53 protein-coding genes, 6 tRNA genes and 1 riboswitch (1 of these 60 running past the window's edge) are annotated in these 57,671 nt (G+C 39.4%); of the genes, 16 read left to right on the forward strand and 43 right to left on the reverse strand.

The window, feature by feature from the left end:
• Window positions 1-329: 329 nt before the first annotated feature.
• The 12 genes from I6F48_RS15350 to xerD all read right to left on the reverse strand — a co-directional run bounded on the left by I6F48_RS15350 (window position 330) and on the right by xerD (window position 8,103).
• Window positions 330-406, reverse strand: a tRNA-Arg gene (locus tag I6F48_RS15350).
• Between the two features lie 116 nt (window positions 407-522).
• Window positions 523-599 (reverse strand) — tRNA-Arg (locus tag I6F48_RS15355).
• Between the two features lie 51 nt (window positions 600-650).
• Window positions 651-727, reverse strand: a tRNA-Arg gene (locus tag I6F48_RS15360).
• Window positions 728-778: 51 nt separating this feature from the next.
• A tRNA-Arg gene (locus I6F48_RS15365) sits at window positions 779-855 on the reverse strand.
• Window positions 856-929: 74 nt separating this feature from the next.
• A tRNA-Arg gene (locus I6F48_RS15370) sits at window positions 930-1,006 on the reverse strand.
• A gap of 38 nt (window positions 1,007-1,044) precedes the next feature.
• A tRNA-Ser gene (locus tag I6F48_RS15375) sits at window positions 1,045-1,137 on the reverse strand.
• 128 nt (window positions 1,138-1,265) lie between these two features.
• Window positions 1,266-1,448, reverse strand: coding sequence for a hypothetical protein (locus I6F48_RS15380; RefSeq protein ID WP_165727226.1), 183 nt, complete (start codon window positions 1,446-1,448; stop codon window positions 1,266-1,268).
• Window positions 1,449-1,778: 330 nt separating this feature from the next.
• Complete coding sequence (lysS, locus tag I6F48_RS15385; RefSeq protein ID WP_165727225.1) at window positions 1,779-3,314, reverse strand: lysine--tRNA ligase; 1,536 nt, start codon at window positions 3,312-3,314, stop codon at window positions 1,779-1,781.
• Window positions 3,315-3,340: 26 nt separating this feature from the next.
• A protein-coding gene (prfB, locus tag I6F48_RS15390) for a peptide chain release factor 2 (RefSeq protein WP_096058065.1) occupies window positions 3,341-4,439 on the reverse strand; the annotation gives its coding sequence in 2 pieces (ribosomal slippage) (window positions 3,341-4,363 and window positions 4,365-4,439; 1,098 coding nt in all).
• Window positions 4,440-4,582: 143 nt separating this feature from the next.
• Window positions 4,583-6,304, reverse strand: a complete 1,722-nt coding sequence (gene recJ / locus I6F48_RS15395) for a single-stranded-DNA-specific exonuclease RecJ (protein ID WP_197119781.1) — start codon at window positions 6,302-6,304, stop codon at window positions 4,583-4,585.
• An 80-nt stretch (window positions 6,305-6,384) separates the two neighbouring features.
• The gene (gene dsbC / locus I6F48_RS15400) at window positions 6,385-7,113 is read right to left on the reverse strand and encodes a bifunctional protein-disulfide isomerase/oxidoreductase DsbC (protein WP_024596174.1); all 729 of its coding nucleotides are present in this window, start codon (window positions 7,111-7,113) and stop codon (window positions 6,385-6,387) included.
• Between the two features lie 63 nt (window positions 7,114-7,176).
• The gene (gene xerD, locus I6F48_RS15405) at window positions 7,177-8,103 is read right to left on the reverse strand and encodes a site-specific tyrosine recombinase XerD (protein WP_165727222.1); all 927 of its coding nucleotides are present in this window, start codon (window positions 8,101-8,103) and stop codon (window positions 7,177-7,179) included.
• Between the two features lie 94 nt (window positions 8,104-8,197).
• Between xerD and fldB the strand changes: the two genes are divergently transcribed.
• A complete protein-coding gene (fldB, locus tag I6F48_RS15410) occupies window positions 8,198-8,719 on the forward strand; it encodes a flavodoxin FldB (RefSeq protein WP_007583764.1) in 522 nt (173 codons plus the stop codon).
• Window positions 8,720-9,069: 350 nt separating this feature from the next.
• Here the strand turns inward: fldB and I6F48_RS15415 are convergent, their stop codons facing one another.
• From I6F48_RS15415 to I6F48_RS15430, 4 genes are all read right to left on the reverse strand, one after another.
• Complete coding sequence (locus I6F48_RS15415) at window positions 9,070-9,537, reverse strand: YHS domain-containing (seleno)protein (RefSeq protein ID WP_165727221.1); 468 nt, start codon at window positions 9,535-9,537, stop codon at window positions 9,070-9,072.
• A gap of 139 nt (window positions 9,538-9,676) precedes the next feature.
• Window positions 9,677-10,123 (reverse strand): DUF2147 domain-containing protein, encoded by a 447-nt coding sequence (locus tag I6F48_RS15420; protein ID WP_165727220.1) that lies wholly within the window; start codon window positions 10,121-10,123, stop codon window positions 9,677-9,679.
• A 154-nt stretch (window positions 10,124-10,277) separates the two neighbouring features.
• The gene (locus tag I6F48_RS15425) at window positions 10,278-11,987 is read right to left on the reverse strand and encodes a DUF4153 domain-containing protein (protein ID WP_165727219.1); all 1,710 of its coding nucleotides are present in this window, start codon (window positions 11,985-11,987) and stop codon (window positions 10,278-10,280) included.
• Between the two features lie 61 nt (window positions 11,988-12,048).
• Complete coding sequence (locus tag I6F48_RS15430; protein WP_197119782.1) at window positions 12,049-12,747, reverse strand: tRNA1(Val) (adenine(37)-N6)-methyltransferase; 699 nt, start codon at window positions 12,745-12,747, stop codon at window positions 12,049-12,051.
• Window positions 12,748-12,822: 75 nt separating this feature from the next.
• Between I6F48_RS15430 and srmB the strand changes: the two genes are divergently transcribed.
• Together srmB and I6F48_RS15440 are read left to right on the forward strand one after the other, a co-directional pair.
• Entirely contained in the window at window positions 12,823-14,049 is a 1,227-nt protein-coding gene (gene srmB / locus I6F48_RS15435) for an ATP-dependent RNA helicase SrmB (RefSeq protein ID WP_166376491.1), read from the forward strand.
• A gap of 272 nt (window positions 14,050-14,321) precedes the next feature.
• The gene (locus I6F48_RS15440; RefSeq protein ID WP_010553266.1) at window positions 14,322-14,642 is read left to right on the forward strand and encodes a BON domain-containing protein; all 321 of its coding nucleotides are present in this window, start codon (window positions 14,322-14,324) and stop codon (window positions 14,640-14,642) included.
• Between the two features lie 93 nt (window positions 14,643-14,735).
• Here I6F48_RS15440 and I6F48_RS15445 read toward each other — a convergent pair whose 3' ends face one another.
• The 3 genes from I6F48_RS15445 to yaaA all read right to left on the reverse strand — a co-directional run bounded on the left by I6F48_RS15445 (window position 14,736) and on the right by yaaA (window position 17,517).
• Window positions 14,736-15,419, reverse strand: coding sequence for a hypothetical protein (locus tag I6F48_RS15445; RefSeq protein WP_197119783.1), 684 nt, complete (start codon window positions 15,417-15,419; stop codon window positions 14,736-14,738).
• Window positions 15,420-15,659: 240 nt separating this feature from the next.
• Entirely contained in the window at window positions 15,660-16,616 is a 957-nt protein-coding gene (locus I6F48_RS15450; protein ID WP_165725197.1) for a mechanosensitive ion channel family protein, read from the reverse strand.
• 121 nt (window positions 16,617-16,737) lie between these two features.
• Window positions 16,738-17,517, reverse strand: a complete 780-nt coding sequence (yaaA, locus tag I6F48_RS15455; RefSeq protein WP_002961399.1) for a peroxide stress protein YaaA — start codon at window positions 17,515-17,517, stop codon at window positions 16,738-16,740.
• A gap of 225 nt (window positions 17,518-17,742) precedes the next feature.
• Between yaaA and tal the strand changes: the two genes are divergently transcribed.
• Window positions 17,743-18,693 carry a transaldolase gene (gene tal, locus I6F48_RS15460; protein ID WP_007376481.1) on the forward strand — a complete coding sequence of 317 codons (951 nt, stop codon included), beginning with the start codon at window positions 17,743-17,745 and terminating at the stop codon, window positions 18,691-18,693.
• Window positions 18,694-18,916: 223 nt separating this feature from the next.
• Window positions 18,917-19,105 carry a DUF3545 family protein gene (locus I6F48_RS15465; RefSeq protein ID WP_197119784.1) on the forward strand — a complete coding sequence of 63 codons (189 nt, stop codon included), beginning with the start codon at window positions 18,917-18,919 and terminating at the stop codon, window positions 19,103-19,105.
• Between the two features lie 107 nt (window positions 19,106-19,212).
• On the opposite strand, the gene ung is transcribed toward I6F48_RS15465, so the two are convergent.
• From ung to I6F48_RS15505, 8 genes are all read right to left on the reverse strand, one after another.
• Complete coding sequence (gene ung, locus I6F48_RS15470) at window positions 19,213-19,875, reverse strand: uracil-DNA glycosylase (protein WP_197119785.1); 663 nt, start codon at window positions 19,873-19,875, stop codon at window positions 19,213-19,215.
• Window positions 19,872-20,732, reverse strand: coding sequence for a cobalamin-binding protein (locus I6F48_RS15475; RefSeq protein WP_165741362.1), 861 nt, complete (start codon window positions 20,730-20,732; stop codon window positions 19,872-19,874). The genes ung and I6F48_RS15475 overlap by 4 nt, the downstream gene beginning before the upstream one ends.
• Entirely contained in the window at window positions 20,732-21,331 is a 600-nt protein-coding gene (cobO, locus tag I6F48_RS15480) for a cob(I)yrinic acid a,c-diamide adenosyltransferase (protein WP_165741361.1), read from the reverse strand. Before cobO ends, I6F48_RS15475 begins: the two co-directional genes overlap by 1 nt.
• The gene (locus tag I6F48_RS15485; protein ID WP_197119786.1) at window positions 21,324-22,808 is read right to left on the reverse strand and encodes a cobyric acid synthase; all 1,485 of its coding nucleotides are present in this window, start codon (window positions 22,806-22,808) and stop codon (window positions 21,324-21,326) included. Before I6F48_RS15485 ends, cobO begins: the two co-directional genes overlap by 8 nt.
• Window positions 22,809-22,812: 4 nt before the next feature.
• Window positions 22,813-23,817 (reverse strand): FecCD family ABC transporter permease, encoded by a 1,005-nt coding sequence (locus tag I6F48_RS15490; RefSeq protein ID WP_197119787.1) that lies wholly within the window; start codon window positions 23,815-23,817, stop codon window positions 22,813-22,815.
• A gap of 1 nt (window position 23,818) precedes the next feature.
• Window positions 23,819-24,631, reverse strand: coding sequence for an ABC transporter ATP-binding protein (locus tag I6F48_RS15495; protein ID WP_197119788.1), 813 nt, complete (start codon window positions 24,629-24,631; stop codon window positions 23,819-23,821).
• A 185-nt stretch (window positions 24,632-24,816) separates the two neighbouring features.
• Window positions 24,817-24,882: riboswitch (cobalamin riboswitch) on the reverse strand.
• A 103-nt stretch (window positions 24,883-24,985) separates the two neighbouring features.
• Window positions 24,986-25,918, reverse strand: a complete 933-nt coding sequence (locus I6F48_RS15500; protein ID WP_197119789.1) for a porin — start codon at window positions 25,916-25,918, stop codon at window positions 24,986-24,988.
• Window positions 25,919-26,084: 166 nt separating this feature from the next.
• Window positions 26,085-26,957: a LysR family transcriptional regulator gene (locus I6F48_RS15505; protein WP_007583736.1), complete on the reverse strand. Its 873-nt coding sequence runs from the start codon at window positions 26,955-26,957 to the stop codon at window positions 26,085-26,087.
• 91 nt (window positions 26,958-27,048) lie between these two features.
• On the opposite strand from I6F48_RS15505, the gene I6F48_RS15510 reads away from it, so the two are divergent.
• Complete coding sequence (locus I6F48_RS15510; RefSeq protein ID WP_007583734.1) at window positions 27,049-27,423, forward strand: DUF413 domain-containing protein; 375 nt, start codon at window positions 27,049-27,051, stop codon at window positions 27,421-27,423.
• Between the two features lie 86 nt (window positions 27,424-27,509).
• Complete coding sequence (locus tag I6F48_RS15515; protein WP_024592846.1) at window positions 27,510-28,745, forward strand: response regulator; 1,236 nt, start codon at window positions 27,510-27,512, stop codon at window positions 28,743-28,745.
• Window positions 28,746-28,762: 17 nt separating this feature from the next.
• Here I6F48_RS15515 and rarD read toward each other — a convergent pair whose 3' ends face one another.
• Both rarD and I6F48_RS15525 read right to left on the reverse strand, forming a co-directional pair.
• The gene (rarD, locus tag I6F48_RS15520) at window positions 28,763-29,680 is read right to left on the reverse strand and encodes an EamA family transporter RarD (protein WP_165740539.1); all 918 of its coding nucleotides are present in this window, start codon (window positions 29,678-29,680) and stop codon (window positions 28,763-28,765) included.
• Between the two features lie 51 nt (window positions 29,681-29,731).
• Complete coding sequence (locus tag I6F48_RS15525) at window positions 29,732-30,187, reverse strand: thioesterase family protein (protein ID WP_197119790.1); 456 nt, start codon at window positions 30,185-30,187, stop codon at window positions 29,732-29,734.
• 385 nt (window positions 30,188-30,572) lie between these two features.
• Here I6F48_RS15525 and recQ point away from each other — a divergent pair, with 385 nt between their 5' ends.
• The 4 genes from recQ (at window position 30,573) to I6F48_RS15545 (ending at window position 35,214) form a co-directional block, all read left to right on the forward strand.
• Window positions 30,573-32,396, forward strand: coding sequence for a DNA helicase RecQ (gene recQ / locus I6F48_RS15530; protein ID WP_010553279.1), 1,824 nt, complete (start codon window positions 30,573-30,575; stop codon window positions 32,394-32,396).
• A gap of 7 nt (window positions 32,397-32,403) precedes the next feature.
• A complete protein-coding gene (locus I6F48_RS15535) occupies window positions 32,404-32,688 on the forward strand; it encodes a DUF3630 family protein (protein WP_007583724.1) in 285 nt (94 codons plus the stop codon).
• A gap of 171 nt (window positions 32,689-32,859) precedes the next feature.
• Complete coding sequence (locus I6F48_RS15540; RefSeq protein ID WP_197119791.1) at window positions 32,860-34,569, forward strand: BamA/TamA family outer membrane protein; 1,710 nt, start codon at window positions 32,860-32,862, stop codon at window positions 34,567-34,569.
• Window positions 34,570-34,638: 69 nt separating this feature from the next.
• Window positions 34,639-35,214 (forward strand): mechanosensitive ion channel domain-containing protein, encoded by a 576-nt coding sequence (locus tag I6F48_RS15545; RefSeq protein WP_010553281.1) that lies wholly within the window; start codon window positions 34,639-34,641, stop codon window positions 35,212-35,214.
• A gap of 353 nt (window positions 35,215-35,567) precedes the next feature.
• Here I6F48_RS15545 and I6F48_RS15550 read toward each other — a convergent pair whose 3' ends face one another.
• From I6F48_RS15550 to I6F48_RS15560, 3 genes are read right to left on the reverse strand one after another with little or no spacing between them, the layout of a single operon-like run.
• Window positions 35,568-36,626, reverse strand: a complete 1,059-nt coding sequence (locus tag I6F48_RS15550) for a succinylglutamate desuccinylase/aspartoacylase family protein (protein WP_007585786.1) — start codon at window positions 36,624-36,626, stop codon at window positions 35,568-35,570.
• Entirely contained in the window at window positions 36,613-37,518 is a 906-nt protein-coding gene (rimK, locus tag I6F48_RS15555) for a 30S ribosomal protein S6--L-glutamate ligase (RefSeq protein WP_002961977.1), read from the reverse strand. The genes I6F48_RS15550 and rimK overlap by 14 nt, the downstream gene beginning before the upstream one ends.
• Before the next feature lie 2 nt (window positions 37,519-37,520).
• Window positions 37,521-37,955, reverse strand: a complete 435-nt coding sequence (locus tag I6F48_RS15560; RefSeq protein WP_007585784.1) for an ATP-dependent zinc protease family protein — start codon at window positions 37,953-37,955, stop codon at window positions 37,521-37,523.
• A 285-nt stretch (window positions 37,956-38,240) separates the two neighbouring features.
• Between I6F48_RS15560 and I6F48_RS15565 the strand changes: the two genes are divergently transcribed.
• On the forward strand, window positions 38,241-39,212 hold the full coding sequence (locus tag I6F48_RS15565) for a zinc transporter ZntB (RefSeq protein ID WP_165740541.1): 972 nt from the start codon (window positions 38,241-38,243) through the stop codon (window positions 39,210-39,212).
• Between the two features lie 88 nt (window positions 39,213-39,300).
• Here I6F48_RS15565 and I6F48_RS15570 read toward each other — a convergent pair whose 3' ends face one another.
• The 10 genes from I6F48_RS15570 to I6F48_RS15615 all read right to left on the reverse strand — a co-directional run bounded on the left by I6F48_RS15570 (window position 39,301) and on the right by I6F48_RS15615 (window position 50,690).
• Window positions 39,301-40,488, reverse strand: a complete 1,188-nt coding sequence (locus I6F48_RS15570; protein WP_165742187.1) for a polysaccharide lyase family 7 protein — start codon at window positions 40,486-40,488, stop codon at window positions 39,301-39,303.
• 1,115 nt (window positions 40,489-41,603) lie between these two features.
• Complete coding sequence (gene rraB, locus I6F48_RS15575; RefSeq protein WP_007585369.1) at window positions 41,604-41,939, reverse strand: ribonuclease E inhibitor RraB; 336 nt, start codon at window positions 41,937-41,939, stop codon at window positions 41,604-41,606.
• Window positions 41,939-42,652 (reverse strand): 1-acylglycerol-3-phosphate O-acyltransferase, encoded by a 714-nt coding sequence (locus I6F48_RS15580; protein WP_024590693.1) that lies wholly within the window; start codon window positions 42,650-42,652, stop codon window positions 41,939-41,941. Before I6F48_RS15580 ends, rraB begins: the two co-directional genes overlap by 1 nt.
• A 182-nt stretch (window positions 42,653-42,834) precedes the next feature.
• Window positions 42,835-45,129, reverse strand: a complete 2,295-nt coding sequence (gene parC / locus I6F48_RS15585) for a DNA topoisomerase IV subunit A (RefSeq protein ID WP_197119792.1) — start codon at window positions 45,127-45,129, stop codon at window positions 42,835-42,837.
• Window positions 45,130-45,139: 10 nt separating this feature from the next.
• The gene (locus I6F48_RS15590) at window positions 45,140-46,234 is read right to left on the reverse strand and encodes a PQQ-dependent sugar dehydrogenase (protein WP_165727199.1); all 1,095 of its coding nucleotides are present in this window, start codon (window positions 46,232-46,234) and stop codon (window positions 45,140-45,142) included.
• 29 nt (window positions 46,235-46,263) lie between these two features.
• Window positions 46,264-48,153, reverse strand: coding sequence for a DNA topoisomerase IV subunit B (parE, locus tag I6F48_RS15595; protein WP_024590690.1), 1,890 nt, complete (start codon window positions 48,151-48,153; stop codon window positions 46,264-46,266).
• 108 nt (window positions 48,154-48,261) lie between these two features.
• Entirely contained in the window at window positions 48,262-48,822 is a 561-nt protein-coding gene (locus I6F48_RS15600; RefSeq protein ID WP_007585377.1) for a YqiA/YcfP family alpha/beta fold hydrolase, read from the reverse strand.
• The gene (locus I6F48_RS15605) at window positions 48,807-49,592 is read right to left on the reverse strand and encodes a metallophosphoesterase (protein ID WP_165727198.1); all 786 of its coding nucleotides are present in this window, start codon (window positions 49,590-49,592) and stop codon (window positions 48,807-48,809) included. Before I6F48_RS15605 ends, I6F48_RS15600 begins: the two co-directional genes overlap by 16 nt.
• The gene (locus I6F48_RS15610; protein WP_007585381.1) at window positions 49,579-50,037 is read right to left on the reverse strand and encodes a DUF1249 domain-containing protein; all 459 of its coding nucleotides are present in this window, start codon (window positions 50,035-50,037) and stop codon (window positions 49,579-49,581) included. The genes I6F48_RS15605 and I6F48_RS15610 overlap by 14 nt, the downstream gene beginning before the upstream one ends.
• 26 nt (window positions 50,038-50,063) lie before the next feature.
• The gene (locus tag I6F48_RS15615) at window positions 50,064-50,690 is read right to left on the reverse strand and encodes an NUDIX domain-containing protein (protein WP_165739983.1); all 627 of its coding nucleotides are present in this window, start codon (window positions 50,688-50,690) and stop codon (window positions 50,064-50,066) included.
• A 151-nt stretch (window positions 50,691-50,841) separates the two neighbouring features.
• On the opposite strand from I6F48_RS15615, the gene tolC reads away from it, so the two are divergent.
• The 3 genes from tolC (at window position 50,842) to I6F48_RS15630 (ending at window position 53,851) form a co-directional block, all read left to right on the forward strand.
• Window positions 50,842-52,197: an outer membrane channel protein TolC gene (gene tolC / locus I6F48_RS15620; protein WP_165739981.1), complete on the forward strand. Its 1,356-nt coding sequence runs from the start codon at window positions 50,842-50,844 to the stop codon at window positions 52,195-52,197.
• A 110-nt stretch (window positions 52,198-52,307) separates the two neighbouring features.
• The gene (gene lpxL, locus I6F48_RS15625) at window positions 52,308-53,237 is read left to right on the forward strand and encodes an LpxL/LpxP family Kdo(2)-lipid IV(A) lauroyl/palmitoleoyl acyltransferase (protein WP_165727196.1); all 930 of its coding nucleotides are present in this window, start codon (window positions 52,308-52,310) and stop codon (window positions 53,235-53,237) included.
• A gap of 41 nt (window positions 53,238-53,278) precedes the next feature.
• Window positions 53,279-53,851, forward strand: coding sequence for a toxin co-regulated pilus biosynthesis Q family protein (locus tag I6F48_RS15630; RefSeq protein WP_101163672.1), 573 nt, complete (start codon window positions 53,279-53,281; stop codon window positions 53,849-53,851).
• A 67-nt stretch (window positions 53,852-53,918) separates the two neighbouring features.
• Here the strand turns inward: I6F48_RS15630 and glnE are convergent, their stop codons facing one another.
• Entirely contained in the window at window positions 53,919-56,714 is a 2,796-nt protein-coding gene (gene glnE / locus I6F48_RS15635; protein WP_165739980.1) for a bifunctional [glutamate--ammonia ligase]-adenylyl-L-tyrosine phosphorylase/[glutamate--ammonia-ligase] adenylyltransferase, read from the reverse strand.
• A 77-nt stretch (window positions 56,715-56,791) separates the two neighbouring features.
• Here glnE and I6F48_RS15640 point away from each other — a divergent pair, with 77 nt between their 5' ends.
• Window positions 56,792-57,671: the 5' portion of a DUF350 domain-containing protein gene (locus I6F48_RS15640; protein ID WP_007585393.1), read on the forward strand. Its footprint extends 14 nt past the window's final position; the window shows 880 of its 894 coding nt (coding positions 1-880); the start codon lies at window positions 56,792-56,794; its stop codon lies beyond the right edge, outside the window.

The raw sequence follows: 57,671 nt of genomic DNA on the forward strand, positions 1-57,671 counted from the left end.
TCATCACATTGAGATAATGCTTTTTCAACAGCTTGAACTTTAAATTCTTGTGTAAATCGACGTCTCATTTTATCTGCCTCTATTAAAAGTTAGAGGCGACAACTATCCTGACACAGGGGGTGGTTCTCAATCCTCCTAAACTCTACACTTCACTTTATTTCAGGCACAAAAAAACCGACTTAATGTCGGCTTAGTATGAAAGTGGTGGGCGCAGGACGTATCTTGTAAGAGTGAACCTCCGACTTCTTGGTTCTCAATCCTCCTAAACTCTACATTTCACTTTATTTCAGGCACAAAAAAACCGACTTAATGTCGGCTTAGTATGAAAGTGGTGGGCGCAGGAGGATTCGAACCTCCGACCGCTCGGTTCGTAGCCGAGTACTCTATCCAGCTGAGCTATGCACCCACTTTCATAGATTGCTTATTTAAACTCTAAGCAGAGCGTATAAATTCAGGCATAAAAAAACCGATTTCCATCGGCTTATTTTTCTTACACTTTAAAAGTGTATGAAAACATGAAATTGGTGGGCGCAGGAGGATTCGAACCTCCGACCGCTCGGTTCGTAGCCGAGTACTCTATCCAGCTGAGCTATGCACCCACTTTCATTTTTACTATTACTTGTTTTTACTCTAAGTGAGAGTCTATAAAGTGGTGGGCGCAGGAGGATTCGAACCTCCGACCGCTCGGTTCGTAGCCGAGTACTCTATCCAGCTGAGCTATGCACCCACTTTCATTTTTACTATTACTTGTTTTTACTCTAAGTGAGAGTCTATAAAGTGGTGGGCGCAGGAGGATTCGAACCTCCGACCGCTCGGTTCGTAGCCGAGTACTCTATCCAGCTGAGCTATGCACCCACTTTATAGTTTACTTATTTTAACTCTAAGTAGAGCTTTTTCTTATTTAGACTCTAAGCAGAGTTATTAAAGTATGGTGGGCGCAGGAGGATTCGAACCTCCGACCGCTCGGTTCGTAGCCGAGTACTCTATCCAGCTGAGCTATGCACCCATACTTTAAAACTTTACAAAACACGCCATTAAAAGAAATGGTGGAGAGGGAGGGATTCGAACCCTCGATAGAGCTACAAACTCTATACTCCCTTAGCAGGGGAGCTCCTTCGGCCACTCGGACACCTCTCCGTCTTGTGGGGCGTATAATAAAGATTTCAGAAAATATGTCAAACACTTTTCTACCAAAAACGACTATATGGTTACAGATTGCACATATGCTTGGTTTAAAAGTGTAATTAGTTTGAAATTTAAGCGGGTTACGTATTTTTATTTGAAGGATTAACACCTAGCACAGGAACTAAGTCATCCGTTAACTGAGCCAAATACTGTTCTTGGTAACCTAATTGTTGAAATTCGGCAATACAAGCACGGTAGTAAGCATCTCGTTCTTGCTCTGTTGTGCATTCTTCTGATAAATCATCTACTCGTTTATCTTTCATACTATTATTCTAAGTCCTTTAAGAATCTATATTAACTGCTAAATACTAAGCAGTTTAAATTTCGTGCGTATTTTAGCTAAAACCTTTACATTAATACAACATATGTTTAAAAAACAATCATACTAAAAAGTTATAGCACTGTTAGTTTTAATATTAAAACTGCCAATAACAATAAATTGGCGAAGCTGAATTGCACATTAACCAGCACTAATAACTACATTTAATTTTTAGTGTAGTACTTATTAACTAAAATAACAAAAGCCGATTTAAAAAACAAAAAAACGCCGCTATTAAGCGGCGTTTATTAACTTACTTTGTTCTACCAAAAGCTTAGTCAGCTTGCGGACGCATATGCGGGAACAAAATAACGTCTTTAATTGTTGATGAGTCAGTAAACAACATTACTAAACGGTCAATACCAATACCTTCACCTGCAGTTGGCGGTAAGCCGTACTCAAGTGCGCGTATGTAGTCTTCATCGTAATGCATTGCTTCATCATCGCCTGCGTCTTTCTCTTCAACTTGGCGAGTAAAGCGCTCAGCTTGATCTTGTGCATCGTTAAGCTCAGAGAAACCATTTGCAAGCTCACGACCGCCAACAAAAAATTCAAAACGGTCTGTAACAAATGCATTGTCGTCGTTACGGCGTGCAAGTGGCGATACTTCCCACGGGTAGCCAGTAATAAACGTAGGTTGAATAAGCATGTGCTCTGCTGTTTCTTCAAATATTTCACACAAGAACTTACCAGGCCCCCAAACGCAGTTTTCAGGAATTTTAACGTGCACTTGTTTAGCGTACGCTTTTAATTCGTCAAAGTGGTTTTCTGGGTCATTAAATACCGCAGCATCAAACTCAGGGTTATATTTTAAGATAGCGTCCGCCATGCTTAAACGTGTAAACGGTTGGCCAAAGTCGTACTCTACTGAGTCAATCACTTCGCCGTTTTCGTCTTTAGTTGTATTAACTACAACTGCACTACCAAGTACGTTTTCTGCAACTGTACGTAGCATGTCTTCGGTGATGTTCATCAGGTCGATGTAATCAGCGTATGCTTGGTAAAACTCAATCATTGTGAATTCTGGATTGTGACGCGTAGATAACCCTTCGTTACGGAAGTTACGGTTAATTTCGAATACACGATCAAAACCACCTACCACTAAGCGCTTTAAGTAAAGCTCAGGCGCTATACGTAAGTACATGTCGATATCAAGCGCGTTATGGTGAGTTACAAACGGACGCGCAGATGCACCGCCAGGTATAACCTGTAGCATAGGTGTTTCTACTTCCATAAAGTCACGGTCTGCTAAAAAGCGACGAATGCCTTCAACTACTTGCGAGCGAATACGGAATGTTTCGCGCGTTGCTTCGTTGGTAATTAAATCAACGTAACGTTGGCGGTACTTTGTTTCTTGATCTGATAAGCCATGGAATTTTTCAGGCAACGGACGAAGTGACTTAGTTAATAATTGATACTCAGTCATTTCTACGTATAAATCGCCTTTACCCGATTTATTTAGCGCACCTTTAACACCAATAATATCGCCAGTGTCTAGTTGACCATATTTTTCTTTAAGATCTTTTTGAACATCTTTAGATGCATACGCTTGTACGCGACCTTTCATGTCTTGAATTACAAAAAACGGTCCACGCTTTGCTAAAATACGGCCAGCGATAGACACAACTTCTTGCATCTCTACTAATTCTTCTTTGCTCTTATCACCAAACTGGGCTTGCAAATCAGCCGTGTAATGCTCACGACGGAATTGGTTTGGATGACCGTTGGCTGGGCAATTTTCGCGTATAGCGTCTAACTTGCCGCGACGCTCAGCGATTAACTTGTTTTCGTCTTGGATTTTATCAGTCATTTTTTAGCTCTTTATTAGCTTGGTGGTTATAGGCCAGATTTAAGGCTGGCTTCAATAAATTTATCTAAGTTACCGTCAAGTACCGATTGGGTATTGCGGTTTTCAACGCCTGTACGTAAATCTTTAATGCGTGCGTCATCAAGTACGTATGAACGAATTTGACTACCCCAACCAATATCAGACTTAGCATCTTCTTGCGTTTGTTTTTCAGCATTTTGCTGTTGTAGCTCAAGCTCAAATAATTTAGCTTTTAACTGCTTCATCGCTTGGGCTTTATTTTTATGCTGCGAACGCTCGTTTTGACACTGCACTACGGTATTTGTTGGTACGTGAGTGATACGAACCGCCGATTCGGTGGTGTTAACGTGCTGACCACCCGCGCCCGATGCACGGTAAACGTCTATACGCAGGTCTGACGGATTCATATCAATTTCAATATTATCGTCAACTTCTGGGTATACAAACGCAGAAGCAAATGAAGTATGACGACGACCACTTGAGTCAAACGGGCTTTTACGCACTAAGCGATGTACGCCAGTTTCTGTGCGTAACCAACCGTAAGCGTATTCGCCAACAAAGCGGACAGTTGCGCCTTTAATACCAGCAACATCACCGTCGGTCGCTTCAACTAGCTCAACTTTAAAGCCTTTAGCCTCGCCCCAACGTAAATACATACGAAGTAGAATATTACACCAGTCTTGTGCTTCAGTACCGCCAGAACCTGATTGTAAATCAAGGTACGCATCGTTTGAGTCATGAGGACCGCTAAACATACGACGAAACTCTAAACCTTCTAACTGTTCGTTTAGATCAGTTAATTCGCTTTGCGCTTCATCAAAGGTATCTTGATCTTCAGCTTCTACAGCAAGCTCAAGTAAGCCTTCAACATCATCAGTACCGGCTACAAGGTTGTCGATTGTTTCAACAACAGCTTCTAATGCTGATTTTTCACGGCCAAGCGCTTGTGCGCGTTCAGGCTCATTCCACACGGCTGAATCTTCAAGCTCGGCGTTAACTTCTTCTAAGCGTTCTTGTTTAAGAGCGTAGTCAAAGGTACCCCCGAAGCAATTCAGTACGTTCGCGAATTTCCTTGATTTGATTAATCACAGGATTCACTTCAAACATGTACATCACTCCAAAATGGCTAGGTAATTGCGCCCCTTAAAATGGGATTTTCGCAATAAATTATCGTCAAATGATAAAAACGCCCGATTTTAACAAAAAACCGCGCGCTTTATTAGCATTTTATGCATGATATTACATATTTTTTAGTGTACTTTTTCAAGCTCTCTAACTATTAATTGCAGCGTAAATTTACCTCTAAACTCATTTATATCGAGCTGGTACGCTACTTTTACAAACTTAGCCTCGGTGTCGGGCCATTCTTTTACATCAATACCAAAGGCAATGGCGTCAACTAATCGCCCTGATTGATGCTTTAACACCAGCTTTAAATGTTTTTCGCCAACTATGCGCTGCTGTATTATTTCAAAGGTATGCTCAAACACCGGCTCAGGGAATTGCTGACCCCATGGGCCCGATTGCTTTAATAGCTGGGCAAATTCCATCGTAAAGCAGTCGTTTGGCAGCTCACCATCGGTAAACACAATGCAGCGTTTACTTTCTTCGCTGAGTTGCGCGCTCACTGCGGCATCAAACGCTATTTTAAAGTCGTTAAAGTGCTGCTCGTTAATACTTAAACCAGCAGCCATTGCATGGCCACCAAATTTATTAATTAAGTGCGGATCGGCAGTATTAAGCCCTTCAAGTAAGTCGCGCATGTGCAGCCCTTCAATAGAGCGGCACGAGCCTTTAATTTCACCATTTTCTCCACCAGCAAATATAACGGTTGGGCGGTGGTATTTTTCTTTTAAGCGACCGGCCAAAATACCAATAACGCCTTGGTGCCAATCATCTTGAAATAAACAAATTGCATCAGGAATGTTATCGTCGCTAAATGCGAGTCTATCGAGTACAGCTTGCGCTTCTGCTTGCATGCCCTGCTCTATTTCGCGCCTTGCAAAGTTTAAGCTATCGAGTTCGCCCGCTATGCTGCGAGCTTGATTTATATCGGTACTGAGTAAGCACGCTATACCCAAACTCATATCGTCTAATCGCCCAGCTGCATTTAAACGCGGCGCAAGCGAAAAACCAAAGTCGCTAGCACTTAAGCGGGCAGCATTGCGATTAGCCACTTCAATTAGCGCGGTAATACCAGGGCGTGTTTTGCCACTGCGAATACGTGCTAAACCTTGGTGTACCAAAGTGCGGTTATTTGCATCAAGCGCCACTACATCAGCAACCGTACCAAGCGCTACAATGTCGAGCAAGTTAGCTAAATTAGGTGGCGGTTGCTGCTCAAAATAACCCAAATCTCGCATTACGCTTCTCAGTGCTATTAGTAAGTAAAAAGCAACGCCAACGCCTGCAATCGATTTAGACGGGAAATTACATTCGTGCCTATTTGGATTTACTATTGCGTCGGCATTTGGCAACTGTTCACCTTGTAAGTGGTGATCTGTAACCAGCACTTTTATGCCAACCGCTTTTAAAATATCAATACCGGCAATACACGATATGCCGTTATCTACGGTGATCACTAAATCAGGTTTTATTTGTACTATTTGCTCTGCAAGCGCGGGGCTTAAGCCATAACCTAAGCTAAACCTGTCAGGAATTAAGTAATCTAAATGCTTAAAGCCAAACATCTCAAGGCCTTGCATTAATGTTGCAGTGCTTGTTGCGCCATCGGCATCAAAGTCGCCAACTATTAAAATATGGCTTTGTGCTTTTAATGCTTCAATTAATAAGTCACTGGCTTTGTCGATGTCTTTAAACAGTTTAAAGTCGTGAAGCGTCGCTACGCTGTTATTTAGCTCTTCGGCATTGAATACATTACGGTTAGCATAAATTTGTTTAATTACAGGGTGTAAATTACTCGGGAGATGCGAGTCGTCAACGTTTTCACGCGCAATGATTAGTTTTTTCATGCAGAGTTTTAACTTATTGAGTCGTATTAAAAAGACAAAAAAAGGCCATTAAGGCCTTTTTAATAATGCTACGCGTTTAATTACGACGCTTTGTTCGCTTCTAATGCTGCTTTTAGTGCTGCTGCTGGCTGGTAACCAGGGATCATCGTACCATCTTCTAAAATAATAGCGGGTGTGCCGCTAATACCAAAGCTTTGACCTAATTGGTAATGCTCTGCAACCGGTGCGCTACAGCCTGCAACTACTTTAGTGCTTGTGCCCGATTTAGCTTCTGTTAGTGCTTCTTGCTGATCGCGTGCACACCATACGTTCATTAAATCTGCGTAACCTGAACCTTGTAAGCCACCACGTGGAAACGCTAAGTACTTAACGGTAATACCCGCATCAAGTAAATCGTCTAACTCGCGGTGTAATTTACGACAGTAACCACAGCTAATGTCGGTAAATACAGTAATGCTGTGTTTTTCGTTTGGCGCTTTGTACACAATCATCGATTCTTCGTATTCTTTAAGACCTTCAACACGCACGCCATTTAATGCTTGCTCTGTTAGGTTATTACGATTATTTAAATCAATTAACGTACCTTGCATTAAATATTGACCATCTGGACTTGCGTAAAGCACGCCCTTATTAGTGATCAATTCTTTTAAACCCGCTACGGGGCTTGGATTAATTTGCTTTACAGTTACACCAAGCTCGGCAAATTTAGTAATAATAGGATCATTAGCATCTGGTGTTACAGCAACGCCATTTGCAAATGCACTAATACTTGTGCACAACATGGCACCTGCTAACATTAATTTTTTCATAACTTCTCTCTATCCTAAAAATACTTAATATATTGACCGGCTTAATGATATTTAATTTCAAACTTACGCACGTGGATGATGCTGCGCATGTACCGACTTTAACCGTTCATTGGCAACATGGGTATAAATTTGCGTCGTTGATAAATCGCTATGGCCCAACATCATTTGTACCACACGTAAATCTGCCCCATGATTTAATAAGTGCGTAGCAAAAGCATGACGCATAGTATGGGGCGATAAGGGAGACTCAACTGCTGCCAAAATAGCATAGTGTTTAATTCTATGCCAAAAGGTTTGTCGCGTCATGCCTACTCCGCGTTTAGACGGGAACACAAAATCGGTGGCGTGTTTTATCATTTGTGCGCGCCCACCCTTTAAAAATTGCTCAAGCCAATACATGGCTTCTTCACCCAGTGGAACTAAGCGCTCTTTATTACCTTTACCTTTTACAAACACCACTGCTTGGCGCAAATTAATTTGCTCCATGCGCAGGCCAACAAGCTCACTTACACGCAAACCCGTTGCATAAAGTAGCTCTAGCATGGCCTTATCGCGCAGTCCCATTGCTTCTTCGGTATTAGGCGCATTTAATAATGCCTCAACTTCGGCCTCTGAGAGTGTTTTAGGTAACGATTGCCCTGCTTTTGGCTGAGAAATATTTAGCATGGGAGTATCACTAATTAGTTTTTCACGCACAAAGTACTGATAAAAACGCTTAAGCGCACTAATGCTGCGCGCAGTACTACGTGGTTTTAAACCTAAGTCAACTCGGTGAGCTAAGTACCCCTCTACATCAAGCCCGGTTACCGTCATTAAATTTTGCCCTTTTAAAAATAGGCAAAACTTATCTAAATCACTGCGATAAGCACTTAATGTGTTTTCGCTTACGCCTTGTTCTAAGTACAGGCTATCTAAAAAGGTTTCTAGGTAGTCGCTATTACTGCTCATACTGCTGTTATTTTCAAAAGAATCGTCAGATAGCGTTGTCACATTATGCTCTCATGCTTTGCTAAGGTATCAATTAAAAATACCTTACGGTAAACTTGAGCCTATCATATCAGGCAATTACACAGTGATAAATACGATGCAAATTGGTTTATTTTTTGGTTCTACTACGTGCTACACCGAAATGGCAGCAGAAAAGATTCGCGACATTATTGGTGCCGATATAGTTACCCTGCACAATATTAAAGACGAGCCACTAAAAAATGCAGAGCAGTATGACTTTATCATCTTTGGTATTTCAACATGGGATTTTGGTGAAATACAAGAAGACTGGGAGTCAAAGTGGGACGACATAGCCGACGTAAACCTAAATGGTAAAACCATTGCTTTATTTGGCATGGGCGATCAACAAGGTTACGGGCAGTGGTTTCAAGATGCGCTAGGCATGCTACACGACGAAATAAATACGCAAACATTTACTCAACTTGGTTTTTGGCCAAACGACAGTAGTTACGAGTTTGAAGCTTCAAAAGCATTAACGCCTGATGGCAAACAGTTTGTAGGACTCGCACTCGACGAAGACAGTCAATACGAGCTAAGCGACGACCGTATTGCAACGTGGGTTGAACAGGTAATGACTGAATACGGCGAAACGCTTTAATTTACTTATCAATACTGACAAATAAAAAGCAAAAAGCCCGCAACTAGTTTAGCTGCGGGCTTTTTAATTAAGGCGTGTTGATCTTTGGTGGGTGAATTTGCAGCAGTATGTTTGGTTTTTAGGCAAGGCAGAGCCTATGTAGTGTGGTTATTCCCCATAAATAGGCGATAACGCAGCATAAATGCCAAACATGCACTGCCCTCTGGGTTCTTTTTAGGGGCGATCAACTCTTTGTTGCTCGGTTTTTACTTAGCCCACTAGGTTACAAACCTCGCGCCGCGATTTAATCGCCCCTAGATTGAACAAATTTCAATCCACAAAGATCAACACGCCCTAGCAATATGAGTAATTTATTGAAACGTCATAACATTGGTTGTTTGTGGGTAGTACCCATCGGCCATAACAATGTACGGCAGTAAATTACTTAGCCATTTTTGCTGTACGCTTTGGCTGTAATTTAAGTAAAGCTTACCTTCGTGAATATAAAATGCTTCTGGGTCTATACCTACAGCATTGCCCTCATCGGCCATCGCATAAGCGCACCATCCACCGTATTGCGGTGCATAACGCTTAGGGTCTTCTGCAAATGTGGTTTTGTTTTCTTCACTCGAAAAATGCCAGTCGGCACCTAAATAATTAAATGTGTATTTACTGCTGCCTTTAACTGCTTTATTTTGGGTAAAGTAAGCAACGCTATCGTACCCTTTAATAGCTGTGTTATTAAACCACCCCGTATTTACAGCATCATCCTTTGCATTTGCTACACCGCTTATTAACAGTGTGCTTAGCATCATTAAAGCAACTACGTACTTAATCATCTTCTTTCCTTTATTATTTACTCAAAATTTAATGCCAATTAAATATGGCTGGCTTAATGAGTAAGAAAGGCAAAGCGCAAAAATGATTTCAGTTAACGGTTAATTATTTAACGCCCAGTAATTAAATAAGCAGTAAAACTTACTCTACTCTTACCCAATATTGGTTGCGGTAAAAAAAGCCAATGTAGCCGCGTACTTCAAGCTTTTTACCTTCCTCTTGCGGGGTTAGTTGTAAGGTATAAGTTTTGCCATTTGTTGGGTCGAGTATTTCACCGTCTCCCCAGATGCCATCATCCTGTGCTTTTACATCTTTAATAATAGTCATGCCAAGAATAGGTTGGTCTTTTAACTCATCATCGCATTTACTGCATATATCGTTTTGTTTTGCAGGATCAATGATTTTGTCAACGGTACCGCTTAATACACCGTTGGTTTGAGTAATACGTACATACGACTTAGCTTGGTTTGTATCTTCATCAATGGTTTTCCAAAGGCCTACTGGCGTAATAGCAGCAAACACACCTTGGCTTGCAAAAATGGTGGCTGTTAACGTGCTAAGTAATACTAATTTATTTAACTTTTTCATTATGTTGCCTTTTAAATTAAGTGGCTAATGGCTAAATCATATCAGGTGATTTATAAACACACTATTAAAGCATCTTACCTAAAAGCAAAAAACCTAAACTAATAATCATTAGTTTAGGTTTAAGGGGCTGTAGCATAAAAAACAAAGTAACGTATTACCTCACTTTAAAAACAACATCCCCTATTTTTAGATTTGAATATTCAGGCTCAACTAAAGATAATTCATTATTATCAATCATGCTTTTAAGGTATCTAATCTCTTCAGGATTTTCGACATTCATATACTTTGAGCGCCACTTACCCATGTCGAATAACCAGAAATATGCGGCTATATTTTCATTACTTTCGTCAATCACTATAAAATCTAGCTCATCATCTTTGTTTAAATCCATGCCAATGAAATAGTAAGTATGTTCTTTTAAAGAGTTACGATCGTAAAAATGTTGTTCAGAAAATACTGCCTCTATTAAGCCTTGGGGTATTAGCGCTTGTGATGGCCAAAATACACTGCGCTCAATAAAATCATCGATTGTGTGTTCAAGCGTTAAAGCAAACTCATTATTTACATACATCCTATCGATAATAGCGTATTGCTCTGGGTGACTCGTTTCAATTTTCTGTTTTAATAACTGCATAGCTAAATAACCTTGACGACCTAAGCTGTACTCAAAATAGTAATAATCAAACTTTTCTACTGTTACTTTACCTGCATCTAAACGCGCTATTTGGCTGTTTGTAGATAAGCTTTGAAAGTTTAATAAAGGAGAGTTAACAACAAGCATACTTACAAGTACAACCCAGCCCATCACAATATTTATTTTGCTAAGCGGCTCTAGCCAATTATCTCTCTTTGTAATTATTCCAACAAGATAACTAAACGAAAAACACGCCAATAAAAACCAAATTAAAATACCCCAACAACGATCTACCGTTAGCCCATGCTGATCTACCCGTAAGTAAATTCCATAGGCAGAAATAACACTATAAACGGGAAGTAACGCAACGCTTATAAAAACGAGTCGATGCAAGAGCAAGTAATAAGGGCGAACTGATGAGTCATCTTTATAAACTGTATTAACAAAAAATAAGGTGAGCACCTGCAGCCACATTACTAACAAACTACCACTTCCGGTTTCCCATAATTTATTGAGCCCGGTAAAAGGAAGTGTTGCTAAAAAACCGAGAGAAATAACTGATAAAACAGGAAGTAAAAACTTAATTAAAGTTTGTAGTAAAAAAGCGATATTATCTTCAATGTTCAAAAGCTTTCTAAATATGATACTCGCAAAGGCAAATGCGAGCGTTAAGATTGGGATCCAAAACCATTCATTTCTTAGTAGCTCAGAGAAAAATTCTATATCTAAAATATCAAATAAAGCCGCACCTAAATTTAGAATTCCCCAAAAAATAAGCACGAACAGCCAGCATTCCCCAAAAATTATAAAATTGCGCCAAGAAAGCTTAAACAAACGACTGTAGCTAACATTTTCCGAACTACCAAATTGTTGAATGTACATAAGGCCTTTAAAGCCAGCTATTAAACTAGTAAAAATAAAAGCTGACATTAAAGTGTTATTACTTACGTACTCTTGAGGCTCTTGCTGAAAGCCTGCATACGCACCCAGTAAAGATAACAACAAGGAAAAAGGAAGGATTAAAAGTAACGACGTTTTTATATTATTTTTATTAACAGTCATTAGCATTAATAAAGGAAAGCTCATAGAAAATGTAATAAGTGAGACTAGCCATGTAGGGCTTGTTGCTGGCCACACATTGTTTTCTATACTGCTATATAAAAGAGTAAGAGCAATAGCCTGTAATACAGCAAGTGTAATTATAAAGGGTTTAGGTATCTGACTATCCATATCTGTTCTCAGCGATAAGTTTTAGTTAGTTTGCGTTATTCGTTCCTATTTTACAATTGCTTCACATTTTCAAATAAAATGCTTTGCACAGGGCTATATAATCAGCCGTGTAGGTATTATCTAAGTTTCTAATACACAGTGTTGATGATTCTATATCGCTTTTTACGTAGCTAAATGTCATTAAACTGCGGCTAATATCTTTATTTGGCGTGGCTTTCACTTGGCAATGAGTATTTAAATAAAGCCCATTTTGAGTAGCAAGCTCAATAAATAGCACGCCTTCAACTCTCGGGAGTATTAAGCTAAAGCGAGAGCTTCTATAGCTTAAACGTTTAAACGCATTAATTAACTCTTCAAAACTTAGGCCGTCGGTATGGCGTGCGGTATTACGCGCAACATTATCGCCTTTTAAACTGTGATTAAAATACGGTGGATTAGAGATAACCACGTCAAATTTAACTTCACTACTAAAGCTTTGAATAGTTTGGTGCGTAATACTTATAGTTGGCCACGGGCTATTAGCTACATTTTGTAATGCTTGGGTATAGGCGCTTTCGTCAATTTCTACCGCAGTTATATCAAGCTCATTACTGCGCTGCTTACACATTAGTGCTAGTAAGCCGGTGCCGGTGCCTATATCAAGTAATGACTTTGCACCGCTTAAATTAGCCCATGCGCCAAGCAAAATGCCATCGGTAGAAACTTTCATTGCACAGTGGTCGTGTTCAACTTTAAATTGTTTAAATACAAAACCAGACATTTTTTCACCTTTTCATTCACCAAGCGCAGCATAGCGCGTATAATCAGGGTAATTGTCCCTTATTTTAGACACTCTATGCAATTTTCTGAATTTGATCTTGATAACAAGCTACTCGATGCCATTAATAAAATGGGCTACGAGACGCCAACCAGCATTCAACAACAAGCTATTCCTGAAGCACTACAGGGGCGCGATATTTTAGCATCTGCGCCTACTGGTACAGGTAAAACAGCGGCATTTTTAATTCCGGCTATTCAGTACTTACTGGATTTCCCACGTCGTGACCCTGGTTTTGCGCGCGTACTCGTTATGACCCCGACTCGTGAGCTGGCTTATCAAATTCATGAACAATGTGAACTGCTAGCTAAACGCACACACCTAAAAATTGGTGTAGTAACAGGCGGTATTAACTACGGCACGCATAAAGAAATTTTTGAAAAAAATAATGATATTTTAATCGCCACACCAGGTCGATTAATGGAATACCTAGAAACCGAAAACTTTCATGCTGAACACGTAGAAATGCTTATTATTGATGAAGCAGATCGCATGTTAGATATGGGTTTCAAAAAAGAAATGAGCCGTATTTGTGACGAAGCTAAAAATCGTCGCCAATGTTTTTTATTCTCAGCAACACTTGAAGGTGACAGCGTAGAAAGGTTTGCTGAAAAAACATTAAGCGACCCAGCTCTATTAGAAGCCGAATCGTCACGTAAAGAAAAAGCTAAAATTCACCAATGGGTACATTTAGCCGACGATTATCATCACAAACTTGAATTATTAGTTAATACGCTAAAAAACCCTGACGTAACTAAAGCGATTGTGTTTGTTAAAACTCGCGAACGCTTAGAAACATTGATTGGCGAACTTACAACTAATGATGTAAAAGCGGCGTGGTTACGCGGCGAAATGCCACAAGACAAACGTATGAAAGCCATGGAAAACTTCCACAGTGGCAAAACAAGCATATTAGTTGCTACCGACGTAGCTGCACGTGGTATTGATGTATCTGACATCAGCCACGTTATTAACTTTGATATGCCGCGTACTGCCGACGTATATGTACACCGTATTGGTCGTACTGGCCGTGCTGGTAAAAAAGGGATAGCAATATCGCTAGTTGAAGCACACGATATTGGTATTTTATATAAAGTAGAGCGCTACGTTGAACAAAAATTAAAACGCCGTGTAATTAGAGGTGTCGAGCCACAGCATAAAGAAGCTAAGCCACCGGCTAAAAAACGTAAAGATCCAGTAAAAATGAAAGCCAAGAAAAAGGCTAAGGTTAAAAAGAAAAAGTAACCTAAAACATTTTTATACTAAGCCGACTTTTGTCGGCTTTTTAATGCAAGCCTTGCAGGCTCTGCTGTTTGTACCTGTTACATATGTAACCCAAGCATGTAACTCATACTCATTTAAATGTAATTTTTGCCCACCTGAATTCCCACTTAATAAAATTCCCTTATATTTCATAGCGTTAATATTGGCACCGAAATTGTAACTACAAAGATAACCTAGCCGATGGAATTTCCATATTGTGGCTGCACTATTCACCGTAATGTAAGGATTAAGTTATGAACCGCTTCAAGTTAACTATCGCTTTAGTATCATTTTGTTGTTTATTTTTATTAGCTTGCGCTACAAAAGTAAGTGCAGCAACCAACATGGCCGTAGTAAGCAGTGTAGCCACTCAACCTAACTTACAACAAGCTATCACCAACACCCTACGAACTAATCCTAACCTAGCGTTAAGTGATATTCGCGTGCAGGTAAAAAATGGTGAAGTAGATTTATACGGTGAAGCACAAACTGGTTTTCAGCGCGCACTGGCTCAAAAGTTTTTAGAAAATATGGATGGGGTTAAAATCATTCGTAACAAAATTAGCGTTATTTAATACGCACCACATAAACTTATTTGTATAACTAATTCATAAGCGCGGCTTGTTACTCCAACACAAGCTGCGCTTTTTTATGTTTATTTTTTGTAGTTATTTCAATTTATCTAGTTGTTGAATAACATCACTTAATTTAAAACTACTTTTTTGTGAATTAAAACTTTCAACAAAAACTTCTTTAAAACTGCTTACCGTAGAATCTTCATTTAGCTCAAAAGGAAAACCCTTAAGTTCCTTTGTTTTTGGGTTAAACTTATAAACAAAATTGTCACCACTTAAACCCGCTGAAAAAACGTAATGATGATTATCAACCCATCCTGCCGCGCCATGAAATAGAGCAATATTTATTTTATCGTTTTGAGTATGTACGCCGACTTTAACTACATTATTTTTATTGAATGCGGCTTTTGTTATCTCTTTACTGGGGATAAACCAAAACCCTTTTGTATTACCCACAAACACAGCTAAATATTCATTATCAGGTGACCAAGTGATAACGTTACTTTCATAACTTTTTCTAGGGCATAAAACATCATCTGAGCTACAAAACTCTCGTAACTTCTCTTTTTCAATATATGCCGCTTTATTTAGTAAGATTAATGTAGAGGTAAGGTTTTTGTTTTTATCGAGAAAAAGTATTTCAGCGGTATTGTTATCTATATTTAATTTATAACTCACATCATATTTAGCATTATATTCGTTACCTACTGAAATAAAGCTAATAACTAGGCTTGAAAATAAAATTATTTTTGTAAACCATTTAATCCTTAACTTCATTTGTTTGTAACCCTAATATCTAAAAAAAATACACCTTGTATAACCAATAATTGCATAATAAATAGATAAAAGGGAAACTTACCTTATAAAAAATACGTTACAAAATCTGCTGGAGAAAATAATTAATGAATAAAGAAAAGTGACTTGAACTAATTAAAAAGCGCATTTTTTACTCTGTAAAAATGCGCTGTTGGTAAGTAACTATTTCCCAATGCTTTTGCCTAATGAGCTTTAACTAAATTACTCACTTTGGTTAGAGTCAGTACCGTCGCTACTGTCTTTATTTGATGACTGCTGGCTTATTTTGTCGCTTATCATGGCATCGAGTTTTTCGCCCCCTTTAATACCAAAATCTAAAGTACGAATTGGGAATGGAATACTAATGTCAGCCTCATCGAGTGCCTGCTTAACGGCAACAACACCTTTGTGGCGTACCGTCATAAAGTCAGGCTCACCTGGGTATTTAATCCAAAACCACACCAGTAAGTTAATGCTGCTGTCGCCAAAACCTTCGGCGTATACAGCGGTTTCGTCTTTACGTATTACGAAGTCAAATTCATTTATTTTTTCGACTATAACGTCCTTTGCTTTTTCTATGTCGTCGCCGTACGAAATACCTACAGGTACTTCTATGCGCCTAACACCTAGCGTGGTGTAATTTTTTAGTACATTTCTAAATAATACTTTGTTTGGTACCAGTATTAACTGCCCATAAAAGCTCTCTATTAGCGTGTTACGTAGGTTTATAGAATGTATTGAACCAAACACGTCATCGGTTTCTATTACGTCGCCTGTTTTGAATGGTTTGCGTACACCCATAGCAATACCGGCTATTAAGTTTTCGGTCATATCTTGAAACGCAAAACCAATTGCTAAACCAACAATACCCGCACCAGCAAGCAGTGAGGTAACAGTGCCTTTTAAGCCAACAAAATCGAGCGCTATAAATAAGCCTATACACAACACAATAACTTTAAAAATTGACGCCATTAAGTCGGCAATTTGTTTTGAGTCGAGTGAGCGGCGTAATACGTTTTTCATCAGCTTGCCAGCAAAGCGTGCCAATATTGAAAACACAATTGCGATCAGTATCGCAACTATAAAATTAGGGATATGACTTATTACAACATCAAACCACCCTCCGAGCTTTTCTTCTATTAGTTTTTCGGCTTCGTCAATTGACGGAATGCTGATCATTTTATTTGCACCTATTTAATTAGTGTTCTCATTAATATTAGATGAGATTGCAAATATAACGCCAACATCAAAAAAGCCATGCAATGCATGGCTTTTAAGTTTTTTATTTAAGCTTATAAACCTAATTTTGTTCGTCGCGCATAAATACCGGCTCAAGCTCTTTAACTGTTGCCTCTGGGCTAAAGTAATAACCTGCTACCGTAAACTCTTTAAGTTGGCTTAACTGCGTTACTTTATTTTCGATAATGTAGCGCGCCATCATGCCGCGTGCTTTTTTAGCGTAAAAGCTAATTACTTTGTATTGACCGTTTTTACAGTCTTTAAAGTGTGGGGTAATAATTTGTGCATTAAGCGCTTTTTTATCTACCGCTTTAAAGTATTCGTTTGAAGCAAGGTTAACTAGGTATTGTGCGTCTTGTGCTTTTAATACGTCATTTAGTTTATTTGCTATTACGCTGCCCCAAAACTCGTATAAGTTTTTGCCACGCGAGTTTTCAAGCTTGGTGCCCATTTCTAGGCGGTAAGCTTGCATTAAATCAAGTGGTTTTAATAAGCCATATAAGCCAGAAAGGATACGTAAGTGGTTTTGTGCATAATCAAGCTCGCTAGCTTTAAGCGTGCTTGCATCTAAACCGCCGTATACATCGCCATTAAAGGCAAGCACTGCTTGTTTAGCATTACTTTGTGTAAACGGCTGCGCCCACTCGCTAAAGCGTGCTGCGTTAAGCCCAGATAGCTTGTCGCTAATTTTCATTAAACTGCCAATTTGCGCTGGTGTTAGTTCACGGCATACTTTCATGAGCTCTTCGCTGTGCTCTAGTAATTCAGGCTGAGTGAACTTGTCTGTTGCGGGTGGCGTTTCGTAATCAAGATTTTTTGCAGGTGAAATAACAGTGATCATAGTTAGCTATTGACTTGTAATTTATTTAGTGTCAATTTCAACATTAAATGAAACGAAAAGCACGTTTTGTTTAAATAAATCCTCTCTTAATAACCCATGCATTGCCGTTTTTTTATTGATCAGGACATAAGACCTATCAAGCATTGTCACACTGTTGCAGTATGGATTAGATATATTAAGAGTGATTAGATTTTTCTTTTAACTTGCTTGGAATGAGGAAAGCAAATGACTTCAGCTCTACAAAGGCTAAAACAACATTCATCTATCGTAGCCGACACTGGTGATATTGAAGCTATTAAAAAGCATCAACCAGAAGATGCAACTACAAACCCATCGCTTTTATTAAAAGCGAGCGAGATTGAAGCATATAAGCCTTACCTAGATAAAGCTTGGAGCTACGCAAAAGAAACCGAGCAAGAGCCAGCTAAACAACTTGAACTAGCATGTGATTACTTTGCCGTATTACTAGGTAAAGAAATTAGCGCTATTGTACCTGGTTATATTTCTACTGAAGTAGATGCACGCCTTTCGTTTAATACGCAAGCTACGATTGATAAAGCACATACCCTACTTAGCCTTTACGAAAAAGAAGGTGTAAGCAAAGACAAAATTTTAATTAAAGTAGCGTCTACATGGGAAGGTATTAAAGCCGCTGAGCAACTAGAAAAAGAAGGGACTAAATGTAACCTTACTTTATTATTTAGCGATGCCCAAGCTCGTGCGTGTGCCGATGCAAACGTATTTCTAATTTCGCCATTTGTTGGCCGTATTTTAGATTGGCACGTTGCTAACGGCATGGAAAAACCAACCGATCCGCTACAAGATCCAGGTGTTCAGTCTGTACGCAGCATTTTTGAATTTTACAAACGCCATGACTACAAAACAGTTGTGATGGGTGCAAGTTTCCGTAATACAGGCGAAATTATTGCACTTACAGGTTGTGACAAGCTAACTATTAGCCCTAATCTTTTAGAAGATTTAGGTAACCTTGAAGGCGCACAAGAATATTTGCTTGAAAGCGATGTTCCACAAGAGCCAAAACCAGAGCCTTTAACAGAAGCACAGTTCCGTTGGTTACATAACCAAGATGCTATGGCTACTGAAAAACTAGCTGAAGGTATTCGCTCTTTTGCTGATGCACAAGAACAACTAGAGGCGCGCTTTAAAGCAATGTAATTTGCTATAATCGTGTTTTAAAAACGTCGCAATAGCGGCGTTTTTTTATGCCTAAAATACGCTACCCCTCTATATAATCTTCATATCGACTTCATATAATCCTCGTATAAACCTTCATCAATTAATCACACTTATGTAACATAACTGTCACTTTTTTATTCTATTTTAACTAGGCCTGTGGTATAGGTATTCTTGAGGTCAATAAAATCAATAGGAGAAGTTCATGGATAGCCTAAACGATATATTAGAGATATTAGAAGGACCAGATACAACAAGGAAAACCTCTCAGAAAAATAAAAAAAGAAAATGGCGTGAAATAGAAGCAATAAAAGACAAACACCGCCTACGTAAAGAACTACAAGAACTAGACTACTTTACAGACAGTATTGCAATTGAAGAGCTCGACTTTTAATTCAATACGCCCCAACTAAACAAAAAGGCTTCCGATATATGGAAGCCTTTTTTAATGCGCTGAAAATAGCTGCATGAGATAAATTTATTATTCAGAGCTCAGGTTATTTACACCTGCCAGTTAATCGGTTTTTCACCTTGGGCTTGTAATAGCTCATTCGTTTTTGAAAAATGCTGACAGCCAAAAAAGCCTCTATGCGCCGAAAGCGGTGATGGGTGCGGCCCTTTTAAAACATGATGGCGAGCGCTATCTATGCCTTTACCTTTTTTTTGTGCATGTGCACCCCATAAAATAAATACCACACCTTCGCAGTGTTTATTAATATGCGCTATTACATTATCGGTAAATTGCTCCCACCCTAAATGCTTATGAGAATGCGCTTGCCCTTGCTCAACGGTCAATACTGTATTGAGTAAAAACACGCTCTGATCTGCCCAGCTTTGCAGGTAACCATGCTCAGGAATAATAAACCCGCTGATATCGACAGCTAACTCTTTATATATATTTTTAAGCGACGGTGGCAGTTTTTTAACTTCAGGCAATACCGAAAAACATAAACCATGCGCTTGCCCTTCACCGTGGTAAGGGTCTTGCCCTAAAATTACAACGCGAATGTTATTAAGTGCTGTAGCATCAAAAGCGCTAAACACTTGAGGTTCAGGCGGATAAACAGCAACGCCTTCATTGCGGCGATTAGCCACATACTCTAACGTTTGTTGCATATAAGGTTGCTGTAATTCACTTTCTAAAAATGTAGCCCAATCGCTCATTGTGTACTCTTAATCTGTTTACGTGATGCGTCTATTTTATCACACATATCCGCCAGTCCATCTAGCATACGCGGGGTAAACCGATGTAATAAATCGGCATTTACGCTAATAAATTGATCATTTTTAACTGCTGGCACTTCTGGCCACTTTTGCCAATTAACAACCGGCTGTGGTGTTTTTGATTTTTCATCAGGGATAATAATAACTTGTGGCTTAGTAACAATGACATTTTCGATACTAATTTGCGGATAATCTGTAACGCTATCGGCAAATACATTACTTACATGGCATGTTTCAATCAGTTGGCTTATCCACGTATTTTTACTTACTGTCATCATAGGCTCAGCCCATAACTGATAAAATCCGGTAATATTTTTTTTATCTTGCTGGCTTTTAACAATCGCGTTTAGTTTTTGTGTAAATGCATTTGCCGCTTGCTGGCTTTGCTCAATATTCCCTGTAAATTCACCAAAAGTAAGTAACTCGTCGGCTACACCAGCGATTGTGGTCGGGTTACTTAAATATACTTTTATGCCCAGGCGCTCTATTTGGGCTAAATCTTCGCTTTGATTTCCGCTTTTCCACGCAATTACTAAGTCGGGTTTAAGCGCCAATACTTTTTCAAGCGAGATGCCGTAATAACCCCCTATGCGCTCAATACTTTGGGCCTCAGCAGGATAGTCGGCATAATCAACCGTGCCCACAATATTATCGCCCGCCCCTATGGCAAATAGGTTTTCAACTATATGTGGTGCAAGCGCGATTATTCGCAGTTTTTTAGAATCATTAGTCTGCTCTGCAAGTGCACTGCCCGATAAACTAAAAAGCAGCAGCCCAATAAAAAACGCTTTAAACATTAGTAATCAAACCCTTCAAGCGCTTTTATGCCTGAATCGAATGCATGTTTTACATTACGCACTTCGCTTACTGTGTCGGCAAGTTCGGTTAAAGTGCGGTGCGCTGCACGCCCTGTAATAATAACCGACTGCATTGGCGGGCGGTTATTAAGCGCTGTTACTACTTCATCTAAATCAACGTAACCGTAAGTCACCATGTAAGTAAGTTCATCGAGTAATACTAAATCAATACTGCTATCAGCAAGCATGCGTTTTGACTCTTGCCATGTTGCTTGGGCGGCTGCGGTATCAGCTTCTTTATTTTGCGTATCCCAGGTAAAACCGGTGTTCATTACAACAAACTCAACACCTGCACCTTGTAATAAATTACGCTCGCCACATTCCCAAGTACCTTTGATATACTGGCAAACGGCTGCTTTTTTACCATGACCTACGCAGCGTGCTACAACGCCAAAACCCGAGGTTGATTTACCTTTACCATTACCCGTAATCACCTGAAAAATACCTTTAACATCTTGTGCGGCAGCAACACGTGCATCCACTTGCTCTTTTACTTTTTGTTGGCGTTGTTGGTGCTTATCGTTATTTTGTTCAGTCATTATTGTGCCCTTCATAAATCGAGATAATTTGCTGTATATTTAAATGCGTTTCGCACATGGTTGCTAAGCGCTCTAACTGCTGCTCGCGGTGATCGGTAATACTAATAGGATTAATGGTAGCGCTTGGTTTTACCCACTTTAAAATTTGCGATGTAGCATCGGCTTCATCAAATAAACCATGTAAATAGGTGCCTGCAATAGCATTATCATCACTAATAAAGCCATCAGTTTTAAAGCCATTTGGGTGGTTTTCGTCAAAGGTTAAAAACGGCTTATTAAGCGCTGCACCTTGGCTAATACCTGCATGTATTTCGTAACCACTACAGGGTGTTGATTGGTTATTTAAAAGTAGTGTAGCGGTTATTTTGGTTAATACTTTTTGTGTTGTCAGCGTGGTTTCAAAATCGCACAGAGCAAGCCCATTTACTTGCTTTAATGACGATTCAATACCATCGGGATCGTTGAGCGTATTGCCCAGCATTTGCATGCCGCCACAAATTCCAAGTACTTTGCCACCATAGCGTAAGTGGCGCTTAATTTGTAAATCCCAGCCTTCATTTTTCAAAAAGGTTAAATCCCCCAGCACGTTTTTACTGCCTGGGAGAATGATCAGATCAACTTCTGGGATCGTTTGCGTATGGCGCACGTAATTTATATTAATGTTTGGGTGCAAACGCAGTGCATCAAAATCGGTGTGGTTACTAATGTGGGGAACAAGTAGCACTGCAATATTAATTGTGGCGTTGGTTACATTATTATCAATTGCGACGGCGTCTTCGGCATCAAGCGCAAGATCGTGCAAATAAGGTAATACGCCAAGTACGGGTTTGTTTGTGTATTCTTCAAGCCAATCAAGCCCGCCTTGCAGCAAACCTATATCGCCTCTAAATCGGTTTATAACAAAGCCTTTTACGCGCGCCTGTTCTGACTCGCTTAACAACGCAAGCGTACCTACCAAATGTGCAAACACACCACCTTTATCAATATCGGCAATAATAATGACAGGGCAATCTACCTCTTCGGCGTAACCCATATTGGCAATATCGTTTTCACGCAGGTTTATTTCAGCAGGGCTCCCCGCTCCTTCAACAAGGAGTAATTCAAAGCGTTTAGCTAAGTGGTTATGTGAGGTAATTACTGCATCCATCGCGACTTTTTTATAGTCGTGATATTTGCCAGCTTCCATATTACTAATGGCTTTTCCGTGAATAATCACTTGTGCGCCCGTGTCGCTATTAGGCTTAAGTAATATAGGGTTAAAATCTATTTCGGGCTCTACTTTAGCTGCTATTGCTTGCAAAGCTTGCGCACGACCAATTTCGCCGCCATCTTTTGTTACTGCGCTATTAAGTGCCATATTTTGTGGTTTAAAAGGCGCAACCTTTACCCCTCGCTTAGCAAATACCCTGCAAAGGGCTGCAACTAAAGTGCTTTTACCTGCGTCGGAAGTAGTGCCTTGCACCATTAAGGTTTTCATGGAATTACACCCTTCGCTTTCTAAAAAACAATAAACTTAAAAAGAACACACTACCAATAGCAGCAGTAATAACGCCTACGGGCAATTCTTGGTTTTTTAGCAAGGAGCGCGAAAGTACATCAACCCACACCATAAATGTACCGCCCACTAAGCTGGTTACCAGTAAGCCAGCGATGGTGCCTTGGGATATAAAAAAGCGCACAATGTGCGGTACCATTAATCCTACAAACCCAATACCACCACACATAGCCACCAGCACAGCGGTAATTAATGAGCTCAAAACCAGCATAAGTATTCTAAAGCGCTGGACCCTAACACCTAATGTAATTGCGCTTTCATCGCCAAGTAACATGGCATTGAGCTGCCTTCTATAGCTCAGCATTACAAACGTACACAATGTAATTACCAATAAAGGTAACCAAAGCGTAGCCCACTGCGCACGAGCAAAGCTGCCCAGTGTCCAAAATAAAATAGCGGCTACCGCCTGAGGGTCGCTCCAATAAAGCAACAAGCTGGTAAACGCACTAAATAAAAACGACAGCGCAACGCCTGCTAATAACATTGATTCTACCTGTGCACTTTGCTGCCTGCCTGCAATGAGTATTAATAAGCTCATAGCGAGTAAGCTACCCAGCAGTGCCGCTGCCGATAACATAAAGCCTGCGCTAATACCGGCAAATGCCATAAGTAACACCACGCCAAATGAGGCACCCGACGATATACCAAACAAGTAAGGATCGGCTAACGGATTACGCGTTACGGTTTGTAAAATAAGCCCCGCAATGGCTAAGCCAGAGCCTGCTAAAAAGGCAAGTAATGTGCGAGGCATTCTTAGCTCGTAAATAATACGCGTATTAAAAGAGGCATCATTTGAGAGTAAAAAACTATTTAATACGTCTTGAAGTGAGGTCTCTGCTGCGCCAAAACTAAGTGCTGCAAATAAGCTAAATAAAGCAGCTACAACACTTATAAATAGCGCAAATGATTGGCGAGTATTAACTGCGCTCATATTATTTGTAGCCATAAAAGTAAGTGATATGAGGAATACTATTTCCCGATTTAGATGTCTGCGGGTGGCTATTTACTTGGGCGCAAACACCAAAAACGTCGCCTAGCATGTTTTCGGTTAATACCTCACTTGGCGTGCCTGTATGTGTAATTTCACCGTTTTTAATAACCACTAGTTCATCGCACATTGCAGAGGCTAAGTTTAAATCGTGAAACGATGCAAATACCGTTACACCCAACGATTTAGCAAGCTCCATAACCTGTATTTGGTATTTAACATCTAAATGGCTGGTTGGTTCGTCCATAATTAATAGTTGAGGTTGCTGCACAATAGCACGAGCAATAAGCGCTCTTTGTTTTTCACCGCCTGAGAGCGATTCAAAACTTTGATCAATATGATCCACTAACCCTACGGTGTTGATAGCTTGGATGATTTTTTGTTTATCAATATTGGTTATTGAGCTAAATAGCGATTTATGAGGCGTTAGCCCAAGTGCAATAACATCAAATACGCTTAAGTTAAATTGCGAAGGGGTTTCTTGTAAAACAACCGCGACTTTTTTTGCGTACTCATCACTTTTTAGCTGCCAAATGTCGGTGTTGTTAAACTCTACAACGCCATCACTTGGTTTATTAAAACGATATAAACAACGCAATAAGCTCGATTTACCTGCGCCATTAGGTCCAATTAAACCAACAAATTTACCTGTGGTTATTTTAAGGTTTATTTTTTTGAGAATCGTTTTATTGCCAATACCCCATGATACGTTTTTAACGTTTAGTAAAGGCGTGTTTAGCGCTGATTTAGTGTGCAACAGTGAGTCCTTGGTAGGCGTGTACTCACTAACAATACAGCTAACAATAACTAGTGCATTAATAAAAATGAGTAAACCCGCTCGTTAAAAAATTATACCAATCTATTTAGATATAGAACCTATTAAGCGATAAATTTAATTCGTTAAATTGTTCAAATATTTATGCTGATTGGTATTGCTCATTTGTATCTGACTTAAAGCGTTGTACTAATTACAGTTACGGGAATAGTTGAGGATTTGCACCTCATTCCAAATGAGGGTCTATTATGGGCGGGTAAATAATTTAAAGCAAAAAAAACCGCGCTCAAAGGAGCGCGGTTAAAAAGGGAGTGTTCTAACTAATTAGACTAGTCGTTAAAACTTGTATTCCATACCTAAGCCTACGTAATCTTGGTCAACATTGTTGTCCATGTCAAAGCTTGAGTAAAAACCAAATACTTTAATGTTTTTATTTAATTTGTGATCAAGACCAACTGAAATTGCTGACTTATCGTCGCTGTCGTCAAAGTCCATATCTTGGTATTGCACTTTAAATGTGTTGCTACCCATGCTGTAAGCAGCATTTAGCAAGTAACCATCCGCTTCTGCGCTGCCATCTACTGCTTCTTGTGTTTGGTACATTGCACCCAATTTAAAGTTTTCGATTTTACCTTGGATTGAAGCACGTATTACGTCGTAGCCATTTACTTCACTATCGGCTGCAATAGAGGCGTATACCGCGCTCTTTTTAAGTGCCACGTCACCGTAAGTAACCGCCATTGAGTAACCGTTGTCTGCATCTACATCATCTTCAGCTACAAAAGTAGCTAGTACTTTAAAGCCTTCGTATGAGTTTGATGAGTAGCTAACAGTGTTTCCTAAACGGTTTTCACCTTTAAATACATTTTTAATATCGCCTTCAAGGTCGTTAAATAAATCTAACTTACCTTGAGATTGCTTAAGCGCAGTATCGTTACGACCAATTACAACTTGGCCAAATGCACCTTTTAAACCAACATATTGGTTACGCGCAGAAATATTGTCGTCGTTATCGCCTTTTGAATCAGCATCAGACACGTCAACTTGAAATTCGAACTTATAAACGGCTTCTAAACTCTCATTTATTTTTTCAGAACCTTTAACACCAAGACGAGATGCATTACTTTTAATCTCAGTAAAAGACCCTTCGCCATCGTCAGACGATTGCACTGTTACATTCGCTTTACCGTAAATATCTACGTCGGCAAGTGCATTAAAAGATAAGCCACTTAATAGTGCTAAGCATAAGCTCGATTTTACAAATTTCATGTTATTTCCTTGGATAATCACAAAAGACTAATTTTTAAAACAGCTGCATTTTGTCATTGATAAATGACAGTAATATTACAACCGAAACATTTTTGTCTTTTTTAATTAATAAAAATGCATTAAATGTGAAATCTAAATAACATGAAAATTTAATAAACGGCCGTACTTACTTATCTTGCTTTAATGACAAGCTTGGCGTCATTTGCGAAAGTAAATTAACTAAGGTTTCTATTAGCTCTTTTTGCTCGTTGTCTCTGTGATACGCAATAAATACGTCTCTTGAGGTGTTTTCTACCCCTTTAACATGAAACAACTCACCTTTTTCTAAATGCCCTTCAACCAATACTTGAGGTATAAATGCACTACCACCACATTGCAGTATTAAATCAAGTGCAATACGTCCCGTGCTGGTTCTAAAGTAAGGTGGCGTTTTTCCTGTAAACTGACGCGCATGCCAAAGAGAAAAAGTAGTTCCCCAATCCACATACACATATTGATTATCAAAAAAGTTTTCGTTCGTTGCGGTGTCGTATCCGCTTACTGGAATGATTGGCAACTCACAAATACGCTCTACTACGAGTTCATCTACTTTTGGTGGATCAAATAATATTGCCAAATCGAGAGTACGCTCTAATAAAAGTCGAGTGCTCTCTTGTTGTGCTTTAACTTCTGCAACTAACGACACGCCCGGCATCGCCGATACAATATTTGTTATACCAAACTGTAAAAAAGCATCCCAAATATTAGGCGTTCCTGCTAAGCTAATTTGCTTATGCATATTGTCGGCAAGTGCAACATCGACTTTGGCCCGCTGCATGCCCGTAATAATCATTTGTGCGTGCGGTAATAAGCGCTCGCCAGGTGCTGTAAGTTGAATATTATTACGCTGGCGAATAAACAAATTAACACCAAGCCCTTGCTCTAATTGGCGAATTCTAAAGCTCACTGCAGACTGCGTAATATAAAGGTTTTCGGCCGCTTTACCAAAGTGACGCGTACGCACTACCTCAACGAATGTTTTTAATAAATCGATATCCAATTTTTTATCCTCACGATAAAAATAATTTGTTTAATAAATTGCCAAACTTGCATCATACTCCAGCTAATTAATAGGGTATGAGGATAAAGCTATGAGCAATAACATTTCATTACTACGCCAAGCATTTGTTAGCCAACGTCAATTTTATGATGATCAGAATTTTCCACGTGGTTTTAGCCGCAGCGGAAACTTCACCTTATTAGAAGCCAGTATATTAGAACAACACGGTGTTGTTTTAAGAGGCTTATACAGTAAAACAATTGAGCCGCAAAACGAACATCAAGAACAGTTTGTAGCAGTAGTCACTGGCTCACAAGAACCTACTAACCCAATCGAACGTGCTTGGGTAAAATACTTAAAGCTAACGACCTGTAAAACTAAGTTTCATACTTTATTTGGCCGCTCAAAAATGTCAGGACCGGCACCGATTAGCCAAGAGTATTATTCAGAAGCTGATAACCTGTAAGTACTTAAGTTATTTGCTTTTTTGCGTTTTAACAGTTACAACTTGTATAAGCAAATATTTTTGCAAAATATAAACAGGGTTGTTCCGTGACGCGAAAAATACTAATAGTTGAAGATACACCTGCAATGGCGCGAGTGCAAAAGCACATCGCGCTTAAAGCAGGCTATGAAGTTGATATAGCAGAGTCATTAGCACAAACAAAAGAGCTTATAAGTAAAAATAGCTACTTTTGCGCTGTAGTTGACTTTATATTACCTGATGCCCCATCAGGTGAAGCAGTACCCTGCACTGTTAATGCTGATATCCCAACTATTGTAATGACGGGTAATATTGATAAAAAAACCCGCGACACCGTCGAAAAATACCCAATCATCGATTACATCATTAAAGAAAACAAACAAGCTTACCAATACCTAGAAAAACAATTACACCGCTTACCTCGCAATGAAAATGTAAAAGTACTCGTTGTTGATGATTCTAAATCGACTCGACGATACATTTGCAGCTTGTTAGTTCGTCACAAATATCAAATTATTGAAGCACAAGACGGACAAGAAGCATTAAAAATGCTCGAAAGTTCACCCGACATTTCAGTCATCATTACTGATAACGAAATGCCAAACATGAATGGTGATGAGTTATGTAGCGAAATTCGCCGCTTATATAGCAATGACGAAAAAGCCATTATTGGTATTTCGGGCTCTGACTCTGTAGGGCTTTCTAGTTTATTTTTAAAAAATGGCGCAAACGATTATTTACATAAACCTTTTAATAGTGAAGAGTTTTACTGCAGGCTTAGCCAAAACGTCGATATGCTAGAACAAATAGCCACAATTAAACGCCAAGCCAACACCGATTACCTAACTAATCTACCTAATCGTCGTTACTTTTTTGAAGAAACAAACAAATCACTCAAAAAGATTAAAAATAAGCAAGGTTCAGGAGCGCTAGCCATGCTTGATATTGACCATTTTAAAATAATTAATGACACTCACGGGCATGATGTAGGCGACGAAGTATTAAAAGGGCTCTCCATTTGCTTTAGCAAATATTTTAAAAAGTATTTAGTGGCCCGCTTAGGTGGCGAAGAGTTTGCCGTTTACTTTGCAAATGCGGATAAACAAGAAGCGCTAAAAAGACTTGAAGGTTTTAGGTACTTTATAGAGGCGAATAGCCAAGAGTTTAGTAAAGAAAAAATCAAATTTACTATATCTATTGGTTTTGCAGATGGACCTGTTTATCAAATTGATGAATTATTAAAACAGGCCGATTTAAAGCTTTACGACGCTAAAGAATCTGGTCGTAATAAAGTAGTTAGCTAACAGCTCTATTAGGTTAATTATACTTCAGCGGCTGTAATAGCCGCTTTTTTACGTTTGCGTGATTGATTGTAAGAATCCCAACTAAAAATAGCTAGCGCACTCCAAATACATGCAAACGTTACTAATCTCTCAGCGTCAAACACTTCACCGTAAAACACCACTGCCAATATAAACATTAGGCTTGGCCCAATATACTGAAAAAAGCCTAATGTAGTGTATTGCAAACGCTTAGCGGCGCCGGTAAAACACAGCAATGGTAATGTAGTTACAATACCTGCACTAATCAGTAATGCATTAGTATGCCAATCGTTAGCTGGCAGGCTTGATGTTGTTGTAGGCACCATTAACCACCAATAAATGAGTGCAACAGGCAGTAATATAAGTGCTTCGAGTAAAATGCCAGGCAAGGCTTCAACGGGTAGTTTTTTACGTAACAACCCATAAAGTGCAAATGATATAGCTAATGAAAATGCCACTACCGGAAACGAGCCAAAACTAATTAGCTGCAGCACAACACCGGTAAAGGCCAGTGCCACTGCTACACCTTGAAACTTACGCAGGCGTTCACCTAAAAAGAGCATACCCAGTAATACATTTAAAAGAGGGTTTATGTAATAGCCCAAACTCGCATCAAGCATATGGTTATTATTTATAGCCCATATAAATAAACCCCAGTTAAACCCTAGTAATGTTGAGGTAATAACAAGCATAAGCAAAAGCTTAGGCTGAACAATAATGCGTTTAACTTTATCCCAATACTTTAAAACACTTACTACTAGTACTAAAAATACAACCGACCAAACAACCCGATGCATTAAAATTTCAAAGGCAGAAACATGCTGAATCAACTTAAAATATATTGGCGCAAGGCCCCACATAAAAAAAGCAAGACAAGCAAAAATAGCACCTTTACGCTGCTCAGTATCAATCGACATAATAAACACTTAGTGATTTAAAAGGCCGCTAGTTTACTTCCCATACACGTTTTATCCAACTAAATACGTGCCTGTCCCAAAAGCAATTTGAACAGACTGTTCATTATGTAATTCCATTCGACAAACACACACTTTATTACCTGAGCGAATAAGTGTGGCACTCGCTGTAAAGCTCTCTCCTTTACCAGGGCGCAAATAATCAGTGCGCAAGTCGATAGTCCCAAGCGTGGCTAATTTTGTTTGCACACTTCCTATATCTAAATCGGTGAGCTTATCAATCACGCTTGCTGCCGCGAGCATACCGCCTACATTATCAAGTACGGCTGAAATAACACCACCGTGCAGTATTTTTTGCGCAGGGTTACCAATGAGTACATCCTTCCACGGAAACGTAATTTTGGCCTGTTCAGGGCTCAACGACTCAACCGATATTTGTAAAAACTGGTTAAACGGCATGCCATTTACAAATAATGCACCCACTTGTTCAATTAACATTTCTTTATTCATTATTATTCTCCATGCTTAAACTGGTACGATGAGTAAAGCATAACTTAAGCAAAACTACGAGGTTCTAGTTAAATCATTTACTTAGCAACCTAACTTTAAGGAAGCAGATCTATCTTAATAAGCGGTTTCAACACTACCAGAGTTTAATTTACTTACAATAGAGTTGAGGTTAATACCAATTAGCTTAATTAAGTGATCTATCTGGAGGTAAGAAAATAGTGTCTATAACAAGGCAAAAAACTCGTTATTTAGTTGTTCTATATCAGAAATTTTTAACGCAGCGAGCGTCAGATTTGATCCCTCAAATTGATTAAGTAGTATTGCGGATTGGTATAAGTAACTCAGCTAAAGACATCTCACTAAAAAACCACTAAAATACCCGCCAATGAATACATCAACACCACCTTCTAGCACCCTTGTGCGTAAACCCGAAACTGTCCTCAAACAAGTGTTTGGCTACAGTGAATTTCGCGACGGCCAAAAAACAGTTATTGATGCTGCTATTAACGGCCAAGACTCGCTTGTATTGCTCCCTACTGGCGGCGGAAAATCGGTTTGCTATCAAATACCCGCTTTAGTGCTTGAAGGCGTCACTATTGTTATATCTCCGCTCATATCGCTAATGCAAGATCAGGTAAGTCAACTTCAAGCACTTGGGGTTAAAGCCGCTTACGTAAATAACAGCTTAGCGCGAGAAGAGCAGCAATTGGTGTATCAACAGCTTCATCAGGGGCAAATTAAGCTTTTATATGTGGCACCTGAAAAAGTATTACAACGCGAATTTTTAGAGCGTTTATCGCATTTAAATGTAAGCTTATTTGCCATTGACGAAGCGCATTGTGTGTCGCATTGGGGTCACGATTTTAGGCCTCATTACTTTCGCTTAAACGAATTAAAGCAACGTTTTGCACATGTACCCATGATGGCGCTCACTGCAACTGCCGATAAAGCCACCCGTTTTGATATAGTTGAGCAACTAAAACTACAACAGCCTTATATTCATACTGGCAGCTTTGATCGCCCCAATATTCGCTACACCATAGAAGAAAAATTTAAACCTATGGTGCAACTGCTTCGCTACTTAAAAGAGCAAAAAAGCCAAAGCGGTATTATTTATTGCACCAGCCGTAAACGCGTAGACGATATTGCTGAAAAAATTGCAGATGCAGGGCTAAACGCTGCCGCTTACCATGCAGGTATGAGTAACGAGCAACGACAATTTGTACAAACTGGTTTTGCCCGTGACGATATACAAATAGTGGTCGCAACCGTTGCTTTTGGTATGGGGATTAATAAACCCAATGTACGTTTTGTACTGCATTACGATATTCCAAAAAGTATCGAGTCGTACTATCAAGAAACGGGGCGTGCTGGGCGAGATGGACTTGCCGCAGAAGCCATAATGTATTTTGACCCAGCTGATATTGGCCGTGTAAGACGCTTTTTTGAAGACATAGACGACGAGCAACGCCGCCGTGTAGAAGAACAACGCTTTAACGCAATGGCAAGCTTTGCCGAAGCACAAACGTGTCGCCGCCAAATTTTGCTTAACTACTTTAGTGAATATCAACGCGAACCCTGCGGCAACTGCGATATTTGCTTAAATCCGCCAAAAAGCTTTGATGGTACATTGGTTGCCCAACAAGCGCTTTCTTGTGTGTATAGAGCTGACCAGCGCTTTGGTCTTGGGTACATTGTTGAATTACTACGTGGTGCAAATACTAGCCGCATACGCGATAACAATCATCATGAGCTAAGCACTTACGGCATAGGTAAAGATAAAAGCAGTGAATTTTGGCTTAGTATTTTACGCCAGCTTATTCATCAAGGCTTACTTAGCCAAGATATAACGCAAGGTGCGTCACTTAGGTTAACCGAAGCCGCGCGTGCAATTTTAAAAGGTGAGTACGCACTGCAATTAGCCGAGCCACGCCTGCAAGCCAAACACGTTTATCAAGATAAGTTAGCGCAATTTAATTACGACAAAAAACTGTTTGCTCGCCTGCGCGCACTACGTAAAGAACTTGCTGATGCCGATGATGTACCACCTTATGTGGTATTTAATGATAAAACGCTAGCAGAAATGGCGCAGCTTATGCCAACAAACGACAGCGAATTTTTAAAAGTGTCGGGTGTGGGTTTTACTAAGTTAAATAAATACGGCGGCGAATTTTTAACTGCAATTCGCAATTACCTAGCTACAAATTAAGAATGTTATGACCCAAATAGAATATGACCACGCCCATAAATACATTTTAATTACGCCAGTCGAGCCTCCACACGATGAGGACTTTGAACTGTGGAGCACACTCTTTTTACACTCGGACGATGTAACACTCAATGAGTATTCTGCAGGCGCCGATCGCCATCAAGTCCGCTTTACCTATAATCAGCAGACCTTTAATTTAAACTATGAGCATTACAGCCAAAGTATTTGGATTAATGCCGAAGGCCATGAAGCTGAGCACTTATTAGCCGCTTTAGCATTTTATTTAAGTTAGCTTTTAATACCCCGCCCACAGGCGGTTCTAAACCAGGTTGGTTATTAACATAAGTGAATATGAGTAACAATTAATTAGTTTCAAAATCCATACCTTTTACTTACATTATAATAACAATGATGTAAGCTGATATTACGATAGTCATTTGCTACGTAGCAGTAAAGAGGTTTAATGGTGAACAAGAAATGGATAGCACAATGTTGTATTAGCTTAACGGTTTTAAGCTTTTATGTGCCTAATGCATTCGCACAACAATCTTCAACGAAAACTGATAACTGCCTTGTAGAACAGACAGATTTAAGCACAAATAAAAACTTACGCCGAGAAGTTCAAGACAAAACAACCCTCACGCACAGTAATAGTAACGCTAAAATAGCCTCAATAAAGCTCAAGCAACTTAATGTATTTAATACTGAGCTTGAAGAGGAAAATAATGCCCTATTCCGATTTGCTAACCGCGCTCATATTCAAACAGAGCCCGATGTCATTAATAACCTTTTATTATTCTCCCCTGGTGACAAGTACGATGCTAAAAAGCTTGCCGAGTCTGAGCGCTTACTTCGTAAAGAAAGTTACTTATATGATGCACAAATTAGTGCAATCGAAAACTGCGACGGTGACGTTAATGTAGAAGTGGTTACCCGTGATTTATGGACACTTTTACCTGAAGTAAACTTTAGCCGTAGCGGTGGAGAAAATAAATCAAGTATAGGTTTTAGAGAATCAAACCTGCTTGGTTGGGGGAAGCGCCTTTCTTTGTCACGCACGACCGACAGCGATCGTAGCGGTTATTTATTTGTTTACGACGATCCTAATATTTTTTCTACTCGCTACCGCGGCCGTTTAGAGTACGCTGATAACAGCGATGGCAAGCGCCATTTACTTGAGCTAACCTATCCATTTTACGCGATAGACACCCCTTTTAGTTACGGTATTTTAAGCTATTCTGAGCAGCGCGAAGAGTCACTATATAAACGCGGCGAAGAGTTTAGCGAATTTGATCAAACTACTGATTTAAACCGTGCATTTATAGGACACTCTAAAGCGCTTAATAATAATTGGACCCAACGCTTAACCTTAGGTTATACCGACGAGCAGCATACCTTTGAAGCTATAGACACTACATTTGCACCACTTGCCGATGACAGAAGTTTAAGTTATCCCTTTATAAGCGGCCATTGGTTTGAAGATAACTACATAAAAGTACGCAATTTTGACAGTATATCTCGCACTGAGGATTTAAACTTAGGTTGGAATATTAAAAGCTTAATTGGCTATTCAGACGAATCATTAAGTAATGACGACAGCCGCGCGGTGTATTCTGTTAACTTTAAAAAAGCCCACTTTACTAACGATAATACCTTATGGCGTTTTAGTGCTGATATTGATGGCTATTGGAATAAAGAACAGAAAAAACTCGAAAACTTTATGGCCACTAGCCAAGTACAATATTATTTAAATACCAGTGAAGACCAATCTTGGTATGTTAAAGCCCGGGTACAATACGCAAAAAACCTTACTGCTGATCAACAACTTACTTTAGGCGGCGAAACAGGCCTGCGTGGTTACCCTATGGATTATCAACATGGCGACCGCAGCTTTTTAGTTAATCTAGAAAAGCGCTATTACTGGGAGTACGATTTACTACAACTATTTAAAGTGGGTGGCGCAGCTTTTGTAGATGTGGGCAGAGCATGGTTTAACGATAAAGATAATGGCGAAAACGCACATGTATTAAAAAATATAGGCGTGGGTCTTCGTTTAGCACCAAGTCGTGCAAACTCAGGAACCATGATCCACATTGATATTGCAGCCCCAGTTGATAGCTACGATGACGTAGACTCAGTACAGTGGTTAGTGAGCGTTAAAAACACTTTTTAAATAATACAAACGCGTTAAACTAATACCAATTGAATTAAATTAAATTGGTATTAAAGTTCAGGGCCTAATGTGGAAATAATAGAAGTTTTAGAATTGTTTGCATCACAATATAAGTTAATTGTAACTATAATCGCTATTTTGGTTTTCCCTCTGCTATTAAAAATAACCAAAAAATTACTCGAAAAAGCAATTAAGGGGAAAGTTGATTTACACCGAAAATATCGTGCAGAGCTCTTACTAAAAATTATACTCGCCTTTGTCGTGCTGTGTTTAGTTTTAGTATTTTGGGGTATAGAGCTGCGTGGCTTATTGGTTTTAGGCTCCTCTTTATTTGCTATGTTGGGCGTAGCACTCTTCGCTGCTTGGTCATTATTAAGTAATCTCACCGCATTTTTACTAATGTTTATTCAAAACGATTGCCGCGTTGGTTATTGGGTACGAATTATTGATGGTGCAAATCATATTGAAGGGCGCATTGTTGAAATGGGCTTAATGAATGTAGTACTTGAGCATATTGATGGGCACCGTGTAATTTACCCTAATAATTTATTTGTGACACGCCCTGTCATGGTTTTAAATAAAGAACCAAAGCCAACAAAAGCTCCCGTTATAAAACGTATTATTGGCCCTAAAAAACATAGTTAAAAAAGTAATAGTCACAAAAAAGCCGCAGTAAGTAATTAACTTCTGCGGCTTTTTAATGCTTTAACTAACCAAAATTAAGACTAGGGCGTGTTGATCTTTGATGGTTGAATTTGCAGCAGTATGTTTGGTTTTTAGGCAAGGCAGAGCCTATGAAGTGTGGTTACTCCCCATAAATAGGCGATAACGCAGCATAAATGCCAAACATGCGCTGCCCTTCGGGTTCTGCCTAGGGGCGATAAACTCTTTGTTACTCGGTTTTTACTTAGCCCACTAGGTTACAAACCTCGCGCCGCGATTTAATCGCCCCTAGATTGAACAAATTTCAATCCGCAAAGTTAAACACGCCCTAGCTATTAGTTATTTAGCTCAGCGGTTTTAAGCTCGTCATCTAAATCGTTTATCTCGTCAATAAAGTTCTCTAGTTGCTGCTCTACTAAACTATTGTCATTTGCAAAGTAAGCAAGGTGGAATACCGCATCACCTTCATTTACCAATGGCATAGTTTGCTGACCAATAACAATACCGCCTTTAGGCGCTAAAAGCTCAAGCTCAGAGTCACCTAGTGGGCTACTAATATAAGCAAGTACTTGCCCTTTAGTTACATGCTCCCCTAGTGATACTTGTGCACGCACAATGCCATCAACTTCGGCACGTATCCAACTAGTTGAACCTGCAATAATAGGATCTGGTAACTTTTTAGGACGCTTGCCACGGATCATTTTTAAATGACGCATAACATAATCAACACCCTGCACACCTGCCGCAATTGCGATTGGATCAAAACGCAGTGCTTCACCAGCTTCATAGGTTATAACCGGTATACCTAGGTTTGCAGCTTCACTTCGTAATGAGCCATTACGCAATGATGCATCTATAACTGCTGGCGTGCCAAATGCTTTAGCCATTTCAGCAGTTGCTTCATCAGCTAAGTTAGCGCGAATTTGCGGTAAGTTAGTTCGATGAATAGCGCCAGTATGTAAATCAATAATGTGGGTACAATGTATTGCCACTTGATTAAAAAACATATAAGCCATACGCCCAGCAAGTGAGCCACGCTCAGAACCTGGAAAGCTACGATTCATATCGCGTCTGTCTGGTAAGTAACGCGATTTATGAATAAAGCCAAACACATTCACAATAGGCACAGCGATTATTGTGCCGCGCAGTTGGCTTGGGTCTATTTTAGCAATTAACTGACGCACAACTTCTACGCCATTTAGCTCATCACCATGAATAGCCGCACACACCATAAGCACAGGACCTTCCATTACACCGTTAACCACTTCAATAGGAATATTAAGTGGTGAATGGGTATAAAGTTTAGCGGCCTCTAAGGCAAGTGTTTTACGCTCGCCTACGCCTACACTCTCTCCTAATAAGGAAAAAGGACGGTTAATTTTAACCTTTGCCACGTGTTGCTGTTCCTTTACTTGAAGCATTTTTTTCGATGAAATCAATCACCATGCCTGCAATGTCTTTACCTGTTGCTATTTCAATGCCCTCTAAACCTGGTGATGAGTTTACTTCCATCACAAGTGGTCCACGAGATGAGCGAAGTAAATCAACTCCCGCTACGTTCAAGCCCATTGATTTAGCAGCGGCTACTGCCGTTTTACGTTCTTCTGGAGTAATACGAACTAATGTAGCACTACCGCCACGGTGAAGGTTAGAGCGGAACTCACCTTCTTGTGCTTGGCGCTTCATTGCTGCTATTACTTTATCGCCTAATACGAAACAACGTATATCGGCACCACCCGCTTCTTTAATGTATTCCTGAACCATAATATTAGCTTTTAAGCCCATAAACGCTTCAATAACGCTTTCTGCCGCTTTGCGTGTTTCAGCAAGTACAACACCAATGCCTTGTGTGCCTTCAAGTAATTTAATTACAACAGGTGCACCGCCTACCATTTCTAGTAAGTCTTTTACATCATCTGGTTTGCTAGCAAAACCTGTTACTGGCATACCAACGCCTTTGCGCGAAAGTAACTGAAGTGAGCGTAATTTATCGCGCGAACGAGAAATAGCGACTGATTCATTTACAGGGTAAACACCCATCATTTCAAACTGACGAAGTACCGAACAGCCATAAAATGTAACCGATGCACCAATACGCGGGACGATTGCGTCAAATTCTTTTAAGTTTTCACCGCGATAGTGAATTTCTGGTTGCTCAGAGTTTATATTCATATAACAGCGCAATGCATCAATCACTTTAACTTCGTGACCGCGTGCCTCTGCCGCCTCAATTAAGCGACGCGTTGAATATAATTTTCTGTTGCGAGATAAAATACCGATTTTCATAGTTAAACCTTACGACCTAATAGTTGAGATAAAGCCGGGTCAACGACTATACGATTTTCCATGGCTGTACGCCCTAATAACATTCTAAACTTCATTGTTGCACGGCTTGTTAAAGTAAGCTCGATAGGCCAGCTATGCTCGCCTGCATGCAATGTAGTTTCTATAAAGTAACGTAACTCTTTTTGCCCACTTGAGCTGGTTACGTACTTCATTTTTTTAACTTTTGCATTGCAAGTGACTTGCGTTTGTTCATCATCTTGCAGTGGCTGGGCCGTAAATTTAACCCATTTTTCTGAGTCAACTTCGTATTCTTCAATGTTAATTGCATGAATACATGAAGTGCGAGCGCCAGTATCAATTTTTGCTTTTATCTCGTTAATACCAAGCCCAGGTAAACTTAACCACTCACGCCAACCAACTGTGATCTTTGCTGTCATAAATGTGCCCTTAATAAAAAAGTGACTTATACGCTACAGGTAAAAAAACACCAACGAAATAAATTTATCTAGTCGATTAGTAAATTAAATTGATCTTTTTAAACAACTGGTCACACAATGCACGCCTTGCTGAATAGTACTTTATGCCACTTTACTCAGCCCAAAGGCTCTGCATATATTTTGCTATTTAAGCTTAACTTATTAAAAATAAAGGTAAGTTTAAAATACTTAAGTAGATACACTATAGTTAACGGTATTAAAAATACACTATTATGAGAAATAATTATGATTAATGGTTTACTACATGCACTTGTACTTGATGGACAAGGCGGCGCTCGCCCTATTGAAAGCACTAATGAGCTAAATAGCTGGCAACCAAGCCACGGAAAACTTTGGGTGCACATGGACTATAGCCAAAGCGAGGCTGTTGAATGGCTCAAGGCACAACCTCATTTAAACGACTACGAATTAGAGTCCTTAATTGCTGATGAAACACGCCCGCGTATTACATCAACGACTAACGGACATATGTTATTTTTACGTGGTGTAAATTTAAATCCAGCACAAAGCCCTGAAGACATGGTTTCAATTCGTTTATTTATTAGCGAAGACATTCTTATTACTACCCGCAAACGTCGTTTATTATCGGTGCAAGATACGATCGCTTGTTTAAATGAAAATAAAGGCCCATGCAATATTTCTGAGCTAGTATGCTCTATTACACAAAAACTAACTTCTCGCATGCAAAGCGTTATTGACTCACTAGATGAAACACTCGACGAGTTTGAAGAAGAAATAGATGAACCAAGTAAAAAGTTTGATAACCAAGGTTTATCACAGTTGCGCCGTCAAACAATTGCCTTAAAGCGTTATTTAAAACCGCAAAAAGAAGCCCTTAGCTCAATGGTAAATAATCACTACCCGTGGCTGTTAGATGACGATAAAGCAAAATTAAACGAAACAACAAACTTACTTATTCGTTATTTAGAGGAGCTTGATAGCTCTATTGAACGTGCGCAAATCATTCAGCAAACAATCACTAACCAAGTGTCTGAGCAATTAAATCAGCGTATGTATGTAATGTCGGTTGTAGCTGCATTGTTTTTACCTTTAGGCTTTTTAACCGGCCTGTTAGGCGTAAACGTAGGAGGTATTCCGGGTACCGAGAGCCCCTATGCGTTTAGTGCGTTTGTTATATTTTTGATTGTACTTACTGGCGGTATTGGTGTGTATTTTAAAAATAAAAAATGGTTATAGATTAAGTTTATACATTTAAAAAGCATTAAAAAAGCATTAAAAAAGCCACTCAGCTTTAAACTGAGTGGCTTTCTAAACTACTAAATAATTAGTTAGTTTTACGCGTATAACTAACGTCAGTCATTGTTACTTTAGCTTTTGTAATTCCTAAATCTTTAAAGCACTCTTTAAATGAATCTGAGTTTCCTGACTCGCCACACTCATCTAGTGTATATGGGTCTTGTGATTGTAAATAATTACCAAACTTAAAGTAAGATTCTGAATCATCTTCTACCGGAATACCAAAGGTAGTACCTAATGCAGTCACATCTACATCACCGTAATTATTAACTACTTTTAGATTGAATGAACCACCACTTCTAATAGTACCTAGTGCATGCTTTTCTTCTTTACCACTGGTGTTACGCAGGCGAACATAAACGTCAAAAATCCCGTTATCTGCTACGCTATCATCAAAACCTGATTCATCAGTATCTGAAACATATACTTTTGAAATCGTACCCGTATCGCTAGCATGGTGCTGAGAAATAATCGTTTTACCACCATCTGACATTTCAACTTTTACAGTTGCCTCAAAAACCTCATAGGTTTCAGTCATTGCTACACGTGCACTTTCTTTTACTTTATATTCATGACGCCAGCCATTCCCGTTTGGAGTGATATGACGCGCTTCTAGAGGAACAAACTCTAAAGTGTCGCTATTTACTAATGGATGAGGATCGTTACCTTCAAGGTCAAAAATACTACCGTTGGTGATATTGCTTGCTATGCCGGAACCACTACCAGTGTCGCCACCGCCAGTATCACCACCACCCGTGTCTCCGCCGCCAGAAGAACTTCCCTTAGTTAATGAAAAGCTGTCAAAGCGAACATCGTTTGAGCTATTGTCATGCTTAGCAAATACTTGCAATGAATTAGTGCTAGCTGTTGTGAAAGTTTTAGATACTTTTGTCCACGAAGAAACGTTAAATTTCTCACTTTTAAACAAACCATTAAGATCGTTAATGCCGATTTGTCCCTTGCCAAGTACGTACGCACTTAACGTGTACTGAGTATTTCGATCTACATCTACATTCTGGTAAACACGCCCTGGACTACCTTGAATTTTTAATGATTTAGAGCCCTTGTAAGCACTACCTGAAATAGCCGCTGGTTCTGTTTCATTCCAGTTATTCCAACCATCTTCAAATCCAGCATTATTAACAGTTGCCGCTTGTACAAAACTTGAGCTAGCAGTCATTGCTGCAAGCATAAATAGGGATTTTTGGTTAATCATTATCTTTATTTCTCCAAACCTGTACATGAAAAAATCTTACTACATGGCTATAAATGAGTATTTCACTTGAGCCTAGATCACCGCCTGCAAATAGGTTTTAACTTGTGTTTTTATGTGTAATTGGTAATAAGTTAAATGTAAAAAAACCGCTCCTGGTTTACAAATAAATATTACCAATGATTATTGCCAGCTGGGCTGAGACACAAGTTATATTGCTTGTAATAAATTTGCAACAATTTATTTAATAGGTAATAAGTATTGATTTCATTTAGATTCATTAAATCAACATACAATAAAAACAAATAAAAACAGAGACTTAAAATAAATCACCGTCAAAAAATAACAAAACCCAGATAAGGGAAAAATATAAAATAATGAAAAAGCATTAAATAAAACTTTAATTGGTAATTTATTAAAAATTCAAAAATCGCATTTCCTGTAATAACAAAATTGGTTTTCTTTTTATTTTATGCAGTAAAGCTTACGTTCAGTTTAATTAACTAGAATACCACTGGTTAACCAATTAATTTAGACTGTTTATATAAAATAAAATTTAATAATGGCAGAACGAAATGCATTTGAAATAAGAATTTAAAGATGAAAGTATTATTATATTAGTGAAGGGTAGCTTAGAAAATTTAAGAGGTGTTTGAGCTCAGTGAAGGTGGATATTTTATTTTCTATAGATAATTTATTAATAATATTTGTACAAAATATACCAATAAGTTTTAAATAAACTATTGAAAACACCTAGAAGGTTGATTTGATTTAGTTCGAATTAAAAGTTTTAGCAGAACTCGGCATGTTGTCCTTTGCGGATTGAAATTAGTTTAATCTAGGGGGCGGTTAAATCGCGGCGCGGGGTTTGTAACCTAGCTGGCTCGGTAACTACTCCTGCGTTACGCTACTGGCTTACTTCCATGTGAAAATAAGTAAAAACCGAGCAAAGCTTCCGCGTCCTGTTCACGCCCCTTACCACATCCATTTAGGCAACAAAGAGTTAATCGTCCCTAGAAAAAAACCTAGGGGAAGCGCATGTTTGGTAGCACGCTTTTACAGGCATTAAAAAAGACGAGCACTTTGCAATGATCGTCTTTTTTATAACAGTCAGCTAATTACTCTTGAAAGTAAGTACCCCAACCATCGTACTCAACTTCGCACTCAACGGCTAGTTGCGCTAGCTTATCAACGTCTTCCATAATAACGTCTACGTCTAGCTCAGCTTCAACTACAATGTCAAAGCTCCAAATTTTGTTACCGTCTTCAAGCTCAAGCTCTGCTGGTTCTTCAACATCGTAACCCAATTTAAAAGCAGCAAGTGCAGCTTGCTCTAACTTAGGAAAGTCTTCACACACAAAGTGGTGCTCTACTTCATAAAGTATTTCAGGGTCTGACCCATCTTCAAGTAGTGAACTTACGATGTCTTCACTTATTTCACGCCAGTTTTCCATTATTTTTCTCTCACTTGAGCATCTAATTCAGTTATTTTAGCAGCCATAATGCTATGCACGCTTTTAGCATGCTCACGCGCGCTAATTTCTTTATCAAGCGGTATAGGCGCTAACATTTCGATGTGAATTGTACCATTATCCCAACGATTTAGCTTAATGGTTTTATGTGTTGTATTCATACATACCGGAATTATGGGTACATCTGCGCTCATTGCGGTGTGAAATGCACCCGTTTTGAATGGTAGTAACCCTCTTCCATAGCTTCGTGTGCCTTCTGGAAACATCCATACAGATAAGCCATTATTTTTAATTTTTTCGGCTGCTTTTGAGATAGTTCCTGCCGCTTTGGAGCGATTCGATCTGTCTATTAATATATTACCCGACAACCAATAAAGCTGACCAAAAAATGGGATCCACTTTAAGCTCTTTTTACCCAAACTTACGCAGTTTTTTGGCACCATTGCTGGCACTGTAAATAAGTCGTAGCTATTTTGATGATTAGCAACATAAACTGCAGGACCTGGATCAACGGCATCTTTATGACGTGTTAGAACTAGCTTAACGCCAACCATTTTAGCCATTGAGCCAAACCAACCCGCTATAATATGTACATTATTAGGGTGAAATGGTCTTACAATTGAAAGTAATAAACCAAAAATACAACTGAATAATATAAACAGCAGCATAATAAAAACGCGTATAACAGCTAGCAAATGGGCTTCTCCAAAAATCAATTATGATTATTATAGCGTTATTTTGTGACACAAACGAGTCAATAGCGCACAAGTGTACGCTGAAATATTTAAGCTGCTTGTTTTAATATTGCTTTAAAATGGTTTTAAAACGAAAACGGCCTGCAAATGCAGACCGTTTTTAATCATATAAAAGTAATCAATTATTCTTCATTAATTACTTCTACAGGCTCATCATCTTGAGGTGTTAACTCCACAACGGCTTCGTCAACACGCTGTAATCCACGCGGTAGTTTATTACCCCTACGCCCTCGTTCACCATGATAATGCTCTAAATCACTTGGTTTGAGTGTTAGTTTACGTTTGCCAGCATGAAGCGTAACACTGCTTCCTTGTGGTACAACAGCAAGCACTTTTACAAACTCTTCACGGGCTTGTACTTTAGCACCTGGTATAGAGATGATTTTATTACCTTTACCCTTACCTAATTTTGGTAAGTCTCGCAGCGGGAATAAAAGCATTCGACCTTCGTTAGAAATAGCCATACAGTAATCGCTAGCAACATCGTTCACTCTAATAGGAGAAAGTAATATTCCACCTTTAGGGACACTTACGAGCGCTTTACCGTTTTTATTTTTACTAACCAAGTCTTTGAAGTCGGTAATAAAGCCGTAACCTGCATCTGACGCCATAAGCAATACTTGCTCGTCTTCACTCATTACCACGTGCTCAAAATTAGCGCCTGGTGTTAAGTTAAAACGACCTGTCATTGGCTCCCCTTGGCTACGCGCCGAAGGTAGACTGTGCGCATCAGTTGCAAACGCCCGCCCTGCTGAATCTAAAAATACCGCAGGTTGATTACTCTTACCACGAGCAGAGGCTCTAAAGCCGTCACCTGAGCGATAATTTAAGCCTTGTACATCTAAGTCATGACCTTTACCAACGCGTGCCCAGCCTTTGTCTGATAGCACAACAGTAACTGACTCTGACGGAATTAAATCTTTTTCGTTAAGTGCTTTCGCTTCTGAGCGCTCAATCACTGGTGAGCGACGATCGTCACCGTACATTTCAGCGGCTTCTTGAATTTCTTTTTTAAGCAGTGTCGACATACGACGTTCTGAGCCCAAAATTTGCGCTAATTTATCACGTTCTTTAGCCAGTTCGTCTTGCTCACCACGAATTTTAAACTCTTCAAGTTTTGCTAAATGACGAAGTTTTAATTCTAGAATTGCTTCTGCCTGCGTATCAGTTAAATCAAAGCGCTCCATTAATACAGGCTTTGGTTTATCTTCGCTGCGAATGATTTCAATCACTTCATCAATATTTAAAAAGGCGGCTAGCAAACCCTCTAAAATATGTAGACGTGCTAATACTTTATCTAAACGATACTGCAAACGACGACGCACTGTTTCGCGTCTAAATATTAGCCACTCACTTAAAATACAGCGTAAGTCTTTAACTTGCGGGCGGCCATCTAGGCCTAGCATGTTTAAGTTTACGCGGTAATTTTTTTCAAGATCGGTGGTTGCAAATAAATGCGCCATTAATGGCTCAGCTTTAATGCGGTTTGAGCGCGGAATAATTACAATGCGTGTTGGATTTTCGTGATCTGACTCGTCACGTAAATCGGCAATCATTGGTAATTTTTTAGCGTTCATTTGCGCTGCAATTTGCTCAAGTACTTTACCACCAGAACATTGATGCGGCAGCGCTGTAATAACAATATCGCCATGCTCTTCGGTATAAACCGCACGCATTTTGATAGACCCACGACCGGTTTTATATATTTTATGAATATCGGCTTTTGGAGTAATTATTTCAGCATCTGTTGGGTAATCTGGTGCATGTACAAGCTCAAGTAATTCTTCAAGCTCTGTTTTTGGTTTATCAAGTAATAAACAACATGCACTAGCCACTTCACGTACGTTATGTGGCGGAATATCGGTTGCCATACCTACGGCAATACCCGTTATACCGTTTAGTAAAATATGCGGTAAACGAGAAGGCAGTACAACAGGCTCATCCATTGTACCATCAAAGTTTGGTGTCCAATCTACGGTGCCTTGGCCAAGCTCTTTTAATAGTACTTCTGAAAACTTAGATAAACGCGCTTCGGTATAACGCATTGCTGCAAACGATTTAGGGTCATCTGCCGCACCCCAGTTTCCTTGTCCATCTACCAAAGGGTAGCGGTAAGAAAACGGCTGCGCCATTAATACCATCGCTTCGTAACATGCACTGTCGCCGTGTGGATGGTACTTACCAAGCACGTCACCCACTGTACGGGCTGATTTTTTGTACTTAGCGTTAGCCGACAAACCCAGCTCGCTCATCGCATAAATAATACGACGCTGTACTGGTTTTAAACCATCACCTACATGCGGTAAGGCGCGGTCCATGATCACGTACATGGAATAATTTAAATAGGCGTCTTCGGTAAAACGCCCCATTGTTTGTTGCTCAATTCCTTGCATTAGCAAGGTATCTGTATCACTCATTAAAGCTTACCTAGTTTTTCTTATAGCTTACACGGTAGATTACATTGGCGTAATCATCGCTTACTAACAGACTGCCGTCACCTAATTCTGCAAATGCAACAGGGCGTCCAAATGTTGTTTCGTCTTTCATAAAGCCAGTAATAAATGGCGTATATTTAGTTACGCGACCTACTTCAATTGTTGCTAGCCCTATTTTATAACCTGACTTTTTAGAACGGTTCCATGAGCCATGTTCAGCAACAAATAATTGTTGCTTATAGCTTGCTGGAAATTGCTTACCGTTATAAAAATGAATACCCAGTGGCGCTACATGCGCAGCAAGTGCAAGAGCTGGCGACGTGTAATCGGCAATATTTTTACCTTCACCAAACTCAGGGTCAATAATTGCACCGGCATGAACATACGGAAAACCAAAATGCTCACCTTCTTGCGTTGCACGGTTTAACTCATCAGGCGGAATATCATCGCCCATCATGTCGCGACCGTTATCACTAAACCATAAAGCTTGAGTAGCTGGATGAAAATCAAAACCGACGGTGTTTCTAACGCCCTTGGCTATTGTTTTTATTTGTTTTGTTTCTACATTAAGCGCAAAAATACGACCAAAACGTTCATCCTCAGCACAAATATTACACGGTACACCCACCGGAATGATTAGCTCGCCCGTTGGTGCAAAACGTAAAAATTTCCAACCATGATGACGCTCGCTCGGTAATGCGTCATAAACCACATCAAATTTTGGATCTTTTAATTGGGTATCAATATTTTTAAAGCGAATAATACGATGCACTTCACCTACGTATAAATCGCCATCTTTAATTGCTATGCCAGAGGGCATGTTTAGGCCTTTAGCCACAACAATTTTTTTATCTGCTACGCCATCGCTATTATGATCAATAAGCGCATATACGTTGCCCGCTTTGCGAGAGCCAACATACACAATACCTTTTTTTGAAACGGCTATTTGACGTGCATTTTCTACATCATTTGCAAATAAGCTTATTTCAAATCCCGGTGCGACTGTGAGCTTATCGAGTATATTTTTCGCCATTACAGGAGCGGTAGTCAGCCCAAGTAACAGCAAACTTCCTAGTAGTTTTTTCATTCGCCTCTCCTAGTGTTAAGCACAGGTAATTAAACGAGTGCCTTGTTACCATGATCTTCTAACCATTGACGACGATCAGGCGATCGTTTCTTAGCAAGCAGCATATCCATCATTTCCATGGTTTCTACTTCTTCATCAAGCGTAAGCTGCACTAAACGTCGTGTATTTGGATCCATCGTGGTTTCGCGCAGTTGTAACGGGTTCATTTCACCCAGACCTTTGAATCGTTGTACGTTTACTTTTCCGCGTTTTTTCTCGGCTTCTATGCGCGCCAAAATAGCGGTTTTTTCTTGCTCATCAAGTGCGTAATAAACTTCTTTACCAATATCGATTCTAAATAATGGCGGCATTGCTACATACACATGCCCTGTTTTTACTAACTCTGGGAAATGGCGAACAAACAGTGCACATAATAGTGTTGCGATGTGTAGTCCATCCGAGTCAGCATCGGCCAATATACAAATTTTATTGTAGCGTAATGCCGACATATCGGTTGATTCTGGATCAATACCCAGCGCCACTGAAATATCGTGTACTTCTTGTGATGCTAGTATTTGGCCTGACTCAACTTCCCAGGTATTCAAAATTTTACCACGTAGCGGCATGATAGCCTGAAATTCACGGTCTCTTGCTTGTTTAGCAGAGCCACCAGCAGAATCACCTTCCACTAAAAACAATTCGGTACGGTCGTTATCAGCAGCGCTACAATCGGTAAGTTTACCCGGTAAAGCAGGACCGGCAGTAACACGTTTACGCACTACTTTTTTAGCTGCACGCAAGCGAGTTTGTGCATTTGAAATACATAACTCAGCTAATAATTCTGCGGTATCAGTATGTTCATTCAACCATAAACTAAACGAGTCTTTTACAACCCCCGATACAAACGCAGAACACGAGCGTGATGATAGTTTTTCTTTTGTTTGACCGGCAAATTGAGGGTCTTGCATTTTAACCGATAACACGTAACTACAACGATCCCAAATGTCATCAGGCGTTAATTTCACACCACGAGGGAGTAAGTTTCTAAACTCACAAAATTCACGCATTGCTTCAAGCAAACCTTGGCGTAAACCATTTACATGCGTACCACCTTGCGCGGTAGGAATAAGGTTTACGTAGCTTTCAGCTATTGATTCACCACCTTCTGGTAGCCATACAACAGCCCAGTCAGCGCCTTCAATTGAACTTTTAAATTCGCCAACAAACGGGTCTTGCGGTAATGTTTCAAAACCTTTAATTGCTTCAACTAAATAGTCTTTTAAGCCTGTTTCATAAAACCATTCTTGGGTTTCTTTTGTTTGCTTATTAACAAACTTAATTCGCAGTCCTGGGCACAAAACGGCTTTGGCTTTTAATAAATGATTAAGCTTGGTAATTGAGTAGTTTGGTGAATCAAAGTAGCTAACATCAGCCCAAAAACGAACCGTAGTACCGGTGTTACGCTTACCGACTGTACCAATTACGTTTAAGTCTTCTACTTTATCGCCGCTTTCAAATGCCATTCTGTATTGTTGAGCATCACGTCGTACTGTTACTTCTACACGCGTAGATAACGCATTTACTACCGAAATACCTACTCCGTGCAAACCACCCGAAAATTGGTAGTTTTTATTAGAAAACTTACCACCGGCGTGTAATTTAGTGAAGATCAATTCAACCCCAGGGATACCTTCTTCTGGGTGAATATCAATAGGCATACCACGCCCGTCATCACTTACTTCAAGCGAATTGTCTTCGTGGAGTATTACGTCGATACGAGTAGCATGACCCGCCATAGCTTCATCGACACTGTTATCGATAACCTCTTGGCCTAAATGATTGGGACGTGTTGTATCTGTGTACATCCCTGGGCGTCGTTTTACCGGATCTAATCCATTAAGTACTTCAATGGCTTCGGCGTTATAATTTTGATCACTCATAGTTTTTGTCTTTATATCCGCTAAGGCTCTAATACGTTTTACTAGTTTTATTGTTATATGCGCTAAAGCGTTAATATAGTAACTAACCTCAGTTCAGGCTAACTAGTTTTACGTGATTTTAAGAAAATCTACAATACTTGCAAAGGTGCGTTCAAATTCAACGTAGCTATGATCGCCACCAAATTCTATCAATTGCTTGCATTGCGAATAATATTTTACTGCGTGTTGAAAGTTCAACACTTCATCGCCTGTTTGCTGTAATAAGTACAGTAACTCAGGGTATGCTAATTTATCTACAGCGAGTAATTTAAGTGCCTCAATATGACTGTTATTTAAATCGTAATGATAATCTTGATACGGATTATAATTAGGTCCAAGTAACGACTGTAATAAATTATAGGGTGCGACCGCGGGATTAATAACCACTGCAGGAATTTGATAACGCTGCGATAAATACGTGGCAAAAAAACCACCTAACGAGCTACCTAATAAAACGGTATTTGGCGTTAGTAATTGTTCAAGCTCAATTATAGCTTGTAGGGGCTCGTGGTTTAAGTTCGGTACACAATAATCAACGTCATAGTTTGCCATAAGCTCACCAAAGCGCACAGCTTTATATGATTTTTGTGAACTATTAAAGCCATGAATATAAATTACGCGTTTAGCCATACTACTTCCGTTTTTACTTCTACTTTATCTTTTTTACTCTTTATATTTAGCGTTCTGTAAGCTGGTCCCGCATTTTTTTGCTCCCACTCTAAAGTGTGCTTTACAAACTGTATTGAGCTGGCCGGGGTCGCATATATGGGCAGCCCTCTAAAGCTTTGTTCGTAATCATTGTGCACATGCCCATGAAAAAGCGCAGATACATTATTACTATTAACTAAGATATTTAAAAGCTGTGGGCCATTTTCTAATAAGTGTTTATCAAGGTAGCCGTTTATTGGCAGCGGATTATGATGACAAAATATAACTTTACTATTATTCGAGTTGACTAAAGCGTCCGTTACTTCATCTAAATGCGTGCCAGTAACCCATCCTGCGGGCGTGGGCCCTTTAGAATTAATAAGAAGTAGCTCAATCCCATTAGCAATAATATGTTTAGCCGAATTTATTTGCCCACCACTTATGCGATTAAGCATTGCTAGTTCATCATGATTACCTGGCACCCAAAATACAGGACAAGTAATGTCACTGGCATTTATAAGTTCACTAAATAATAAGTACGATTCAAAACTATGATCTTGTGTTAAATCGCCACCAAAAATAATACAGTCTATTGATTGCTTAGCTATGTGTGCCAAGGCTTGTTCAAAATGATCTGCGGTATTTACATTAAAGTACTCACCGCATTTGTCTGCAAATAAATGACTGTCAGTAATATGAGCAATGCACAAAGATGATTTATCAAATGTATATGTATCATCAAACCAAGCCATTATTTACATCCCAATTCAACGTCGCTTGTCCGTGCTCTACACAGGCCACTAACCAGTCGTATAAAAAAGCATTAAGTTGATACTTTTCATCTTTTTGATGCATTTTAGGGTTAGGGTATCCATAAGATGGTTTTATGCGTTGATGGTAATCGTGATGAACAATTTCAGCCACTTTGGCATCGTGATACATGCGTACCGTTAAATACAGTGGCGTAATCCCTTTAACCATTCCTGTTAGCTGCTTAATTGAAATATCCATGGTGTATTTTGCGCTGCCATCAATTTTTGTAGCAAACTCACTGTTGCCAAGTTTAACTTCACGAATGCTTCCTATATTGCGCTCGCTCGGTAACAACTTTAATAGTCGCACATAGTTATGCTCACAAAGTGTTAAATACTTTGGGAGGCTCTGAATATATCGCTTTGTTGCTAATTGTGCTGTCAAAGTACCACCATAATATTAGTAAGAGTTTATGCCCATTTACTTGCCATTTTTTCACGATTAAGCGCAAGCCACTGCATACAAATAACCGTTGCCGCATTATCCATTTCACCGTTATTGAGGCGCATTAGCGCATCATCAACTGATAGAATGTGAGTTTTTATATCCTCCCCTTCAGTTTCAAGACCATATACACCTGATTTCACTTGGCTTAAGTCAGTACGCGCTAAATACAAATGCAAGCGCTCAGTTGTACCACCAGGGCTTGATAGGTATGAAAGCATAAATTCAAGTTCAGTTAATTCAAGCCCAGCTTCTTCATACGCTTCTTTTTTTACAACTGATTCGTAATCAGTGCTGCCGTCAGTCATTCCGGCTATGCACTCTAGTAGCCACGGCGAATGCTTGCTTTTAATAGCGCCAATACGTATTTGCTCAATTAAAAGAACAGTATCTGATATTGGATCGTAAGGGAGTACTGCAATTGCATCGCCACGTTCTAATATTTCTCGGCTAATTACTTTAGATTTTCCACCCTCAAAAAGAGCATGTTCAAATTGGTATAAATCAACCTGAAAAAAACCTTTATAAAGGTTTTTTATTGGCTTTAAATTCACATCTTTATGTGTAAATTGAACGAGTTTTTTATCAACCACGTAGCTACCTCCTACTTATCTAAAGCTTTAAAATGCGTTAATATATTCTGTTACACTTGAACATACTGTTTTACTAATTATTTTTTTTGTTATGCAGTAAAACAGGTTAACATGCTTTTAGTACAAAAATTGTCTAAGGACCGAACCCCACATGAAAAAGAACATTCTTGCGGCGCTAGTTAGTTTATCATGCGCATTAGGTGCAACAGCAGTGAAAGCTGAAGATTTACTACAAGTTTTTGAAATAGCGACAGCTAACGATCCTACTGTTTTAAAAGCAAAAGCCCAAGCCGATGCGCAGTCTTACCAAAGCGATTTGGCGATGAGTGCACTATTACCTCAAATTGGTTTAACTATGGGTTATACAAAAAGCGATGCAACGTCGTACCAAAGCGTTGGCGACTTATCTAACCAAGTAAAAGTTGAAAGTGATACAGACCAATTCACTCGCGGTGTAAGCTTAAGCCAAACATTATTTGATTTAGGTGCATGGAATACGTTAGATATTGCCGACAAGCAAGCGCTTCAAGCGAGCGGCCTATACGATGCAGCTAAACAAAACTTAATTGTACGCGTTGCTGAAGGTTATTTTAACGTATTAAGTGCAAGCGATAACCTTGAATTTGTTGAAGCTGAAAAACGTGCAATTGAACGTCAACTTGAGCAAACAAAACAACGTTATGCGGTAGGCTTAACAGCAATTACTGACGTACACGAAGCGCAAGCTCAGTTTGATAACTCTGTAGCTCAAGAAATTATTGCAGGTAATGCTGTAGAAACAGCACGTGAGCAACTTCGTGAGATTACAGGTAAATATCACGAAAAATTAGACTTTTTAAATACAGATACTTTCTCAACAACTAAACCAACTAAGCGCTCAAGCGACTTTGTTAAAGTAGCTGAAGATAAAAATATAAACCTACAAGTGTCTAAAGTAACGGTTGATATTGCAAAAGATCAAATTGAATTAGCAAAAGCGGGTCATTACCCAAAGCTAACCCTAAGTGCTAGTTACGGCGATTCTCTTACAGACAATCAAATAAATGGCGCTAACTTTGATGATCAGCCACGTTCAGACTCAAGCTCTGTAGGGCTTAACTTTAGCGTACCTTTATATTCAGGTGGTGCAACAGTTGCTGCAACAAATCAGGCCCGTGCGTTTTACGTAGGTGCGAGCCAAGACTATGAAACAAATTACCGCGCAGTAACTCGCACAGTGATTACATCTTATAATCAAGTTGTTTCAGACATTGCTACTTACAAAGCGCTAGAGCAAGCGGTTGTTTCAGCTCAAAGTGCCCTTAAAGCAACTGAAGCTGGTTTTGAAGTAGGTACTCGTACCATTGTTGACGTACTAGTAAGTACGCAAAATTTGTACGATGCAAAGCGTAACCTTGCTGATGTACGTTACCGTTATGTGTTATCTACCCTTCGCCTAAAACAAGCTGCGGGTACATTAACAAGTGCAGATTTAGTTGCTATAAACCAAGGTTTAAAAGCCGCTTAATTTTCATTACTCGTGCAGTATGAACACATTGGAAGCCAGCTAAATGCTGGCTTTTTGTATTTTACAGCGCTTAGCGTTAAACTATCGTTTTTATTCTCAGAGATATTTTTGTGGTCACCTCATCTCCTTTTAAAGCAACTTTTTTGGGCCCTCGATACTGGTTAACGTGGATTGGCGTTCTATTTTTATATTTAATTTCTTGGTTACCGCAAAAACTACAATTGGCAATGGGTAAACAGCTTGGTCGCTTAGTTCATAAATTTATGAAGCGCCGTCGCCATATTGCAGAAGTAAATATTAAGCTGTGTTTTCCTGATATGAGCGAAGCAGATCAAAAAGACCTTGTGCTCAAAAATATGGAAAACACCGGTATTGCAATGGTTGAGACTGGCATGGCCTGGTGGTGGCCGCAGTGGCGAGCACAAAAAGCATTAGGGTCTTTTAAAGGGCTTGAGCACTTTGAACGCGTACAAGCGTCTGGTAAAGGTGTTTTATTGCTTGTACCTCATATTCTGCATCTTGAAATGGCTAGCCGTATTATGGGCTTAGAGTGTCAGGGTGTTGGCTTTTATCGCCCTCATAACAACCCACTAATGGAATACTTTACGACTAATGGGCGCCTTCGCTCTAACGAATATTTAATCGGTCGAAAAGATGTAAAAGGTTTACTAAAAGCATTAAAAAATAAAAAGGTATGTTATTACTTACCCGATCAAGATTACGGTCGTAACCGCTGTGAATTTGTCCCATTTTACGCAGTACCTGACGCTGCAACTACAACGGGTACTCTTATGTTTGCAGGCAGTAAAAACTGCGAAACAATGAGTTTAATAACTCGCCGTGATGAAAATGGTAAATATCACTTAGAAATACTGCCAGAGCTTGAAAACTTCCCCAGTGGTGATAATAAGGCTGATGTAACACGTGTAAATCAACGCATGGAACAATCTGTTAATGCCGCACCCGAACAATATATGTGGCTACACCGTCGTTTTAAAACTCGACCTGATAAAAATGCCCCTTCTTTTTATAAAAAGTAATGGTATAACAATAATAGGAACAAATAAGGTGGGTAATAATCATGTGGTTTTGGATTAGGCATTTATCATTTGCAGCTGTACTAATAGCACTCGCCGTATACTTTTTGTTGAGTGATGGTTCTTTATTTGATATTAAAAAATCTAAAAATGCAGCTGCCGAAGGATTATCACGTTTTTACTCCTCTATTCGTAACCAAGTAAAAAGTAATAAAGAACGAGATCAATTTGTTTTAAAACTTAAAACACCAGAACAAACCTTGGATAGAGTATTAGCGGAACGTGCGCGAACAGTTGATCCAATGCCGACCACTTGGACTGGAGAAGTTGAACCTAGGCGCTTTGAAAATGGCACAACACTTAAAGACGTACTCTATCAATATGCTAAAAATGAAGGTATTGAGCTTTACTGGTATTTAAGTAAAGACTACGTAGTTAAAGATCATTTTAGAGTAGACAGCAACTTTACTTCAGCACTTTATCAAATTGGTCGTGCTATAAATGACGACTTTGAGCATGAGGTTTACACTTACTTTTGCCACAAACAAAGAGCAGCGGTTATTACAGAGTTACCATCAGAATTTGTGCGAACAAACTGTTTAAAGCTAAAGGTTTAAGGGTTTACACGTACAAAAAACCCAAGCAAGCGCTTGGGTTTTACAATTCAATTCAATTCAATTCAATTCAATTCAATTCAAAAATACTATTCCAAATATTCGTTACGTTAGTAATATCTTGTAAAAAAGCTTCTCGCGAGATCAATTTGCCTTTTTGATCCAAGCTCAGCACGTGATAACACGAGCGATAATCAATATACGCTTTGATCAACTGCTGTTTTTGCTCTTTAGTAATACAGCCTATATTTGCTGCATCCGTTAATATTCTTACGTTATCTGAATAAACGGTAAGCTGCTCAAACTCATTCGCGTGTTTAAGTACTAAATATTGCGTAATAAACTCAATATCAGCCATACCGCCAATATCTTGTTTTAAATCAAATTGTTCAGTATTTCCTTTCGCTAGATGGTCGCGCATTTTTTCGCGCATTTTTATTACATCGGCTTTTAACACGGTATCATCGCGCTGTTGGCAAAGAATACTTTTACGAATTTGTGAAAAACGCTCTATAAGATCGTCTTGGCCCAAAATTAACCGAGCCCGCACAAGTGCTTGATGTTCCCACGTCCATGCTTGAGTTTGCTGATAGTGATTAAAGCTCTCTAAATTGATAGCAAGTAAACCTGATGCACCTTCAGGGCGTAATCGCGTATCAAGCTCATACAAAATACCCGATGCAGTACGAGTATTAAATAAATGCATTAAGCGCTGAGCGAGTTTTAAATAAAACTGGCGAGAATCTATCGGTTTTTCACCATTGGTTTGGCTTGAGCCATCATGATTATGCACAAACACCAAATCTAAATCTGAGTCGTACCCTACTTCTAAGCCGCCTGTTTTACCATATGCAATAACAGCAAAACCTTTGTTTTCATCATCAGTGCCAGGGGGCATACCAAAACGCTTAACGGTGTTATGCCATGCAATATTAACAGCTTGATCAACAATCGCTTCGGCCAGTACGGTTAAGTGATCGCTTACTTTCATCACATCAAGAACACCGGTTGCATCGGCAGCAGCAATTCGTAATTGATGCGTTTGCTTAAATTGCCTAAGCGACTCCATTTGCAGTTCTAAATCGTCATGCTCTATTCGTAAAAAATACTGTCTTATTTCATCTTTATAAGCGGTTAATGGTGTCGGTTTATAAAGAACAGCCGGGTCTATTAGCTCATCTAGCAATATGGGGTAGCGAGAAATATGCTCGCCTATCCATTTGCTATGACAACACAGTAAAACAAGTTGCTTTAATGCACCTTGGTTTTCGTACAGCAATTCTAAATAAGCAGTACGTGAAATTATCTTATTAAAAATTTGGCAAACCATCGTAAAAGCAGCTGCGCTGGCATTAAAGTCATTTAACTGGCTCAATAAAACAGGCATTAATTTATCAAGGGTTTCACGCCCTCGGTTACCTATGTTGACCTTAGACAGCCTTAATTTAAAATCGTTAAGGGGTGTTTGCCATTCATCTCTAGCCTCTTTTAGAAAGCTCACATCACCATGATCCCAAGCACTAATAAATGCACCTTCACAGGTATCTAGTGGCGCGGTTTCTTCACCAATAACGAGTGCAAACTCGCCGTTAACTTGCTTCATTACCTTTTCAATAGTGATTAAAGTGGCAGAAAAATCAGCTTGTTCTAATAATAAATTTAAGCGCTGCTGGTTCAATTCATCATCGGGGAGTGTTTGCGTTTGCTGATCGTCAAATATTTGTAAGTACTGTTCAACTTTTCGCAAATAAAGGTAATTGCGTTTAAGCTCGCTCGCTTCTTGCTCATCTATAACTTGGTTAAGTGCCAGCTCATTTAATGCTTTAAGTAATGATTGAGTTTGTAAATTAGCCTCTCGCCCACCTCGTACCATTTGCAGGGCTTGCACTATAAATTCAACTTCACGAATACCACCAGCGCCTAGTTTTATATTATTAGTTAAGCGTTTACGGCGAACCTCTTGTGCAATCATTAACTTCATTTTACGCAAAGATTCAATCACCGAAAAATCAATATACCGGCGATAAACAAACGGCTTTAAAAGCTTAATAAATTCATCCCAATATTTGTTAGGCGTGCCAATTAAGCGCCCTTTTAACATCGCGTAGCGTTCCCAGTCGCGACCTTGTTCTTGGTAGTAATCTTCAATGGCATTAAAGCTCATAACCAAAGGGCCACTTTCGCCAAACGGGCGTAGGCGCATATCAACCCTAAATACCTGCCCGTCACCGGTGGCTTGGTTAAGTGATGCAATGAGCTTTTGTGCAACTTTGGTATAAAATACTTGAGCCTCAAGGCTTCTGCGGCCACCTTGGGTTTTTGTACTGCGCGGATATGCAAAAATGAGATCAATATCAGAGGAGTAATTTAGCTCTTGTCCGCCAAGTTTTCCCATACCCAACACCATTAACGGCATTGCTTGGTTTTGCTCATCAAGCGGCTCACCATTTACTTTTGCCACCTGTGCATGCGCCCATTGGTTAGCACTATTTATTAGCATGTCAGCCAGTTGGCTTATGTAATTAATACTATCGGCAATGGGATTGTTACAGCATAAATCTAAAAAGGCGACTTTGAGCCAGTACTTTTCACGATATTGGCGAAGTACTTTATGGCACTGTACTTCATCAATGTCAGCTAAGTTAAGGTTTTTAAAAGGAGAATCTATTACTCTATTTTGTATTTCGTCTTTGCATAATAGCCAAGTATTTAAATCAGGTTGTGATTCTAAACTGCGCCAAGCAAAGTCGCTTAATGCTAATAACCTTACAACTTCACTTTGTTTACTTTGCTGCAGGTATAACTGTTCAAAGCGCATCAAGCCAAGTTTTTGTAATTGAATAGGAAGTTGCTTTACGTTACTCATCAATCCTCTCTTTTATATCATCAATAACCGTACTAGAATGATTAAAACCTAGAAAGGTTAACTTAATTAGGATCACCATGTCATATTTGTCTTTATCTAACACTAGTTTTATTGCGATTGCCATTAGTTTTGCGGTTATTTGCATAACTATTTTTTGTTTACGAGTTGTCACTCAAATCAAAGCAAAACAAGCGCTTAAAGATGAGCTAGCACAACACGACAACTTTGCCATGGGTATTAGTTTTGCATCTGAAATATCAGTTGTTATAGCCACTATGGCTTTCTTATTTGACGAAATAAGCATAAGTACCGCACAGTCAAACCCGTTAAAAGTGTTAATTATTATTATTCTTTTATTCACTTTTATAAAAGTGGGTCATTTAATTCACAGAAAATGGATACTTCACAGGTTTAACGAAGAAGCTGCCATACTAAAACAAAATGTATGTGCTGCATTGGTAGATTCAGGCATGTTAATCGCTAACTGTATTATCGCACTTGGCTTGTACACGTGGACGCACACCCAAGGATTCAGCAACTTACTTATTGCTTGTGTTAGCTTTTTTACGCTTCAGGGAATGTTTGCACTGGATAGTAAAATACGAGAACACCGTTTTGCAAAAGCAAATCAAGGAGCTTCGCTACAAAGTAACTTTAACCTAGAGAATACATCTATTGGTATAAGGTATGCTGGCAAATCAATCGGTTTAGCATTGGCTGTGTATGCTGGTTTATCTAGCGCAGCATTTCAAAACGGTAAAATGGTAGAAAACATATTTACACTCGTTATGCATTGCGGTGTAATGTGGATACTGCTTTACAGCTTAACGTATGTGATAAAAGTTATCTCTTTACCAAATATTGATACGGCTCTTGAAATAGACCATCAAGATAATATTGGGGTAGCATGTATAGAGTTTGCTGTTTTTTGTGCTATAGGCTATTTACTTATTAGCA

It is taken from the genome of Pseudoalteromonas sp. SWYJ118, assembly GCF_015864505.1.
GTDB lineage: Bacteria > Pseudomonadota > Gammaproteobacteria > Enterobacterales > Alteromonadaceae > Pseudoalteromonas > Pseudoalteromonas arctica.

What these genes read in the sequence shown, in the direction of transcription:
- I6F48_RS15535 (WP_007583724.1), top strand. Translation starts at nt 32,404, where the DNA reads ATGACCCAAATAGAATATGACCACGCCCATAAATACATTTTAATTACG.
- ung (WP_197119785.1), bottom strand. Translation starts at nt 19,875, where the DNA reads ATGAGCGATTGGGCTACATTTTTAGAAAGTGAATTACAGCAACCTTAT.
- I6F48_RS15525 (WP_197119790.1), bottom strand. Translation starts at nt 30,187, where the DNA reads ATGAATAAAGAAATGTTAATTGAACAAGTGGGTGCATTATTTGTAAAT.
- I6F48_RS15425 (WP_165727219.1), bottom strand. Translation starts at nt 11,987, where the DNA reads ATGGATAGTCAGATACCTAAACCCTTTATAATTACACTTGCTGTATTA.
- I6F48_RS15630 (WP_101163672.1), top strand. Translation starts at nt 53,279, where the DNA reads ATGTGGTTTTGGATTAGGCATTTATCATTTGCAGCTGTACTAATAGCA.
- tal (WP_007376481.1), top strand. Translation starts at nt 17,743, where the DNA reads ATGACTTCAGCTCTACAAAGGCTAAAACAACATTCATCTATCGTAGCC.
- I6F48_RS15465 (WP_197119784.1), top strand. Translation starts at nt 18,917, where the DNA reads ATGGATAGCCTAAACGATATATTAGAGATATTAGAAGGACCAGATACA.
- dsbC (WP_024596174.1), bottom strand. Translation starts at nt 7,113, where the DNA reads ATGAAAAAATTAATGTTAGCAGGTGCCATGTTGTGCACAAGTATTAGT.
- fldB (WP_007583764.1), top strand. Translation starts at nt 8,198, where the DNA reads ATGCAAATTGGTTTATTTTTTGGTTCTACTACGTGCTACACCGAAATG.
- I6F48_RS15565 (WP_165740541.1), top strand. Translation starts at nt 38,241, where the DNA reads ATGATTAATGGTTTACTACATGCACTTGTACTTGATGGACAAGGCGGC.
- I6F48_RS15600 (WP_007585377.1), bottom strand. Translation starts at nt 48,822, where the DNA reads ATGGCTAAACGCGTAATTTATATTCATGGCTTTAATAGTTCACAAAAA.
- I6F48_RS15500 (WP_197119789.1), bottom strand. Translation starts at nt 25,918, where the DNA reads ATGAAATTTGTAAAATCGAGCTTATGCTTAGCACTATTAAGTGGCTTA.
- rimK (WP_002961977.1), bottom strand. Translation starts at nt 37,518, where the DNA reads ATGAAAATCGGTATTTTATCTCGCAACAGAAAATTATATTCAACGCGT.
- I6F48_RS15490 (WP_197119787.1), bottom strand. Translation starts at nt 23,817, where the DNA reads ATGAGCGCAGTTAATACTCGCCAATCATTTGCGCTATTTATAAGTGTT.
- I6F48_RS15440 (WP_010553266.1), top strand. Translation starts at nt 14,322, where the DNA reads ATGAACCGCTTCAAGTTAACTATCGCTTTAGTATCATTTTGTTGTTTA.
- cobO (WP_165741361.1), bottom strand. Translation starts at nt 21,331, where the DNA reads ATGACTGAACAAAATAACGATAAGCACCAACAACGCCAACAAAAAGTA.
- tolC (WP_165739981.1), top strand. Translation starts at nt 50,842, where the DNA reads ATGAAAAAGAACATTCTTGCGGCGCTAGTTAGTTTATCATGCGCATTA.
- I6F48_RS15415 (WP_165727221.1), bottom strand. Translation starts at nt 9,537, where the DNA reads ATGATTAAGTACGTAGTTGCTTTAATGATGCTAAGCACACTGTTAATA.
- I6F48_RS15445 (WP_197119783.1), bottom strand. Translation starts at nt 15,419, where the DNA reads ATGAAGTTAAGGATTAAATGGTTTACAAAAATAATTTTATTTTCAAGC.
- I6F48_RS15560 (WP_007585784.1), bottom strand. Translation starts at nt 37,955, where the DNA reads ATGACAGCAAAGATCACAGTTGGTTGGCGTGAGTGGTTAAGTTTACCT.
- yaaA (WP_002961399.1), bottom strand. Translation starts at nt 17,517, where the DNA reads ATGATCACTGTTATTTCACCTGCAAAAAATCTTGATTACGAAACGCCA.
- parC (WP_197119792.1), bottom strand. Translation starts at nt 45,129, where the DNA reads ATGAGTGATACAGATACCTTGCTAATGCAAGGAATTGAGCAACAAACA.
- parE (WP_024590690.1), bottom strand. Translation starts at nt 48,153, where the DNA reads ATGAGTGATCAAAATTATAACGCCGAAGCCATTGAAGTACTTAATGGA.
- I6F48_RS15510 (WP_007583734.1), top strand. Translation starts at nt 27,049, where the DNA reads ATGAGCAATAACATTTCATTACTACGCCAAGCATTTGTTAGCCAACGT.
- I6F48_RS15420 (WP_165727220.1), bottom strand. Translation starts at nt 10,123, where the DNA reads ATGAAAAAGTTAAATAAATTAGTATTACTTAGCACGTTAACAGCCACC.
- I6F48_RS15380 (WP_165727226.1), bottom strand. Translation starts at nt 1,448, where the DNA reads ATGAAAGATAAACGAGTAGATGATTTATCAGAAGAATGCACAACAGAG.
- recJ (WP_197119781.1), bottom strand. Translation starts at nt 6,304, where the DNA reads ATGAAAAAACTAATCATTGCGCGTGAAAACGTTGACGACTCGCATCTC.
- I6F48_RS15605 (WP_165727198.1), bottom strand. Translation starts at nt 49,592, where the DNA reads ATGGCTTGGTTTGATGATACATATACATTTGATAAATCATCTTTGTGC.
- rraB (WP_007585369.1), bottom strand. Translation starts at nt 41,939, where the DNA reads ATGGAAAACTGGCGTGAAATAAGTGAAGACATCGTAAGTTCACTACTT.
- srmB (WP_166376491.1), top strand. Translation starts at nt 12,823, where the DNA reads ATGCAATTTTCTGAATTTGATCTTGATAACAAGCTACTCGATGCCATT.
- I6F48_RS15475 (WP_165741362.1), bottom strand. Translation starts at nt 20,732, where the DNA reads ATGTTTAAAGCGTTTTTTATTGGGCTGCTGCTTTTTAGTTTATCGGGC.
- glnE (WP_165739980.1), bottom strand. Translation starts at nt 56,714, where the DNA reads ATGAGTAACGTAAAGCAACTTCCTATTCAATTACAAAAACTTGGCTTG.
- I6F48_RS15450 (WP_165725197.1), bottom strand. Translation starts at nt 16,616, where the DNA reads ATGATCAGCATTCCGTCAATTGACGAAGCCGAAAAACTAATAGAAGAA.
- I6F48_RS15540 (WP_197119791.1), top strand. Translation starts at nt 32,860, where the DNA reads ATGGTGAACAAGAAATGGATAGCACAATGTTGTATTAGCTTAACGGTT.
- rarD (WP_165740539.1), bottom strand. Translation starts at nt 29,680, where the DNA reads ATGTCGATTGATACTGAGCAGCGTAAAGGTGCTATTTTTGCTTGTCTT.
- I6F48_RS15570 (WP_165742187.1), bottom strand. Translation starts at nt 40,488, where the DNA reads ATGATTAACCAAAAATCCCTATTTATGCTTGCAGCAATGACTGCTAGC.
- I6F48_RS15430 (WP_197119782.1), bottom strand. Translation starts at nt 12,747, where the DNA reads ATGTCTGGTTTTGTATTTAAACAATTTAAAGTTGAACACGACCACTGT.
- I6F48_RS15485 (WP_197119786.1), bottom strand. Translation starts at nt 22,808, where the DNA reads ATGAAAACCTTAATGGTGCAAGGCACTACTTCCGACGCAGGTAAAAGC.
- lysS (WP_165727225.1), bottom strand. Translation starts at nt 3,314, where the DNA reads ATGACTGATAAAATCCAAGACGAAAACAAGTTAATCGCTGAGCGTCGC.
- recQ (WP_010553279.1), top strand. Translation starts at nt 30,573, where the DNA reads ATGAATACATCAACACCACCTTCTAGCACCCTTGTGCGTAAACCCGAA.
- I6F48_RS15590 (WP_165727199.1), bottom strand. Translation starts at nt 46,234, where the DNA reads ATGAAAAAACTACTAGGAAGTTTGCTGTTACTTGGGCTGACTACCGCT.